The organism is Gilliamella sp. Pas-s25 (genome assembly GCF_009795885.1).
In the GTDB taxonomy this organism is placed as follows: Bacteria; Pseudomonadota; Gammaproteobacteria; order Enterobacterales; family Orbaceae; genus Gilliamella.
In genome coordinates this window covers 57,672-115,342 of the sequence record NZ_WTEV01000005.1, presented here as the reverse complement: position 1 = coordinate 115,342, position 57,671 = coordinate 57,672, and the positions used below count along the sequence as shown (strand labels likewise).

At 34.8% G+C, this 57,671-nt stretch carries 47 protein-coding genes and 1 CRISPR repeat array (2 of these 48 cut by a window edge); of the genes, 10 read left to right on the top strand and 37 right to left on the bottom strand.

Translation table 11 applies throughout. The annotated features are described in order from the left end of the window. A protein-coding gene (locus GQ593_RS03955; protein ID WP_160430746.1) for a hypothetical protein crosses the window boundary here: on the bottom strand, positions 1 to 688 show its 5' portion. 677 nt of this gene lie to the left of the window's left edge; only the first 688 of its 1,365 coding nucleotides appear in the window; the start codon lies at positions 686 to 688; its stop codon lies off the left edge, out of view. 275 nt (positions 689 to 963) lie between these two features. Here GQ593_RS03955 and pntA point away from each other — a divergent pair, with 275 nt between their 5' ends. Together pntA and pntB are read left to right on the top strand one after the other, a co-directional pair. Continuing rightward, on the top strand, positions 964 to 2,496 hold the full coding sequence (gene pntA, locus GQ593_RS03950; protein WP_160430744.1) for a Re/Si-specific NAD(P)(+) transhydrogenase subunit alpha: 1,533 nt from the start codon (positions 964 to 966) through the stop codon (positions 2,494 to 2,496). A 15-nt stretch (positions 2,497 to 2,511) separates the two neighbouring features. After that, on the top strand, positions 2,512 to 3,900 hold the full coding sequence (gene pntB, locus GQ593_RS03945) for a Re/Si-specific NAD(P)(+) transhydrogenase subunit beta (RefSeq protein WP_160430742.1): 1,389 nt from the start codon (positions 2,512 to 2,514) through the stop codon (positions 3,898 to 3,900). A 57-nt stretch (positions 3,901 to 3,957) separates the two neighbouring features. On the opposite strand, the gene GQ593_RS03940 is transcribed toward pntB, so the two are convergent. The 3 genes from GQ593_RS03940 to oxyR form a co-directional block, all read right to left on the bottom strand. After that, on the bottom strand, positions 3,958 to 5,001 hold the full coding sequence (locus GQ593_RS03940; protein WP_160430740.1) for an alpha/beta hydrolase family protein: 1,044 nt from the start codon (positions 4,999 to 5,001) through the stop codon (positions 3,958 to 3,960). Positions 5,002 to 5,183: 182 nt separating this feature from the next. Continuing rightward, positions 5,184 to 5,828 carry an HTH-type transcriptional repressor FabR gene (gene fabR / locus GQ593_RS03935; RefSeq protein WP_160430738.1) on the bottom strand — a complete coding sequence of 215 codons (645 nt, stop codon included), beginning with the start codon at positions 5,826 to 5,828 and terminating at the stop codon, positions 5,184 to 5,186. 39 nt (positions 5,829 to 5,867) lie between these two features. Then, positions 5,868 to 6,794 carry a DNA-binding transcriptional regulator OxyR gene (oxyR, locus tag GQ593_RS03930; protein WP_160430736.1) on the bottom strand — a complete coding sequence of 309 codons (927 nt, stop codon included), beginning with the start codon at positions 6,792 to 6,794 and terminating at the stop codon, positions 5,868 to 5,870. A gap of 436 nt (positions 6,795 to 7,230) precedes the next feature. On the opposite strand from oxyR, the gene pcnB reads away from it, so the two are divergent. The 6 genes from pcnB (at position 7,231) to sppA (ending at position 15,878) form a co-directional block, all read left to right on the top strand. Next, a complete protein-coding gene (pcnB, locus tag GQ593_RS03925; RefSeq protein ID WP_442903586.1) occupies positions 7,231 to 8,565 on the top strand; it encodes a polynucleotide adenylyltransferase PcnB in 1,335 nt (444 codons plus the stop codon). 75 nt (positions 8,566 to 8,640) lie between these two features. Continuing rightward, on the top strand, positions 8,641 to 11,007 hold the full coding sequence (gene lptD, locus GQ593_RS03920; protein ID WP_160430732.1) for an LPS assembly protein LptD: 2,367 nt from the start codon (positions 8,641 to 8,643) through the stop codon (positions 11,005 to 11,007). 82 nt (positions 11,008 to 11,089) lie between these two features. Further along, positions 11,090 to 12,403: a peptidylprolyl isomerase SurA gene (gene surA / locus GQ593_RS03915; RefSeq protein ID WP_160430730.1), complete on the top strand. Its 1,314-nt coding sequence runs from the start codon at positions 11,090 to 11,092 to the stop codon at positions 12,401 to 12,403. Further along, complete coding sequence (rsmA, locus tag GQ593_RS03910) at positions 12,396 to 13,193, top strand: 16S rRNA (adenine(1518)-N(6)/adenine(1519)-N(6))-dimethyltransferase RsmA (protein ID WP_160430728.1); 798 nt, start codon at positions 12,396 to 12,398, stop codon at positions 13,191 to 13,193. Before surA ends, rsmA begins: the two co-directional genes overlap by 8 nt. Before the next feature lie 4 nt (positions 13,194 to 13,197). Next, positions 13,198 to 14,031, top strand: a complete 834-nt coding sequence (apaH, locus tag GQ593_RS03905) for a bis(5'-nucleosyl)-tetraphosphatase (symmetrical) ApaH (protein ID WP_160430726.1) — start codon at positions 13,198 to 13,200, stop codon at positions 14,029 to 14,031. 14 nt (positions 14,032 to 14,045) lie between these two features. Further along, the gene (sppA, locus tag GQ593_RS03900; protein WP_160430725.1) at positions 14,046 to 15,878 is read left to right on the top strand and encodes a signal peptide peptidase SppA; all 1,833 of its coding nucleotides are present in this window, start codon (positions 14,046 to 14,048) and stop codon (positions 15,876 to 15,878) included. A 71-nt stretch (positions 15,879 to 15,949) separates the two neighbouring features. Here sppA and GQ593_RS03895 read toward each other — a convergent pair whose 3' ends face one another. The 5 genes from GQ593_RS03895 to moaC all read right to left on the bottom strand — a co-directional run bounded on the left by GQ593_RS03895 (position 15,950) and on the right by moaC (position 19,915). Then, complete coding sequence (locus tag GQ593_RS03895; RefSeq protein WP_160430723.1) at positions 15,950 to 17,794, bottom strand: sulfatase-like hydrolase/transferase; 1,845 nt, start codon at positions 17,792 to 17,794, stop codon at positions 15,950 to 15,952. A gap of 173 nt (positions 17,795 to 17,967) precedes the next feature. Further along, the gene (locus tag GQ593_RS03890) at positions 17,968 to 18,666 is read right to left on the bottom strand and encodes a Bax inhibitor-1/YccA family protein (protein WP_160430722.1); all 699 of its coding nucleotides are present in this window, start codon (positions 18,664 to 18,666) and stop codon (positions 17,968 to 17,970) included. A 59-nt stretch (positions 18,667 to 18,725) separates the two neighbouring features. Next, positions 18,726 to 19,169, bottom strand: a complete 444-nt coding sequence (moaE, locus tag GQ593_RS03885; protein WP_160430721.1) for a molybdopterin synthase catalytic subunit MoaE — start codon at positions 19,167 to 19,169, stop codon at positions 18,726 to 18,728. A 4-nt stretch (positions 19,170 to 19,173) separates the two neighbouring features. Continuing rightward, positions 19,174 to 19,419: a molybdopterin synthase sulfur carrier subunit gene (moaD, locus tag GQ593_RS03880; protein WP_160430719.1), complete on the bottom strand. Its 246-nt coding sequence runs from the start codon at positions 19,417 to 19,419 to the stop codon at positions 19,174 to 19,176. Positions 19,420 to 19,429: 10 nt separating this feature from the next. Continuing rightward, positions 19,430 to 19,915 (bottom strand): cyclic pyranopterin monophosphate synthase MoaC, encoded by a 486-nt coding sequence (gene moaC / locus GQ593_RS03875; RefSeq protein WP_160430718.1) that lies wholly within the window; start codon positions 19,913 to 19,915, stop codon positions 19,430 to 19,432. 218 nt (positions 19,916 to 20,133) lie between these two features. On the opposite strand from moaC, the gene priA reads away from it, so the two are divergent. Continuing rightward, positions 20,134 to 22,308, top strand: a complete 2,175-nt coding sequence (gene priA / locus GQ593_RS03870; RefSeq protein ID WP_160430717.1) for a primosomal protein N' — start codon at positions 20,134 to 20,136, stop codon at positions 22,306 to 22,308. 43 nt (positions 22,309 to 22,351) lie between these two features. Here priA and GQ593_RS03865 read toward each other — a convergent pair whose 3' ends face one another. From GQ593_RS03865 to accD, 21 genes are all read right to left on the bottom strand, one after another. After that, positions 22,352 to 22,663 (bottom strand): ComEA family DNA-binding protein, encoded by a 312-nt coding sequence (locus GQ593_RS03865; protein WP_160430716.1) that lies wholly within the window; start codon positions 22,661 to 22,663, stop codon positions 22,352 to 22,354. A 153-nt stretch (positions 22,664 to 22,816) separates the two neighbouring features. Then, positions 22,817 to 24,676 (bottom strand): SurA N-terminal domain-containing protein, encoded by a 1,860-nt coding sequence (locus GQ593_RS03860; protein WP_160430714.1) that lies wholly within the window; start codon positions 24,674 to 24,676, stop codon positions 22,817 to 22,819. Positions 24,677 to 24,808: 132 nt separating this feature from the next. Then, the gene (gene lon, locus GQ593_RS03855) at positions 24,809 to 27,244 is read right to left on the bottom strand and encodes an endopeptidase La (protein WP_160430713.1); all 2,436 of its coding nucleotides are present in this window, start codon (positions 27,242 to 27,244) and stop codon (positions 24,809 to 24,811) included. A 190-nt stretch (positions 27,245 to 27,434) separates the two neighbouring features. Further along, positions 27,435 to 28,700 carry an ATP-dependent protease ATP-binding subunit ClpX gene (clpX, locus tag GQ593_RS03850; protein ID WP_442903585.1) on the bottom strand — a complete coding sequence of 422 codons (1,266 nt, stop codon included), beginning with the start codon at positions 28,698 to 28,700 and terminating at the stop codon, positions 27,435 to 27,437. Positions 28,701 to 28,719: 19 nt separating this feature from the next. Then, a complete protein-coding gene (gene clpP / locus GQ593_RS03845; RefSeq protein ID WP_160430711.1) occupies positions 28,720 to 29,322 on the bottom strand; it encodes an ATP-dependent Clp endopeptidase proteolytic subunit ClpP in 603 nt (200 codons plus the stop codon). Between the two features lie 92 nt (positions 29,323 to 29,414). Then, on the bottom strand, positions 29,415 to 30,716 hold the full coding sequence (tig, locus tag GQ593_RS03840; protein WP_160430710.1) for a trigger factor: 1,302 nt from the start codon (positions 30,714 to 30,716) through the stop codon (positions 29,415 to 29,417). 107 nt (positions 30,717 to 30,823) lie between these two features. After that, positions 30,824 to 31,852 carry a UDP-3-O-(3-hydroxymyristoyl)glucosamine N-acyltransferase gene (lpxD, locus tag GQ593_RS03835; RefSeq protein WP_160430709.1) on the bottom strand — a complete coding sequence of 343 codons (1,029 nt, stop codon included), beginning with the start codon at positions 31,850 to 31,852 and terminating at the stop codon, positions 30,824 to 30,826. A gap of 2 nt (positions 31,853 to 31,854) precedes the next feature. Next, positions 31,855 to 32,340 (bottom strand): OmpH family outer membrane protein, encoded by a 486-nt coding sequence (locus GQ593_RS03830; RefSeq protein ID WP_160430708.1) that lies wholly within the window; start codon positions 32,338 to 32,340, stop codon positions 31,855 to 31,857. A gap of 34 nt (positions 32,341 to 32,374) precedes the next feature. After that, the gene (gene bamA, locus GQ593_RS03825) at positions 32,375 to 34,798 is read right to left on the bottom strand and encodes an outer membrane protein assembly factor BamA (protein WP_160430707.1); all 2,424 of its coding nucleotides are present in this window, start codon (positions 34,796 to 34,798) and stop codon (positions 32,375 to 32,377) included. Positions 34,799 to 34,823: 25 nt separating this feature from the next. Beyond that, on the bottom strand, positions 34,824 to 36,143 hold the full coding sequence (gene rseP / locus GQ593_RS03820; RefSeq protein ID WP_160430706.1) for an RIP metalloprotease RseP: 1,320 nt from the start codon (positions 36,141 to 36,143) through the stop codon (positions 34,824 to 34,826). 13 nt (positions 36,144 to 36,156) lie between these two features. Beyond that, a complete protein-coding gene (locus tag GQ593_RS03815) occupies positions 36,157 to 36,999 on the bottom strand; it encodes a phosphatidate cytidylyltransferase (RefSeq protein ID WP_160430705.1) in 843 nt (280 codons plus the stop codon). Beyond that, complete coding sequence (locus GQ593_RS03810; protein WP_160430704.1) at positions 36,993 to 37,724, bottom strand: isoprenyl transferase; 732 nt, start codon at positions 37,722 to 37,724, stop codon at positions 36,993 to 36,995. Before GQ593_RS03810 ends, GQ593_RS03815 begins: the two co-directional genes overlap by 7 nt. A gap of 52 nt (positions 37,725 to 37,776) precedes the next feature. Continuing rightward, positions 37,777 to 38,406, bottom strand: a complete 630-nt coding sequence (gene crp, locus GQ593_RS03805) for a cAMP-activated global transcriptional regulator CRP (protein ID WP_160430703.1) — start codon at positions 38,404 to 38,406, stop codon at positions 37,777 to 37,779. Positions 38,407 to 38,495: 89 nt separating this feature from the next. Continuing rightward, complete coding sequence (locus GQ593_RS03800) at positions 38,496 to 38,702, bottom strand: YheU family protein (protein WP_160430702.1); 207 nt, start codon at positions 38,700 to 38,702, stop codon at positions 38,496 to 38,498. A 145-nt stretch (positions 38,703 to 38,847) separates the two neighbouring features. After that, the gene (locus GQ593_RS03795; RefSeq protein WP_160430701.1) at positions 38,848 to 39,885 is read right to left on the bottom strand and encodes a hypothetical protein; all 1,038 of its coding nucleotides are present in this window, start codon (positions 39,883 to 39,885) and stop codon (positions 38,848 to 38,850) included. 112 nt (positions 39,886 to 39,997) lie between these two features. Next, a complete protein-coding gene (locus GQ593_RS03790; RefSeq protein ID WP_160430700.1) occupies positions 39,998 to 42,694 on the bottom strand; it encodes an inverse autotransporter beta domain-containing protein in 2,697 nt (898 codons plus the stop codon). Between the two features lie 494 nt (positions 42,695 to 43,188). After that, complete coding sequence (gene purF / locus GQ593_RS03785) at positions 43,189 to 44,706, bottom strand: amidophosphoribosyltransferase (protein ID WP_160430699.1); 1,518 nt, start codon at positions 44,704 to 44,706, stop codon at positions 43,189 to 43,191. An 18-nt stretch (positions 44,707 to 44,724) separates the two neighbouring features. Then, complete coding sequence (locus GQ593_RS03780) at positions 44,725 to 45,210, bottom strand: CvpA family protein (RefSeq protein ID WP_160430784.1); 486 nt, start codon at positions 45,208 to 45,210, stop codon at positions 44,725 to 44,727. Between the two features lie 72 nt (positions 45,211 to 45,282). Beyond that, positions 45,283 to 45,864: an SPOR domain-containing protein gene (locus tag GQ593_RS03775; RefSeq protein ID WP_160430698.1), complete on the bottom strand. Its 582-nt coding sequence runs from the start codon at positions 45,862 to 45,864 to the stop codon at positions 45,283 to 45,285. An 11-nt stretch (positions 45,865 to 45,875) separates the two neighbouring features. Beyond that, positions 45,876 to 47,147, bottom strand: coding sequence for a bifunctional tetrahydrofolate synthase/dihydrofolate synthase (gene folC / locus GQ593_RS03770; RefSeq protein WP_160430697.1), 1,272 nt, complete (start codon positions 47,145 to 47,147; stop codon positions 45,876 to 45,878). A 6-nt stretch (positions 47,148 to 47,153) separates the two neighbouring features. Continuing rightward, positions 47,154 to 48,044 (bottom strand): acetyl-CoA carboxylase, carboxyltransferase subunit beta, encoded by an 891-nt coding sequence (gene accD, locus GQ593_RS03765; RefSeq protein ID WP_160430696.1) that lies wholly within the window; start codon positions 48,042 to 48,044, stop codon positions 47,154 to 47,156. 1,042 nt (positions 48,045 to 49,086) lie between these two features. Here accD and tmaR point away from each other — a divergent pair. After that, positions 49,087 to 49,407 carry a PTS system regulator TmaR gene (gene tmaR / locus GQ593_RS03760; protein ID WP_065639049.1) on the top strand — a complete coding sequence of 107 codons (321 nt, stop codon included), beginning with the start codon at positions 49,087 to 49,089 and terminating at the stop codon, positions 49,405 to 49,407. A gap of 60 nt (positions 49,408 to 49,467) precedes the next feature. Here the strand turns inward: tmaR and yciH are convergent, their stop codons facing one another. The 7 genes from yciH to tmk form a co-directional block, all read right to left on the bottom strand. Continuing rightward, positions 49,468 to 49,791, bottom strand: a complete 324-nt coding sequence (gene yciH / locus GQ593_RS03755; protein ID WP_160430782.1) for a stress response translation initiation inhibitor YciH — start codon at positions 49,789 to 49,791, stop codon at positions 49,468 to 49,470. A gap of 4 nt (positions 49,792 to 49,795) precedes the next feature. Further along, positions 49,796 to 50,500, bottom strand: a complete 705-nt coding sequence (gene pyrF / locus GQ593_RS03750; protein WP_160430695.1) for an orotidine-5'-phosphate decarboxylase — start codon at positions 50,498 to 50,500, stop codon at positions 49,796 to 49,798. A gap of 30 nt (positions 50,501 to 50,530) precedes the next feature. After that, positions 50,531 to 51,706, bottom strand: a complete 1,176-nt coding sequence (locus tag GQ593_RS14060) for a GDSL-type esterase/lipase family protein (protein WP_160430694.1) — start codon at positions 51,704 to 51,706, stop codon at positions 50,531 to 50,533. After that, a complete protein-coding gene (locus GQ593_RS03740; RefSeq protein ID WP_160430693.1) occupies positions 51,699 to 52,994 on the bottom strand; it encodes an SGNH/GDSL hydrolase family protein in 1,296 nt (431 codons plus the stop codon). The genes GQ593_RS14060 and GQ593_RS03740 overlap by 8 nt, the downstream gene beginning before the upstream one ends. A gap of 12 nt (positions 52,995 to 53,006) precedes the next feature. Continuing rightward, positions 53,007 to 54,407, bottom strand: a complete 1,401-nt coding sequence (locus GQ593_RS03735) for an MBOAT family protein (protein WP_160430692.1) — start codon at positions 54,405 to 54,407, stop codon at positions 53,007 to 53,009. Positions 54,408 to 54,474: 67 nt separating this feature from the next. Continuing rightward, positions 54,475 to 55,470 (bottom strand): DNA polymerase III subunit delta', encoded by a 996-nt coding sequence (gene holB, locus GQ593_RS03730; RefSeq protein WP_160430691.1) that lies wholly within the window; start codon positions 55,468 to 55,470, stop codon positions 54,475 to 54,477. Beyond that, positions 55,467 to 56,108 carry a dTMP kinase gene (gene tmk, locus GQ593_RS03725; RefSeq protein ID WP_160430690.1) on the bottom strand — a complete coding sequence of 214 codons (642 nt, stop codon included), beginning with the start codon at positions 56,106 to 56,108 and terminating at the stop codon, positions 55,467 to 55,469. Before tmk ends, holB begins: the two co-directional genes overlap by 4 nt. Positions 56,109 to 56,566: 458 nt before the next feature. Further along, positions 56,567 to 57,671: direct repeats of the CRISPR family, unit length 29 nt; unit sequence CGGTTTATCCCTGTGTATACAGGGAACAC; it runs 86 nt beyond the window's last position.

Genomic DNA, 57,671 nt, shown 5'->3' with positions numbered 1-57,671 from the left:
AACCTGACCAACGACTAAAACCGTTTATTTCATTAAACACATTACTATCGTGTCCACCATAATTAGTCATCTCATTTGGTTTAAGATAACAAATACCTTGTCCATGTGGCATAAAGGTATATACAACAGGAGGAACACTACCATAAAACCGACTATTAGGAATACCATATCTGGTAGTTACACTTACATCATTTACTTCAACTTTTAAGGTATATGGACCACCACAGTTCCATAATTCCCAACTTAAACGATCGTTAGGTATCGGTATATTATTGTCATACCATGTAGCTTTTATAGTACCCGAAATTGTCCCCTCCTTTTCATCACCATCATCATCACCGATCCACACACCAGTAACATTATGAAAATTTCCATCAGCAGGAACTAATGTCCATACATCCGAAAAATGCATGTGTTCTGGTGCACGAATAGCGACAGAGGAATCCGACGCATTTAACCATTCTATGCCGCCACGACCATCTCGCCTTGGCATATTAAAGCCTTGAAGTTGATTTAAATTTGATAGTTTTGTAACCCGATCTGTTAATAATAAATAAGGTGCATTACCAATAATTGCTTTTTGAGAGATCGCTGTATGGGATTTAGCCGCATGAACAGAAAAAGTTGAAAGAAATAAAAAAGAAATAAAATATATAAAAATCAAGCTCCAATTATTATTTTTTTCCATCATAATATCCTTATATTTTTTTGAATTTATTTTTACTCTAATTAAGATCTCTCACCTATAGAGCATTAAAAACTTTATAAACAAATTAAAATCGTAAATAAATAAATTTACTTTTTTCCATAAAATTTGACAAATCTCATATTCATTATACCGTGTTTTTATACTAAACAGTATAAAAATAAATATTAATTTATTTGTTCCCGTACTCGCACAAACGCTTATTTATGTTAAAATCAGTATACATTCTATATAAACTAACATAAGGACGTAACGAAATGCATATCGGTATACCTAAAGAACGGTTAGTCAATGAAGCTAGAGTTGCAGCAACTCCTTTGACTGTTGGACAACTGTTAAAACTGGGCTTTACAGTTTCCGTAGAACAAGGCGCTGGACATGCAGCTCATTATGAAGACCAAGCTTTTATTGATGCTGGAGCCACAATTCAAAATACACAAGATATTTGGCAAAATGATTTAATTTTGAAGTTTCATGCACCAACCGACGATGAAATATCTTTAATGAAAGAGGGTTCAACCCTTATCAGTTATATTTATCCAGCTCAACACAAAGAACTATTAGAAAAACTTGCCACTAAAAATATTACTGTTATGGCAATGGACTGTGTGCCACGTATTTCACGGGCACAATCTTTAGACGCATTGAGTTCAATGTCTAATATTGCGGGTTACCGTTCAGTTATCGAAGCAGCAAATCAATTTGGTCGATTCTTTACCGGTCAAGTTACTGCTGCAGGTAAAGTCCCACCAGCTAAAGTATTAGTAATTGGCGCAGGTGTTGCTGGCCTTGCAGCCATCGGCGCAGCGGTGAGTTTAGGTGCGATTGTTCGTGCTTTTGACACTCGCCCTGAAGTGGCTGAACAAATTAACAGTATGGGAGCTGACTTTTTAGAGCTTGATTTTGAAGAAGAAGCCGGTTCTGGCGATGGCTATGCTAAACAGATGTCAGCTGCCTTTATTGAAGCTGAAATGGCCCTATTTGCTGAGCAAGCAAAAGATGTTGATATTATTATCACAACAGCATTAATTCCAGGCAAACCTGCACCGAAACTCATTTCCAAAGAAATGGTTGAATCAATGAAACCTGGCAGTGTTATTGTTGATTTAGCAGCATTAACTGGCGGTAACTGTGAATTGACAAAACCAGGTGAAGTTTTCGAAACCGATAACAATGTCAAGATTGTTGGTTATACGGATTTAGCTAATCGTATGCCAGCGCAAGCATCACAACTTTATGGAACAAACATTGTTAACCTATTAAAACTACTTGCAAAAGAAAAAGACGGTAATATTGATATCAATTTTGAAGATGTCGTCATTCGTGGTGTAACGGTGGTTAAAGACAAAGAAATTACTTGGCCAGCGCCACCCATTCAAGTATCAGCTCAACCACAGAAAAAAGTCGCGGAACCAATTGCTAAACCTGAATCAAAACCAATGGATCCTCGTAAAAAATATGGCATTTTTACATTAGCCATCATTGCTTATTTCTGGCTGGCTCACTGTGTTCCTGAAAGCTTTTTAGGGCACTTTACCGTATTTGCATTATCTTGTGTTGTTGGTTACTACGTAGTATGGAATGTCACACACTCTTTACATACACCTCTGATGTCGGTAACAAATGCAATTTCTGGGATTATATTAGTCGGTGCAATATTACAAGTCGGCGATGATAATAGTTTAACTACGGCGATTGCCTTTGTTGCTATTTTGATTGCTAGTATCAATATTTTTGGTGGATTCTTTGTTACTCAAAGAATGCTGAAAATGTTTCAACGTGGCAAGTAAAGGAGAGCATACATTATGAGTAATGGAATCATTCAAGCAGCCTATGTTATTGCTGCATTACTTTTTATCTTTAGCTTACGAGGTCTTTCTAACCAAGAATCTGCCAAATCAGGAAATATCTACGGTATGATTGGAATGGCAATTGCACTTATCGCGGCAGTTGCGAGTATCAAAGGTGGATTACACTGGATCATCATTGCAATGGTTATTGGGGCTGCAATTGGTCTATATCTGGCTAAAAAAGTTGAGATGACACAAATGCCAGAACTTGTTGCACTACTTCATAGCTTTGTTGGTATGGCAGCAGTTCTTGTTGGCTTCAACAGTTTCTTAGCACATAACTTTCAAGGCGCTAATGGTGAGTTAACTGTACATTTAGTAGAAATTTTTGTTGGCATTTTCATCGGCGCAGTAACTTTCTCAGGCTCTATTGTCGCATTTGGTAAATTAAATGGACGCATTAGCTCAAAACCATTATCCATACCAAATAAGCATTATTGGAATCTAGCTGCAATTGTTGTTTCTATCATTTTAATGTTTGTCTTCGTTAAATGCGAAAGTGGAATAGCTGCTACAATTAGCTTATTAATCATGACAATTATTGCTTTTGTATTTGGTTTCCATCTTGTTGCCTCAATTGGCGGTGCTGACATGCCTGTTGTTATTTCAATGCTTAACTCTTATTCTGGTTGGGCAGCAGCAGCGGCAGGCTTTATGTTAGGTAATGATCTTCTAATTGTAACTGGTGCATTAGTTGGTTCATCAGGTGCAATTCTGTCTTACATTATGTGTAAAGCGATGAACCGCTCATTTATTAGTGTTATTGCGGGTGGATTTGGTAGTGATGGTAGCGCAGCTAGTTCATCTGATGAAGAACAAGGTGAATACCGTGAAATGCAACCAGCCGAAGTTGCGCAAACATTAAAAGAAGCACGTTCAGTTATCATCGTTCCTGGCTATGGTATGGCTGTTGCACAAGCACAAGGTGCAGTAAGTAATATTACAGAAAAACTACGTGCAATGGATATTGAAGTGAGATTTGGTATTCACCCTGTTGCCGGACGTTTACCTGGACATATGAATGTATTATTAGCTGAAGCGAAAGTGCCATATGATATCGTTCTTGAAATGGACGAAATCAATGATGACTTCCCAGATACTGATGTGGTTTGGGTAATTGGAGCTAACGATACTGTTAATCCAGCTGCTGAAGAAGATCCAAATAGCCCAATAGCTGGCATGCCTGTTCTTGAAGTTTGGAAAGCAAAAACGGTTGTTATTTCTAAACGATCAATGAATACTGGTTATGCAGGTGTACAAAATCCACTATTCTTTAAAGAAAATAGCTATATGTTATTTGGTGATGCTAAAGACAGTGTTGAAAAAGTACTACAAAACCTTTAATGATTAATTCATTAATATACTGCGGCTTCCGCCGCAGTATATTTCTAAAATAGGCACTTAATTTAAATTCGCTTTAGCTAAAAAATCGATTATTTGATCCGTTATTTCACGATGTATCTCTGTCCTTGTGCGATTCCCACCATCTTTACAAATAATTGCTTCTCCTTTAGCATCTTGCTCTAAAATATCTATAGCGCCTGATTTACAAATTTGCATGAAACTAAAATGCATTGCATCAGGGATAACAATATAAGTTGATAATGATTTTGAAAGAAACTGTTGTAAATAACCAGATTCTAGCTCTACATTCGTATCACCAACATCAATACCAGCACCAATGATTAAAGAAGGAACAGTAATATTTTTCAAACTATCTGCAGTAAATCCTCTAACTAATCCAGCATCTAAAGAAATAAATGACTTTATTCTCGGATCTGACATGTTTTTATTTAATTGTGGGTTATCTAGTCCAAGTTCATTTACTAACTGGCAAGCTTTTAAATGTGAATGTATAGTGCAATCTTGTTTAAAAAGGTTTGTATCAAACCTTGCTCCGGCAAGTGCAGCTACTGTCCAACCGCCAAGGGAATGTCCAATAGATGAAATTTTATTCATATCAATATAGTTTGCCAAAATCTCATCTATTTGTAACGCATCAATAGTTTTACTTAGATCTTGAGGACGTAACCACAATTTAGTAGATTGAGTAATATCTTTATTAAAATAAGTAGTTCCCGGATGATTTGGTGCAGCAACAATATATCCCCTATCTGCCAGTTCATAAGCAAGCCAATTTAAACTTTGCCAACTTCCTCCATAACCATGCGAAATAACAATCAAAGGATGTTTACGATAATTTGAAATAGATGCTGCATTAGGAATGACTTTAGAACCGTAAAAAACGGCATTATCGCCAATAGCTACTGCTCTTTGTTGAGCATCTGTCGGATACCATATTGCAATATTTAAAGGTCTACTGTCTTCTTTGTTATAATAGATTTCCTTAAATCCCACATTTGAATAAGCATAGTTGAAAAAGGGAAAGGACAAAATAAGCGAATAAAGCAAAAAGTATAGTTTAGTCATTAAATTAATTTCCATTTAACAATGTTTCTCTTTTTTTAATGCTATAGTATGAATAACAAAAACACAATAAATAGTAATAGTAAAAATCAGTAATTAGTAGATATTTTTATTTAAAATAATCAATTACCTAACAGCATGAAACTTTAATATTACGACCAAACTAGAATTTTGAGATTGGATTTGGGGTGGTATAACGATTAATGACTATCTTTTTTAATTTGTTCTTTATGGTATAAATAATAAGCTCCACGAGATACCATCCGTAGTTGAAAAATAAGATCTTCAATTAGTTTTTCACGCTGCACGGTGTCAAAATCAATTGCCTCTGCTCCCGCATTAAATGCAATAGTGACCATCGCTTCTGCTTGAGCTTCGTTATAATGATGAGGCATTTGGTTGGCATCATCAAGATAATCAACAAGCTCGACAATAAAGTGTTGAATTTCTCGAGCAATAGCAGAACGAAAAGCAGCTGACGTCCCCGCTTTTTCGCGAAGAAGTAATAAAAAGACTTTTGGGTTTTTATCAATGAATTCAATAAATGTAGTGACGGATGTCCGTAATACACTACCACCTTTTTCAATACGCTTACGCGCTTGCCGCAATAATTGGCGAAGAGTTAAACCACTTTCATCAACCATGGCTAAACCCAACTCATCCATATCACGAAAATGGCGATAAAATGAAGTAGCCGCAATCCCCGCTTCACGTGCTACTTCTCGTAGGCTTAAACTAGCAAAACCTTGCTCTGCATTGAGTTGATTAAATGCTGTTTCAATTAAAGTACGGCGAGTTCTTTCTTTCTGCTGAGCTCGAACACCGCCGATCTTGATATTTTTCATTTGATAGCTCAATTTTAATATTTTATACCTAACCTACCATTAATTAGCGGCTTTTAATAATTGCTCTTTTTCAGCAAGGACTTTTGGCATATGTTCGCGAATAATTTTAGCTATGGTCTCATAGCGAGCACGTAATGGCGAACCAGGGCGATAAATCAAGGTAATCCTACGTGATGGTACTGGATCTGTACACGGAATATAGCAAATATTATCACGAATTCGCTCGTTAGGTGCAGCGAGCTCTGGAAATAAAGTGATACCACGACCTGCTGAAATCATACTCCGCAGTGTTTCAAGGCTGGTTGCTTTGAACTGTTTATCTTCATCAATGCCAACTTGGAAACAATACCCCATTGCATGTTCACGCAAACAATGTCCATCTTCTAACATTAAGAATTTTTGTCCTTTTAAACCAGATAATTTAACGGTCTTTTTGCTAGCTAACTCGTTATTTGCATGAACCGCTAAAAACATAGGTTCATCAAATAATGGCAGTTCAATAAATTGTGCAGTCTCCTTGACTTGCGCAACAATGGCACAATCAAGTTTACCGCTTTCGAGCTGAGCAACTATGCTTGCAGTTTGTGCTTCGTGTAAATAAAGCTCTAATTGAGGAAAAGATTCATGTAAAACAGTAATGACATGTGGTAAAAGATAAGGCGCTATGGTAGGAATCAATCCTATATGCATTGGTCCAGACATTTCTTCACCTTGACGGCTAGCCATTTCTTTTAAAATTTGGATATTACGCAAAATCTCTTTGGCCTGTTCAACTAGCATCATACCCGTTTGTGTAAATAACACTTTGCGACTAGTACGTTCTAATAACATTACGCCTAATTCATCTTCTAATTTTCTAATTTGACCACTAAGAGTTGGTTGACTCACATTGCAAGCATCTGCTGCTTTACGAAAATGGCGAAATTCAGCTAACGAAACAAAATATTCCAAATCACGAATATTCATAATGTCCCCAATAAGTTATTAGTTAATGGTATATACTCAAACAACTTCCATATGTAAGGTTATAACAAATAACATTAAAAAGCTCTTCATAATTTTTTAAACTATAATGCTTTATAAATAATATTCAGTGAAACAAATAAGTAAAAAGAAGTTTTGAGTATAGTTTTATTTTATCTTAATCAGTTAGTTAAAACATTCTAACCAGAGCAAAACAAAATTTGTCATTTTTAATTAAATACTACTAATATTACAATACTAATTACTATTGTTGATAATTATGTTTAAAAAATCAAATATAATATTTAAGTCATCTTAGAAAATATAATTTTACAGAGTGAAAAAACCGATTCTAAGAAACATGGAAACTTATTAGCAATTACGATATAATCGCGCGCTATGATTGTTATTAAGCCAAAAACACTTTTTGAGGTGCACTATTTTTAAACAAGTTTCACGTTTTTATCAAAAGTTTTTTCGTCATGAAGAACAACAAAAAGTTGGCTATGTGTCCATTCCACGCAATGAACACAATATATCCCGTAAAGAAATTAGTGAAAACGCATTAAAAGTCCTTCATCGATTAAATAAACAAGGGTACGAAGCTTATTTAGTTGGCGGATGTATCAGAGATCTCATTTTAGGTAAAACACCAAAGGACTTTGATATCACAACCAATGCAACCCCAGAACAAGTTCAGAAAATTTTCCGTAACTGTCGCCTAGTCGGAAGACGGTTTCGTCTTGCTCATATTATGTTTGGTAAAGAAATTATTGAAGTGGCCACTTTCCGTGGCGATCACGGTTCTCAGGAAGGAAAAAACAATATTTCTAAACGTTCGCAATCAGGTATGCTATTACGCGATAATGTCTATGGAACCATTGAGCAAGATGCAATTCGTCGCGATTTCACCATGAATGCGCTTTATTACAGTGCAAATGATTTCACCTTACGCGATTACTGTTGCGGCTTGAAAGATTTACAAAAAGGCATTATCCGATTAATTGGCGATCCGCAAACACGTTATCGAGAAGATCCGGTTAGAATGCTAAGGACTGTTCGTTTTGCTGCAAAATTGAATATGAAAATTGAGCCAACTACTGCTGAGCCAATTCGAGATCTTGCGCCATTATTGAAAAATATCCCCTCTGCTCGACTTTTTGATGAGTCACTTAAACTATTACAAACTGGAAATGGCTATAAAACTTATAAATTACTAAGAGAATATAGCCTTTTCGAACAACTGTTTCCTATTATTGAACGCTTGTTTGCCAACAATCAAAACGGTTATTTAGAAAAGATCATTGAGCAAGTCCTAAAAAATACGGATTATCGTATTGCAAACAACAAACGAGTTAATCCTGCATTTTTATTTGCTGCGTTTTTCTGGTATCCAATTATGGAACAAACACAAGCAACGTGTGTCGAAAGTGGCTTACCATTCCATGATTCGTTTTCGATGGCAATTAACGAAGTGCTAAGTGAACAATGTAAAAATATTGCTATACCTAGACGCTTAACCGCCATCATGGGGGATATTTGGCGTTTACAACTACGGATGAAAAAACGGGATGGCAAACGTGCATTTGTTATTTTAGAGCACCCTAAGTTTCGAGCTGCTTATGACCTTTTAGAAATGCGAGCCTCCATCGAAAAAGGAGAACTATTGGAGCTAGCTAAATGGTGGGATGAGTTTCAATATACTTCTGCCGAAAAAAGAATAGTGATGGTAAAACAACTTAATAAAATCAATAAACGCAAAATGAAACGTTAATTTTTAATTCGCACTTTTATAAATAACCGCTATAATGTTGTAATTAAAATAATCATAATAACTTTTTAATCATTGATGAAAAAATTAGCGCCTTCTCTTATTGCAATAGCCATCACCTTTTCTTTGTATAACAGCTCTAGTTATGCTATAGATTTACCTAAGGCAACTGTTAGCAATAATCCCCAATGTCTTATAGACGTTCCTAGGTTTGATCGCCCTTTAGTCAATGGAGATATCGATACCTTACCTGTGAATGCAGAGGCTAACCAATTTGAAGCAATCTACCCAAGCATTGCTATCTATAAAGGTGAAGTATTAATAGAACAAGGTAACCGCACAGTTCAAGCAGATAAAGTAACAATTGACACCCATGATGAGAATAATCGAACTGTGACATTAGAAGGTGATATTACTTATCAAGATAATTTAGTAAAAATGAAAGGCAATAATGCATCAATGAATCTAAATAATAATGATGCAAATATGACGCCAAGTAACTATCAACTTGTCAATAGGCTTGGTCGTGGTAATGCTGATCAAATGAAACTTGCAAAAAACCGCTATGTTATTTTGAAAAATGGCAGTTTTACATCTTGTCCTGTTAATGACAGCACATGGAATATAAAGGGAACAACAGTTATTCATGACAATGAAGAGCAGTTACTAGAAGTTTGGAATGCCGTATTTAGTGTTGGCAAAGTACCCGTTCTATACTCGCCTTATTTACAATTACCAACCGGAGATAAACGTCGCTCAGGCTTGTTAATGCCTATTTTAGGCTATGACAATATTGATGGAATTGATTTTTCATTACCAATTTATTGGAATATTGCCCCAAATTATGATGCTACCTTTACGCCAAGATTCTTGCAAGAACGAGGTGTACAACTACAAACAGAATTTCGCTATTTAAATGAAATGGGCTTGGGCACACTTGCATTTGACTGGCTACAACATGATAGTAAATATGATAAAGACAGAACCACTCATTTAAATGGCAATAATTATGATGACAATCGCCACCGGTGGTTATTTCATTGGAAAAATGAAGAATTAATAAACTATAATTGGCGGTTTTATGCTGATACAACTCGCGTCAGCGACAATCAATATCTCACCAATCTAAACTCGAAATATGCTTCCCAAACTGCTGGATATTTAACGCAGTTTTATAAAATTGCTTATAATGACGAGTATTGGGATATCACGTTAGGCTATAAACACTTTCAGCCATTTCACTCAGAATTAAAAAATTCACTTTACCAAACCGAACCACAGCTGGATATGAGTTATTATAATAATGATTTGGGTCCTTTCAAATTTAGAGCATTTTCTCAAGTGGCTCACTTTTTAACATCTGGGCAAAATAAACCTAAAGCATGGCGAGCACATTTTGAACCTACACTTAATTATACCTTAACCAATTCTTGGTCATCATTAGCCACTGAAATGGGTTTTATGGCAACTCATTATAATCAAGACAATATTAGAAAAGATATTGATCAATATAAAGATTTAGATAAAAACGTAAATCGTTTTTTACCCAAATTTAGTATTGATGGTAAAGTCATCTTTGAGCGAGATATGCCTATTATTGATGGCTATACACAAACCTTAGAACCACGAGTAAAATACATCTATATTCCATATCGAAAACAATCCAATATTGGCGCCTATGATTCCACTATATTACAATCGGATTATATTGGCTTGTTTAGAGATCAGCCTTATAGTGGCCTAGATAGAATTGCTTCAACTAATAAAATATCAACGGGAGTAACAACTCGGTTTTATGATAATAATAAAGTTGAAAAATTTAACCTATCAATTGGACAAATCACTTATTTTACAAAATCAAAAACGAGTGAACACAATAATGATTTAGACGAAAAGTCTGATACCGGCAGTATTACTTGGGCAACAGATAATTTTTGGCGCATAAGTGATGATATAATTTTTAGAAGTGGCGTTCAGTATGATACTCGAATTGATACCATTTCATTAGCCAATACAACATTTGAGTATCGACCATCGGGCGATAAGTTGATGCAATTATCTTATCGCTATGCAAACCGTAACTATATTGATACTGTAGATAAAAATTCTTTTTATAGAGGTTATAGACAAGATATTTCCCAAGCAGGAATGATGACAGCTTGGCCACTATCACAAACAGTCAGCGCTGTTGGTTCATATTATTATGATGTTAAATTAGGACAATCAGCAGACAGTTCTGTTGGATTACATTATAGTGACTGTTGTTGGGGCACAACAGTGCAATATGGTAGAAAACTCACAGATTGGGACAATACTTCGCGCAAAAGTAAGTATGAAAATAAGCTGTCTATTAACTTCGAATTACAAGGATTAAGTAACAACCGAGATACCAAAGCTAAAATGCTAAATTTCGGAAAACTACCTTATACAACAACATTTGAATAAGATATTTTTTCAAAATAAATTACCAATAAATTTATCGCAAACATGTCAATCATGCTGCAACAACAAAATGAGTTGAGTGAATATGAAATTATTAAAACTATTTATCGTTTTAAACCTAAGCGTAAGTTTAGGTATTTTAACTCCATTATCAGCCAATGCCGCACCTAAAGTGATAGAAAAAGTTGCAGCAATTGTTAATAATAATGTCATTTTAGAAAGTGATGTTAACGATATGTTAAAAACGATTAAAGCGAGTATCGATCCTAAAAATCTGCCTAATGATAAAGTACTTAGACAACAAATTATTGAGCGTTTAATTATCGAAAATCTAATTTTACAAAAAGCGGCTAAAGCTAAAATCACTGTTAGTGATGACGAAGTAACCGGCGCTATTGATAGAATCGCAGCTGAAAATGGCATGACCATCGATCAACTACGAAGCAGACTTTCTACAATGGGAATCAGCTATGCCGCCTATCGTGAAAGGATCCACAATGACATGTTAATAGAAGAAACGCGAATGCATGAAGTAAGACCTAGAGTCAAAGTTTCAGAAAAAGAAGTGGAAAACTTAGCAAAAAATATTGCTCGCCAGTCAACCAACAATATTGATGTAAAAATCAGTCATATTTTGATTTCCGTTCCCGAAAAAGCATCTAAACAACAAATAGATAACGCTACAAATAAAGCACAAGATATTATTAATCGAGCTCAAAAAGGTGAAAATTTTGCCAAATTAGCCACTTCATATTCAAATGATGATCTTGCTTTAAAAGGTGGCAGTATGGGTTGGCGTAAACTTAATGAATTACCCACTATCTTTGAAGAACGTTTAGTGCGCGCACCAAAAGGTAGTATTATTGGTCCTATCCGTTCAGGGGTTGGTTTACATATTCTAAAAGTTGATGATACACGTTCTGAAGCACCAAAAAAAATTACAATTCAAGAAGTTAATGCTCGCCATATATTGATTAAAACCAATGTATTAGTTACTGACCAAATTGCAAAACAAAAACTAACCGATATTCGAAAATCAATTACCAGTGGTGCAACAACCTTTGAGGCTGCGGCTAAAGCGAATTCTGAGGATACAGGTTCAGCGAGTAAAGGAGGCAACTTAGGTTGGAATCGCCCAGAAATTTATGATAATGGCTTTAAGGCTGCTCTAACTCAGCTAAAAAAAGGAGAAATTAGTCAACCAATAAAGTCATCTTATGGTTGGCATTTAATTCAATTAATTGATACAAGACAAGCTGATGGAACAAATGCAATGAAAAAAGATCAAGCTTATCGACTTATTTTTAATCGTAAATTCTCTGAAGAAGCTCAGGTATGGATTCAAGAAGTAAAAGGTGACGCTTATATTAAAATCACAGGTGAAGATAACCATGAATAGTCGCGTTCACCAAGGTCATTTCGCTCGTAAGAGATTCGGGCAAAACTTTTTACATGATGATTATATTATCGAAAATATTGTTGCCGCTATACAACCGAAAGCAGATCAAGCGCTAGTGGAAATTGGTCCAGGACTTGCAGCATTAACAGTACCTGTAAGCAAACATGTTGATCATTTAACCGTTATAGAAATTGACAGAGATTTAGCCAGTAGATTAATTGAGAATCCATTTTTAAACGATAAAATCACTGTTATTGAACAAGATGCTCTAACCTTTAACTTTAATCAGCTAGCAGATCAATTTGGTAAACCATTAAGAGTGTTTGGTAACTTACCATATAATATCTCAACCCCGCTGATGTTCCATTTATTTCAATATGCAAATATCATCACTGATATGCATTTTATGCTACAAAAAGAGGTAGTCACTCGCTTAGTTGCAGCCCCGAACAGTAAAGATTACGGTAGATTGAGTGTCATGGCTCAGTATTATTGTCAGATCATTCCTGTTCTTGAAGTCCCTCCTACATCATTTAAACCTGCCCCAAAAGTCGATTCAGCAGTCGTTAGATTGATACCTTATAAGGAAAAACCTTATTTTGTTAATGATATCAAAATACTTTCTCGGGTGACTACAGAGGCATTTAATCAACGACGTAAAACTATTCGTAACAGTTTAAGTAATATGTTTACTGTTGAACAATTAACTAAATTAAATATTGATCCAAGTTTACGTGCTGAAAACTTAACAGTTCAACAATACTGTCAACTTGCAAACTCATGGAATTAACAGTATGGCAAACTTACTTATTGGCGATATTCATGGTTGTTATGATGAGTTTATGCGAGTGCTTGAAAAAGCAAAATTCTCATCATCGGACACCTTATGGCTAACAGGTGATCTCGTTGCTAGAGGCCCAAAATCATTAGAAGTCCTAAGATTTGTTAAACATAATGCCAACCAAATTCGACTGGTATTAGGTAATCATGATCTACATTTATTATCTATCCATGCCAATATTACGCCAGCAAAAAAAAAGGATAATCTTGAAGATGTCATTCATGCAACAGATTTTGATGAATTGATGAATTGGCTCCGTAAACAACCTTTGGTTCAAATCGACGAATCTTTAAAGCTGATTATGACTCATGCTGGCATTTCCCCACAATGGGATCTGGAAACGCTAAAAAAATGTGCTCACGATCTGAATGCTATCTTATCGAGCGATTCTTATCTCCTATTCCTTGATAAAATGTATGGTAATTTTCCTGATGAATGGTCATCTGAATTACAAGGTTTAGATCGACTGCGTTATATCGCTAATGCGTTAACTCGTATGCGTTTTTGCTACGAGGATGGCCGACTTGATTTTTATTATAAACAATCACTTGAGCAAGCACCCTCAAAACTTAAACCTTGGTTTTTGTTACCCAGTAAAATTCCAAATGAATATAGCATCGCGTTTGGACATTGGGCTGCATTAAACGGAAAGGGTACGCCAGAACACATTTATGCACTTGATACAGGATGTTGTTGGGGAGGAAAACTAACATGCTTACGTTTTGAAGACAAAAAATACTTTAAAAAGAAAAATATCGAAGCAAAAAAATTAGATAAACTACTATGAAAGGGTCACTTATTATGTCTGCTTTATCTGTCATTAAATCAATATGGAAAATAATTAACTTTATTAGAGAAATATTTCTTAATCTAATATTTTTAATTATTATTATTTTAATCTTTAGTACTATCGCACTCATCAAAGAAGCAAAAAAACAAGAAATTGTGCCACAATATGGTTCATTGGTTTTAGATATTGAAGGCGTTATTGTTGACACCACTTTGTACAGCGATGAAATCTATGCTTTACAGAATAAAATTTATGGTAAAAAAGTAAATACCTCACGCGAAAATAGTTTGTTTGAATTAACTCAGAAAATAGCTCAAGCAACGACAGATCCAAAAATTACAAGCATAGTCCTTAAATTAGATCATTTCGTTGGTGCAGATATGAGCTCGCTACAATATATTGGCAAATATTTAACCAAATTTAGTGAGGCAAATAAACCAATTTATGCATATGGTTCAAATTTCAATCAAAGCCAATATTATTTAGCTAGCTATGCTAATAAAATCTATTTAACACCACTTGGTGCCGTTAATGTATATGGATTAGCAGCAAACAACCTATACTATAAAACCTTACTTGATAATTTAAAAATTAATACACACGTTTTTAGAGTGGGAACCTATAAATCAGCCATTGAACCATTTATTCGGGATGATATGTCTGAAGAAGCAAAAAGCAATACAACACGTTGGTTAACACTTATGTGGAACAACTACCTTAATGATATTTCATCACAACGAAAAAAAGCCGATACACAATTAGTTCCGACGCCAGATACTATGCTGGCAAATTTAAAAGCAACTAATGGCAATATGGCTCAATATGCTATATCCAATGGGTTAGTCGATGTCATTGCATCTAATTACCAATTTGAATCTGAACTTACTCATCAGCATCAAATCAGCATTTATGATTATCAACTTAAATCAAAAGATAAAAATTTAGATAGTGATAACGAGAACAACAAACCACTGATTGCCGTTGTATTTGTCAATGGCACTATAACCGATGGTGAAAATAGTAGTAATATCGCAGGTAGCCAAGACATTGTTGAACAGCTAAGAAAGATCCGTGAAAACTTAAATAAACATAACATACAAGCAATAGTTTTACGAGTAAATAGCCCTGGGGGGAGTGTAGATGCATCAGAAGCTATTCGTAGTGAACTAGAAGCCTTACGTGATTATCAAATTCCCATTGTTATCTCTATGGGAGGAATGGCTGCATCGGGTGGATATTGGATATCAACCGCATCTGATTACATAGTTGCAAGCCCAAATACAATTACTGGCTCTATCGGTATCTTTGGTATTATTCCAACATTTGAAAAATCTTTATCTCATATTGGTGTTTATAGCGATGGCGTAACCACATCGCCACTAGCAGGTAATACTGCGACTAAAGATCTACCACTCGAAATGAATCAATTAATTCAAATGAACATTGATAATGGCTATCAAACATTTATTTCTTTAGTAGCAAAAGCACGAAATATGACAACCGAGCAAGTTGACAAAATTGGGCAAGGTCAAGTTTGGTTAGGCTCAGAAGCCAGCAAAATTGGACTTGTTGATAAATTAGGTGATTTTGATGATGCCATTGAAACTGCTGCAACATTAGCTAATTTAACTGATTATGAAATTGACTGGCAAAAACCACAAGCAAATTGGTTTAATGCATTTTATTCAGATATGGTAGCTATGTTACCTAAATCAACTGCAGAGATATTTTTTGAACAACTTCCAGAAGCAAAAGAGCTTCAACAACATGTTTCTTTATGGAATAAATTTAACGATCCGCAAAATCGCTATATTTATTGCCTAAATTGTGCCGATGTACGTTAATACCCAGATCATTATCCACCACCTCGTGTGGTAGATAATGATTCCCCCGTTTTTCTCACCAATTTTATAACTTAATTGTTTTTATCTTTTAAATTATTTTTCCCTGGCTGAAAAAAATAACGCATATGATTCATCGCTTCTTGAATATATTGATAATTCGGTGTTTCATCAGTTTCACGATTATGCAAATCCATATAATGACTAACCCCCAATCGATTTACAAAATAAATATTTTCAGATGTTCTAACCGCATACGAGCTATAATTTGACATCAAAAGCCAATTACGATTTGTTATCGGATTAAATAAATCATATCCCGTTGAGTAATCACTGATATCATTTTTCACATATAAATAATGTTTCATTAAGGTAGGAATAACATCTTCATGGCTGGTCATTTTTGATCTATTATTTTTAAGATGTTCTAATTCACTTGCATCAATAATAATAAAAGGCACTTTTGTTTGCGCATCAGTATAATTACCATTATGCCCCCAAAAGCCGAGTTTATTATCATTCATCTCTTGGGAATGATCACCCGTGATAATCAAAATTGTATCATCTAACGAATTTGATTTAGCAAGTTCATCATAAACATTTTGTAATAAATAATCATCATAATAAACGCTTTGTTTATAACGATTAAAAATTGGCAAAGGATCTGTGTCATTATTCAATGTCATATAATTAAGATCACCAATAGGTTTAAATTTCACGGGGAAACTGTCAGGAAAGTCATAAGCATGAGGAGCATCATAAAATAAAAAAGAAAATGTTGGTCTAGAAGTATCTCGGCGTTTATACCATGCGAGCCAATCATCAGTGATTTGCTTATCTCGACTAGAAGCCGAACCATCGTTACTACTGATTCTCAAATTTTTGATAGTGACAAATGCTGTTCGATCAAATTCCGGAGCAGTAACTTTAGCTGAAGTAAAAATACCAATATTATAGTTTTCTTTCTGTAACGTTGTGATAAATAGTGAAGGAACACTATTTCGTAAAAATGAATCCCAATACGTGCCAGGAATACCATAAAACAACCCAAAAATACCAGTACGCGTGGCATTACCTGTTGAGTGATGGTTATTAAAAATCACGCCATTATTTTGCTTAACAAAACGAAATGTATTAGGAGAAATGTCTTCACTAAACGTATCATATCGCCAAGAATCTAATACAATAAACATAATATTTTTAAGTTTATTATTTTCTGGGTTAATCACCAATGGATTTTTCGGATAATCAACGCTAGCATTGCTATTATCCTTGCTATATACAACTTTTCGTTGCCCTTTTTCATCAAAAAAACTCATAATTTTTTTCGACGTAAATGGTCGATAAAGTGGAATATATTCCTTCACTACCATAATAGGCGAATAAGCATAATAAAAGGCAATCATGTGCACAACATGACCAATTAAAAATGAGCTAAAAAGAAAGACTGTTGATAGCAAAACAATTCTCGATTTTTTGTGTGGTAAAATCAATTTATTGTTGACTATGTAAAGAATAAAACACTCAGCGCAAAACGAAACAGCAATAAGCACAAACATTAAAAAATAAGTCAATACAGAGAAATCAACAACTTGCCCAGAAAAAACCATTGATAAAACAGACTGATTTATGTGAAATCGATATTGCTGAAAAACAAGAGTATCAACATATAACCCTATTTGAAAAAAGCTGAATAATATAGCAAGAATAATATTACGAATAAGTGGTTTAAACCAAAGCAAAGGAGCGCAAACAATTAAAAGCAATAGGTAGGCGGAAAAAAAATGCCCCAATACCGCAAATATTGAAAATACCACCCCAACCAAATTAAACGATGCACCTGGAACAAAGAAGAATCGAATTGCTATTATTGATGAAATAAGGATATTAATTAGGACAAAGAGGTATAATTTTTTCATAGTATTTGTTATTAAGTACATTTATTCTACATTATACGCATATTACAGCATTTTATACTTAAACGTAGTACTTTCCTGAATTTTTTAACAAACTAGCACTAAGAAATAAATTACTAATAGAATCTTAACAAAAAGGGCTCAACTTAGAGCCCTTTTATTTGAATTAAATAAAATTATCGACGATCTGCAAAGATTCTTAATAACATAATGAATAAGTTAATGAAATCAAGGTAAAGGGTTAGTGCACCTAAAATAACAAACCGTCTAAACATATTAGGGTCATCTTGTGATAATTGATCACCTAATGCTTTAAGTTTTTGCGTATCGTAAGCAGTTAATCCAGCAAAAACAAATACACCAATATAAGTAATTGCCCACATTAATGGCTCGCTACGCATAAAGATATTAACTATTGAAGCAATAACAATACCAATTAACCCCATAAACAAGAAACGTCCAAAACCAGATAGATCTCGTTTAGTTGTATAGCCATAAAAAGCCAAAGCAGCAAACATACCTGCTGTAATAAAAAATACGCTTGCTATTGAAGATGAAGTATAAACTATAAAGTAAATCGAGAACGTACAACCATTTAAAACGGAATAAAGCATAAATAATGTGGTCGCAACCGATCCAGACAGGCGATTAATCAAGCCCGATATCACAAAAACTAAACCAAGTTCAGCAATAAGCAACACCCACATACCTTTATATAATATGTTCAAAAGCTCAAGATTATTAGATGCAAACCAAGCTACCAAAGCCGTTAATAATAATCCAACTGTCATCCAGCCGTAAACATGGCTCATATATGTTTGAGTACGACTACCTGTTTGTTCAATAATTGAACCGCTAGGCGAATAATTGTTCATTGATTACCTCTCAATAAAAAGAATGATATAACTTTGTACTATTATAACCTAAATAATCGCTAATACCATTTTTTCAATGCTTCTATATCTGTTTTTTTTGCATCAATCCAACTTTCTCCATAAGGCGTTCGCTCTTTCTTCCAAAAAGGAGCATCATTTTTTAAAATATCCATAATGAACTCTGTGGCTGCAAACGCATCTGAGCGATGTGCACTACTTACTCCCACAAAAACAATCTGTTCATTTGCATTAATTTCGCCCACTCGGTGGATTATTGCAATTCGGCTTAATTGCCACCGCTCTCTAGCTTGAGCGATAATATTCGCCAATACTTTTTCAGTCATTCCAGCATAATGTTCTAAAAAGAGGCTTATTGTTTGTGTTTCATTATGACGAACTTTGCCCATAAAAGAGACAATAGCACCATCTTGCGGTAATTGTGAAAGCCAATCGTTTAGCTTATTAACATTGATAGGCTCTTTACTAACTTTGATAAGATCCATAACGTTATCCACCTGTTACAGGAGGAAAGAATGCAATTTCATCACTATCTTGAATAATATAATTAAAGTCAACCAACATTTGATTCACAGCGCATAAAACATGATTTTCTTTAAACGCTAATAACCATTTTTCCCCTTGTTCACTTAACTTATCAATAAGGTGAGACACTGAAAGTTGATTAGCATCTAACATAATACAATCTGTCCCGACTAACTCTCTAATTTGAGCAAAAAAAATAACTTTATTCATCTTATCTCTATTAAACTTTTTGGGCAATAAAATCGCCTGACTTGCCACCACTCTTGGTTAACAACCTTACTTGAGTAATTACCATATCTTTTTGCACTGCCTTGCACATATCATAGATAGTTAAGGCTGCAACCGATGCGGCAACCATTGCTTCCATTTCAACACCAGTTTGCCCATTTAATCGACAAAATGATTGAATTCGAATACAATTTTTTATTCTATCTGCTTCCATATTAATTTCAATTTTACTTAAAAAAAGAGGATGACAAAGTGGAATAAGCTCCCAAGTTTTCTTAGCAGCTTGAATTCCTGCAATTCTTGCCGTTGCAAAAACATCACCTTTATGATGTTTACCTTCAATAATCATATTCAGTGTATCAGAATTCATTAAGACCAATGACTCAGCGCTTGCTTCTCGCGTTGTTATCGGTTTATCTGAAACATCAACCATATGCGCATCACCACGCTGATTAATATGCGAAAATGATTTGTGCATCCTTAAATCCTCAATAATTTATAAATCATCAACTATATCCAAGATAACAAATTTTACCAATAGTTACCACTTTTCGATTTTATCGTATGAAGAAATAGATACCGATAAGTAAACAAAACAATCTAGTAATAATAAATTGCTTCTTATAGTTTTTGCGGGTTAAGTAAAAACTGCGTACAATATAGTTTTATATTAATTATAATATTTGTGATTTTTTAATGCTTATCGCTCATATAGCCTTACCTGTTCCACTTTACCAACTATTTGACTATCACCTAACAGAGCCTGCCCAAATCGGAATGAGGGTTAGAGTTCCTTTTGGCAAACGTGACGCAGACGCAATAGGGATTATTGTTAGTATTGATGAAAAAACTGAATTTGATATTAAAAATTTAAAAACTGTTACTACAATTATTGATACAGAGCCTGTTTTTACGCCATCTATTTGGCAGTTATTAAACTGGGCTGCTGGTTATTACCATTATCCTATTGGTGAGGTTCTATTCCATGCTATGCCTATTTTACTCAGGCAAGGACATCTGGCAGTGAAAGACGAAACCAAACAATGGCAATTAACAAAATTGGGAAAGCAGATTGATTTGCAATCGCTATCACGAACTCCAAAACAAAAATTATTACTATCATCATTTAGAAATAATACTATCTCTGATACTAACGTAAGTAACGCCGTTTATCACCAATTACAGAAAAAACAACTTATAGAACAAGTCAGCTACCAGCTAGATGATGTTCAATGGCAAACAAACTTTTCGACTAATGCGAGTTCAATTCAGTTAAATAAGGAACAATCATATGCCATAGAAACAATCAATAAACAAAATCACCAATTTGGGGTGTTTTTGCTGGAAGGTGTTACAGGTTCAGGCAAAACAGAAGTTTATTTAAATGTACTCTCTAATATTTTAGCAGCAGGTAAACAAGCATTAGTACTCGTCCCTGAAATTGGATTAACACCACAAACAATTAAACGTTTTAAACAGCGTTTTAATGCACCAATTGATATTTTACACTCAGGATTAACCGATAAACAAAGATTCACTGTTTGGTTAAGAAGTAAAAAAGGAGAAAACGCAATTGTTGTAGGTACACGATCGTCGCTCTTTACCCCATTTAAAGACTTGGGTGTAATTATTATTGATGAAGAACATGATAGTTCTTATAAACAACAAGAAGGATGGCGGTATCATGCACGAGATTTAGCGATTATTCGAGCTAAATTTAACAATATTCCAATCATTTTAGGATCTGCAACACCATCGCTTGAAACACTCAATAATGCACAAAACCACAAGTACCATTTATTACAGTTAACCGAAAGAGCGGGTAATGCAACACTGGCCAGACAGTCGATTTTGGATTTACGAGGATTAGTACTTGCGGCCGGTCTATCTCAACCACTAATAGAGCAAATAAAAAAACATTTAGCTAATAATAATCAAGTAATGCTATTTTTAAATCGTCGAGGATTTTCACCATTATTAATATGCCATGATTGTGGTTGGATTGCTGAATGTCCTCGCTGTGATAGGCCTTATACACTTCACCACAAACAACAAAAATTGATATGTCACTATTGTGATACACCTAGAACAATTCCAAAACAATGCCCAAAATGTGGCTCCACCCACTTAATACCGATTGGATTTGGGACAGAACAACTTGAACAACAGCTTGAGATTCTTTTTCCCAAAATTAAGATTAGTCGTATCGATCGTGATACAGTGAGTAAAAAAAGTGCATTAGATAACTATCTACAAAGTATCCAACAAGGCGGGGCTCACATTTTAGTTGGCACACAAATTTTAGCTAAGGGACACCACTTTCCCGATGTGACTTTGGTTGGAATTGTTGATGTTGATGGCGCTTTATTTTCAAGTGATTTTCGAGCAACAGAGCGGTTTGCTCAGATTTATACTCAAGTATCAGGAAGAGCCGGCCGTGAAGCAAAAGCAGGCCAAGTTATTTTACAAACGTATCATCCAGATCACCCTTTACTCAATGTTTTACTTACTGAAGGCTATCCAAAATTTGCTAAACTGACACTACAAGAACGGCAACAAACACAATTACCACCATTTAGTTACCAAGCATTAATTCGTGCTGCAGATCGCAATAATCATTATGCTCCAGCATTTTTACAGCATATCCATGATTGGTTAAAAGTTCATTGTGATCATACTTTATGGCAACTTGGACCAATGCCAGCTAATCAACCAAAGAAAGCGGGTTATCATCGTTGGCAATTACTGCTTCAACATACAAATAGGCAACAGTTACAACGAATATTGGATCAATTATTAATCACAATCTCTAAATGGAGTGAAACGTCAAAAGTAAGGTGGAGTATTGATGTAGATCCTATTGATAATTAGGATGCTATTATTTCCACCAATTAATATTGGTGGAAATAATAAATTATAATGTGATTTTGCCAGCATTTTTGTCCAGTATTGCCTGTCCAATACCTGAAACATCTTTTAATTGCTCAACTGAAACAAAAGGTCCAAATTTTTCTCGATATTCAATAATTCTTTTTGCTTTATTCGCTCCAATCCCCGTCAATACTTTTGATAGTTCTTCTGCCGTTGCAGTATTAATATTGACTTGTACAACTTGTTTTTGTTCCTGTTTAACTGGTGCAGGCGTTGCAGGAACTGAATCGGCAAAACTTGTATTTGGAACAATAAAACTTGATAACAAAATACCTAATAGTAAAAATACTTTCATTTGATTAACCTCTAAAAATAGTTACGCAAGTAAATTTGCTTTATCACTATCTCACTTAATCAGATAAAAAAATTTCTTGAATTATAAAAATGAGAAAAGCCACTTAGGTGGCTTTTCTTTTTTTCTTTTATTGCTACTATTTTGAGAGTTAAATCACAAATTCGAATCAGGCATAATTTCTATTTTGGCCTTAGAACGTATATCTGCCGCAAGATAATAATGTGTATTATTAATGAATAGAGGTAACAACTCAGAAGAAATATCTTCATATTCTTTTGGCGTATCTACTTTAGTTAGTGCAACAATATAAGCATTTTTATCATTTAAAAGTTCCGCACCATAAACAGTTTTTCCCGATACGGAAGGATTTAAATTAAAGACTAGATTAACAACTTTTTGATCGAGTTCGGTTGAATTTCGATTCAACATATATTTTTTGGCAAACTTCACATTTTTAGCATTGCCAGTTTCATTTAATTGAGTCAATATATTATCAACACTCGCTTTAAATTGATTTTGAGCCATCTCAGTAAAAAGCTTTTTATGGATTTCATCTTTAACTTCATCAAATGGAGCTATACCTTCAGGGCGATAGTCCACTGTTTGTACAACAAAATCAAACCGTCCATAATTTCTATCTACAGGTATTAAATCAGAAATTTTGTCTGTTGCTTTACCATCAACTATCATTTCTTCACTAAAAATAACATCTCTAATTTCAGGATGAACAGCGATTGAAAACTTATCATTGAAAGTTACCCAATCAGAGTTTTTTACTTCTAGCCCAACTTTGTCAGCAAGCTCTTCAATAGTCTTTGGAGAATCTTTCAATGCAGCTTTAATTTTATTTTCTTCACTTTCTAAAAACTGTTGTATTTTTTGTTTAGTAAGTTTTGAATCAATTTGGTACTTCGCATAATCAAAATCCATAACCTTTGCGGGTTGTACACCGTCTAATTTCACTATTGCATATCCGCCATCAACAGCGATTGGTGTTGAAACATGACCTGCTTTTTTCAACTTGGCATCTTTAAATACTTGAGGCAAAGAATCATCATCAGCAAACCAGCCTAATGAACCATTTTTTCCATATGGCGAAATATCACCATTTTGGTTAATTGTTTTAGCGATATTTTCAAAATCAGCCCCAGACGAAAGATTTTTAGCAATATTCTTAGCTTGTTCTTTATCAGTAGTAAAAATTACACTATAAGCTTTCTTAGCTGGATATGAATAAGCTTTGATATTTTTATTATACTCATTTCTAACTTCATCTTCAGTAACATGAACTGTTTTTGCCGCAATTTCTTGAGAAGTTACAATATATTTAACTTTTACACGCTCATTTTTAAAAAATTCTTTTAAATGTTCGTTGTAATATTTTTGTTCGTCTTCTAATGTAATATTTGCCTCATCAATATCACTTACAGAAGTATCAACTGAGGTTGCGTATACGCTTCTAGTTTGATTTTTGAGTGAAGATATTTCAGAATCAATTGGCAAAACAAAACTACTATTTGTTAGCGCATTAACAGCTTGTTGTTGCTGTAATACCGTTCTTATAATTTCAGCATAACTATTTGGAGTAAAATTATTTTTGGCTAAAAGATCTAAATATGTCTGATTATCAAATTTACCATTTTTAAAAAAATCGTTCTGTTTTACGATAAATTTTTTAATCTGATCATTACTAATAGCCAGATTAATATTTCGTGAAAATTTATAAGCTAAATAATTATCAATCTGATAAGATAACACATTACGGCGTAGCTGTTTAATAAAAGAACTATCTCCTCCAGCATTTGCTGTTACTGCTCTAGCTTGAGCTTCAAATTCAGCTCGACTTATACCATCACCATCAACTTTTGCGATATATTGCTGCTGATTGCGAGCACTATTACCGCCTCCAAAGCCTAAAAATCCGACGCCAGTGAAAATAAAACATAAAATAATTATTGCAAAAATAATCTTAACAACAATATTATTTGCTGCTGTCCGGATTGTTTCCATCATTTTTTGCGATTCTCCAAATACCTAATGTGAATTTCGAAAGTATAGCATATTTAACTAAATTGGCTATTGTCTGAATGTTAAGTCTCCAAAATAAAGATCAACATTAAGTTGATCTTTATTAATAAAAAATAGTTAATTTAATCTGGCAGAACTATCAACACTACTTTTTAATTTATTAATAGCCTTTTTAGACGTTTTTTTTAATGTTACTTTTTTATCCACTGGTTCCATACCAAATGGGTTATTTTGCAGTGCAATTGTGAGCACCTCGTCAATCCATTTTACTGGATGTATATCAACTTCAGATTTCACATTATCGGGGATTTCTTCCAAATCTTTTACATTATCTATTGGAATCAATACAGTTTTAATTCCTCCTCGGTGTGCAGCTAATAACTTCTCTTTTAGTCCACCGATAGGTAAAACTTCGCCACGTAATGTTATTTCACCTGTCATAGCAACATCAGAACGAACAGGATTCCCCGTTAAAGTCGAAATTAGCGAAGTACACATTGCAATACCTGCACTTGGTCCATCTTTTGGCGTTGCTCCATCGGGTACATGCACATGGATATCGCGTTTTTCATAAAAATCACTATTAATACCCAATTTTTCTGCACGAGATCGAACAACAGTTAATGCGGTTTGAATTGATTCTTGCATAACATCACCTAATGAACCTGTGTAAGTTAATTTTCCTTTACCTAGTACACTTACTGATTCAATGGTAAGCAAGTCTCCACCTACTTCAGTCCATGCAAGACCAATAACCTGACCGATGCGGTTTTCATTATCCGTTTTACCATAATCAAAACGCTGTATTCCCAAGAAATCTTTTAAGTTATCTTGCGTCACAATAACTTTCTTCAATTTGCTATCTAACGCTAATTGTTTAACAACTTTACGACAAATTTTTGCAATCTCTCTTTCTAAACTTCGAACACCTGCTTCCCGAGTATAATAACGAATAATACCGATAATAGCTGAGTCATCAATTCTAATTTCTTTTGGTTTTAACCCATTATTTTCTATCTGTTTAGTAATCAAGTGTTGTTTAGCGATATTCATCTTTTCGTCTTCCGTATAACCAGAAAGGCGAATAACTTCCATTCTATCCAACAATGGTGCAGGAATATTCATAGAGTTAGCGGTAGCAACAAACATCACATCAGATAAATCATAATCAACTTCTAAATAATGGTCACTAAAGGCATTATTTTGTTCTGGATCAAGTACTTCCAATAATGCTGACGCAGGATCTCCTCGCATGTCTGATGCCATCTTATCAATTTCATCTAATAAGAATAATGGGTTTTTAACACCTACTTTTGCCATACGCTGAATTAGTTTTCCTGGCATTGAGCCGATATAAGTACGTCTATGCCCACGAATCTCCGCCTCATCGCGCACGCCACCTAAAGCCATGCGAATATACTGGCGTCCTGTTGCTTTAGCTATCGATTGACCTAGCGATGTTTTACCCACTCCAGGAGGTCCAACCAAGCATAAAATAGGACCTTTAACTTTATTAACACGCCCCTGAACTGCCAAATATTCTAAAATTCTATCTTTTACACGTTCAAGTCCATAATGATCCTTATCTAAAACTTTTTGTGCACCTTCAATATCTTTTTTAACCTTACTACGCTTATACCAAGGAACTTGAATCATCCAATCAATATAACTTCGTACAACTGTCGCTTCAGCAGACATTGCCGGCATCATTTTTAATTTATTAAGTTCAACTAATGCTTTATCTGTAGCCTCTTTTGGCATTTTAGCTTTAGTAATTTTTTCTTTTAACTCTTCGTATTCATCAGGTTTATTATCTATATCGCCTAACTCTTTATGAATAGCTTTAATTTGCTCATTAAGATAATACTCTTTTTGAGCCTTTTCCATTTGCTGTTTAACACGTTGTCGAATGTTTTTTTCAACTTGTAATAAATCAATTTCCGATTCCATTAATGAAATAAGCAATTCAAATCGCTTTACAAGATTAGCGGTTACCAAAATCTCTTGCTTTTGTTCGACCTTTAAAAATAGCGTAGCAGCAATAGAATCGGCCAAACGAGACGGTTCTTTAAGTAAGCGAATAGAATCAACAACTTCCTGAGTTACTTTTTTGTTAAGCCTTGAGTACTCATCAAAATTAGATAAAGTTAAGCGAATCATAGCTTCACTTATATCATCAGCTTTTTTTACTTCGCTTAGTGGCTTAACTTCTGCAATAAAAAATTCATTGCTTTCCTGCTCAACAACATTAATCATTTGAGCCCGTTCAACACCTTCAACTAGGACTTTTACTGTCCCATCAGGCAATTGAAGTAACTGTAAAATATTAGCCACAGTTCCGACTTCATATAAATCATCAATCATTGGATCATCTTGAGAAGGATCTTTTTGAGTTACAAGAAAGACTTGTTTATCCATTTCCATTGCCCCTTCGAGGCAACGTATTGATTTACTTCGACCAACAAAGAGAGGGATTACCATATGTGGAAATACAACAACATCACGCAATGGTAAAATAGGCATAGTCATGTGTTTGGTTCGTTTTATTTTCATTTCATTCTCTCTAGTAGTACAAATCCATTAGATTAATATTGGGATCGTTTTAAGATATTCAAGCTGATCTTTCTGGATTTAAACATACACTATTTCTGGAACATTTTGATAGCATTTATGGAAACTTGACTTAAGTATTCGTTTGAGGTTATCGCTCTTGCCATCATATTTATGATGGCAAATTTTTATTTCAAGCAGAAAGTTCAGCGCCTTCACAATGCACTAATTTCGGCGATTGTGATCGCTCAACAGTTTCTTTTTCTACAATCACTTTTTTTATAGCCGTCATTGATGGTAAGTCGTACATAGTATCTAATAATATATTTTCCACAATCGAACGCAAACCTCGCGCTCCTGTTTTTCGTTGCATTGCTTTTATGGCAATGGCATCCAACGCTTCTTTAGTAAACTCAAGTTCGACACCATCTAACTCAATTAAAGTTTGAAATTGTTTAGTTAAGGCATTTTTAGGCTCAGTTAGAATACTAATTAAGGCATTTTTATCCAGTTCAGATAATGTACCTATAACAGGTAATCTTCCTATAAACTCTGGAATTAATCCAAACTTCACTAAGTCTTCAACCTCAATTTGTGCTAATAATTCTGATTCAGAAACTTTATTTTGAGTGCTTTTAACATCTGCGCCGAAACCTATCCCGGTATTAGTTGACACACGATTTTCGATGACTTTATCAAGCCCACTAAATGCACCACCACAAATAAACAGAATTTTTGAAGTATCTACTTGTAAAAACTCTTGCTGAGGGTGCTTACGCCCACCTTTTGGCGGAACAGAAGCAATAGTACCCTCAATAATTTTCAATAAGGCCTGTTGAACTCCTTCGCCGGATACATCTCGAGTAAGAGAAGGATTATCCGATTTTCGTGAAATTTTATCTATTTCATCAACGTAAATAATCCCACGCTGCGCTTTTTCAACATCATAGTCACAATTCTGTAATAATTTTTGGATAATATTTTCAACATCCTCACCAACATAACCCGCTTCAGTTAACGTTGTTGCATCAGCCATTGCAAAAGGCACATCTAAAAAACGAGCCAATGTTTCCGCTAATAACGTTTTACCACTACCTGTTGGCCCTATGAGCAAAATATTACTTTTGCCTAATTCAACATCACTGCGACGTGCATAATTACGTAATCGCTTATAATGATTATACACAGCGACGGCTAACACTTTTTTTGCACGTTCTTGACCAATCACATACTCATCAAGATGCTTTCTAATTTCATGTGGTGTTGGTAATGGTTGATTAATAAACTCTTCGTGAGAAAGGAAACTTTTTGTCTCTTCTTTTAGAATATCATTGCATAATCCTATACATTCGTTGCAAATATAAATAGATGATGGCCCAGCAATAAGTTTACGGACTTCATGCTCGCTTTTACCACAAAAAGTACAATAGAGTAATTTTTCTGAACTTTCTTTATTCACTTTTACCACCTATTTAATATTAAGATCGTTTACTATATATGGCATCGACCAAGCCATATTCAACCGCTTTATCGGCAGACATAAAATTATCACGATCGGTATCTTTTTCAATCACACTAATGTCTTGACCTGTGTGCATGGCTAAAATCTTATTTAAGCGACTTTTTACTTGTAAAATCTCTTGTGCATGTATTTGAATATCAGAAGCTTGACCTTGGAAACCACCTAATGGTTGGTGAATCATTACACGCGCATTAGGTAAACAATAACGTTTACCTTTAGTACCCGCAGTTAAAAGTAATGATCCCATTGAACACGCTTGCCCTAAACAAATTGTACTGACATCTGGTTTTATAAATTGCATTGTGTCATAAATAGCCATGCCAGCAGTTACAACACCACCTGGTGAATTAATATATAAATAGATATCTTTATCAGGATTTTCAGCTTCTAGAAATAACATTTGAGCGATAATTAGATTTGCCATGTTATCTTCAACTTGTCCAGTCAAAAATATAACTCGCTCTTTTAAGAGTCGTGAGTAAATATCGTAAGCTCGTTCGCCACGAGAGCTTTGCTCAACAACCATTGGAATAACACCCATATATGGTTCTAAAGGCATTTTTATCTCCTAATTAAACAAAATAGCCCAAACAGACGATCCTTATTTGGGCTTTGAAGTGATTTTTTAAATTAAATGAAAAAGCTAATAAATTAAGCAATTTGCTGGTTCATTAATTCAGAAAACGAATAATTCTTTTCTGTTACTTTTGCACTAGCTAATAATAAATCAACAACTTGATCCTCTAATGCTACAGCTCGAATATTTTCCATCGCTTTTTTATCTTTGCGATAATATTCTAAAACTTCTTTTGGATCTTCATATGCAGTTGCAATTTCATCAATTAATGCCTGCACACGCACTTCATCCGCAGTTAGTTTATTACTTTCAATAATTTCACTAAATAATAAACCAGTAGCAACCCGTTTTCTTGCCTCAGCTTCAAATAGTTCTTTAGGTAACTCCATACCTTGTTTTACATTACCACCAAAACGAGATAACGCTTGCTTACGTAATACATCAACTTCACGGTCAATTAATGCCACAGGTATATCAATTTCATTATTTTTAACTAAGCCATCAATAGCTTGTGTTTTGACCTTATTACGGATTGTTGCATTAAGTTCCCGCGTCATGTTCTTGCGAACTTCAGCTCGCAGGCTTTCAACAGTACCATCAACAATACCAAAGCGTTTAATAACATCTTCAGTAAGTTCTGGTAATTCAAGTTCTTCAACTTTTTTAAGTGTTGCCGCAAATATGGCCGGCTTACCTTTTAAATTTTCAGCATGATAATCTTCAGGGAAAGTCACATTAATATCAAATTGATCACCTGCTTGACGACCAATAATTGCATCTTCAAAACCAGGAATCATACGACCTTGACCTAATACCAATGCAAAATCATTAGCCTTGCCACCTTCGAATTCAACACCATCAACTTGTCCAACAAAATCCAAAGTAACGCGATATTGCTCTTTAGCGGCTTGTTTAACTTCTTTCCAAGCACCTTGTTGTTTGCGTAAAGTTTCAATCATTGTTTCGATATCTGCATCTGCAACTTCAGCAACCGGTTTTTCAACTTCAATTTTGTCTAAATTCTCAACTTTGATTTCAGGGTAAACTTCAAATTCAACAGTAAAGGTATAGTCCTGACCATCTTTATATTCTTGTGGTATATAAGTTGGTGCACCTGCTGGATTTAATTTTTCTTGAATAATTGCTTCAATAAAATTTCGTTGCATTAAATCACTTAATGCATCTTGCAAAATAGAAGCGCCATAACGTTGTTCAACAATTTTTAAAGGTACTTTTCCTTTACGAAAACCATCAATACGTACTTTTTTTGCAGTATTAATGAGTTCTTTATCAACTGCTTTTTTGATGTCTTCTGACTTAATTGTAATTGATAAACGTCGACCTAAACCTTGTGTTGTTTCTACCGAAACTTGCATTTTTATACCTCGATATTATTGAATATTACCTGCCCATGATTATATAAAAACGATAACTGAGCTTAAAAATTTAAAAAATAGGCATGCATTATACCGACCGCAATCGTCTACGTCGAGACATTTAATAGTTTCTTCTCAAGCGATTTCAAACGTTTATTCATTTCGTCAATATGTAAAACTAATGAAGCTGTTTTTCGCCATACTTTATTCTTTTGTAATGGAATACCTGATGAATAAACACCTGGCTCAGTTATTGGACGCATCACCATACCCATACCAGTTACTGTAACTTGATCACATATTTCCATGTGCCCATTAATAACACTAGCACCGCCAATTAAGCAGTGACGTCCAATGGTTAGGCTTCCAGCCATAATAACACCACCCGCTACCGCTGTATGATCGCCAATAATATCGTTATGAGCTACTTGGCATTGATTATCAATAATGACACCGTTACCTATAACAGTATCATCTAACGCACCACGATCGATTGTTGTTGAGGCGCCAATTTCAACATTATCACCAATAACAACACGGCCTAATTGGGGAATTTTAATCCATTTCCCTTTATCATTTGCATAACCAAAGCCATCTGCACCAATTACAGTGCTTGATTGAATTAAACAATTTTTGCCAATAACGCAATTATGATAAACTGAGACATTAGCCCACAATTTTGTACCTGCACCTATTATTGTATTTTTACCAATAAAGCAACCAGCACCAATAATACAATTATCACCTAATACAACACCACTTTCGATAACTGCATTAGCACCAATCGAAATATTGTGACCGAGCTGAGCTGTTTCATCAATCACTGCTGTCGGGGCTATATCTTTTGCTGGCATTGGCGTAGTATCAAGAATTTGCGCTAATTTTGCGTATGCAAGATAAGGATTTTTTACAATAAGAGCAGCCCCACTCCAATGTTCAAGACTCTCTTCAGTCATCACGACAGCAGAAGCTTTACACGCTAATAAATTACTTTGTAACTTTTTATCTGACAAAAAAGTAATTTGCCCAAATACGGCACTTTTCATCGATGCTATACCGGTGATAGTTAAATTACCATCACCATGTAACTTAGCATCAAGTTGCTCTGCCAGTTGTACTAAACGAAAAGCAAACATTATTATTTAACCTTTTCCAGCACTTTATCTGAAATATCAACTGCATCTGAAGCTGATAATGTTGCTTCGGCTTTTAAGATAATATCGTATTTTTCTGTTGCAACAATATCTTTTACAGCCTCTTGAATTTTAGTTAATAACTTGCCTGCTTCTTCAGTTTCACGTTTACGATAATCCGCAGAAAACGCCTTCGCTTTATTTTCGAAATCAGAAATTATCTTCTTTAATTTCGTTTTTTCAGAAGAAGACAATGTTAAACCATCTTTCTTAAGACGAGCATCAGCTTCTCCAGCTTTCTTTTCTTCTACTTGTAGTGATTTGGCTCTCGCTTCAAATTCACTATCCAATGCTTTACCAACCGATTCGCGTTGAGGCATACGTTGTAATACGGACATAACATCAACAACACCGATTTTAACTTCAGCATTTGCAAAACCTGTAAATAGTAATGCTGCACTAACACCAAGAACAGATATAATTTTTTTCACTTTAATCACCTATGTTTTTATTTATAATACGGAATTACCATGTAGAACCTATATTAAATTGGAACTGTTGCGATGAGTCACCGTCATATTTCTTAAATGGTTGAGCATAAGAAAAGACCAAAGGCCCTAATGGTGACATCCACTGTACAGCAACACCTGCTGACATTCTAATATCCGATGGCGAACTATAATCAGGAATATTATGTCCTTTTAATCCCCACTCGGTATCCCATACAGTACCTGCATCAAAAAATAGCGACGTTCTAATATTATCAGCGTATTTTTCGCTAGCAAATGGGGTTGGAATAATTAGCTCGGTACTGGCAAAAGCTATAGCGTTACCACCTACTGCATCTTTTGATTTTGTGCATCCAGATGTATTATCTAAGCTATCACAAACACCACTTTTATTAAGGTATACCGCTTTAGGTCCAACAGTATTTGATTTGAAGCCGCGTAGCACTGACGCTCCACCAGCATAAAAGTTTTCGTAAAATGGTAGCTCTTTACCACCAAAACCACCGCCATAACCGAATCGAGCACGAGTTAGGAAGATCCAGCTATGGTCATTGTCAATTGGATAATAGTAAGTGGCATCTGAGACTATTTTATAGAAGCGATTATCAAACAATGGTGCTGTGACTTTAGCGCTAGCAGTCATCTTTAGACCATCAGTTGGGAAAAACCCACGATCTAAAGAATTATATGTCCAATAAGCATTTAACAATAAGTCATTGGTATCAAAAGAAATAGAGTTTTTGTTTTTTACATTTTTGCCCACGGATTCAAAATAACGCCACATACCATATTGCGCTTGCATATCAGACAACTTATGATTAGCATATTCGGTACCAAAACGAACAAAGTTATTTTCACTAATTGGAAAACCTAAATTAGCAGAAGCCCCCCAAGTCTTACTTGAGTATTCAGACTCATCATCTTTATCGTCATTTTTATAGGTATTATAATAAATACTGCCACCTAGGCTTACTCCATCAACCGTAAAATAAGGGTCAACGATAGAAATAGACGCAGTTTTATCAGTATCAGTAGTGTTAATATCAAATGAGACACTATTGCCTGTACCTAACCAGTTATCTTGAGAAATACCCGCATTAAAACTAAGACCACTATCAGAACCGATACCAACACCAAATTTGATACTACCAGTATTACGTTCAGCAACTTTATAAATAATATCAACTTGATCATCGACACCTGACGCACGTTCGGTATTTGCTTCAACAGTATCAAAAAAACCAAGACGACTTAAACGCTCTTTGCCTAATTCAACTAAACCATTACTTAGCCAAGCTCCTTCCATTTGACGAAGCTCACGACGGATTACGCTTTCGCTTGTTACCGTATTGCCAACGATTTTAATATTACGAACATAATAACGTTGACCAACATCAACAAGTACATTTAATTTAACTGTATGTGCACTATCATCCATTTCAGGTTGGATTGAAACTCTAGGATATGCATAACCAAAATTAGCAAGTAAACGCTTAACATTATCTTCAATTTCGGTAATCTTTTTACCATTATAGAGCTCACCAATTGATACTTTTTCATTAGCAATTTTGGCAATCGCATCTTTATAGCCTGCAAAATTACCCATCAATTCAAGTTTAGATAATTTATACTGTTCACCCTCATGAATATTGATTGTCACGTAAATGCCTTTTTTGTCTGGCGTTAAACTGACTTGAGTTGACTCGATATTAAAACGAGCATAACCGCGGTTTAAGTAAAAACTTTGCAATTCATCTAAATCAGAGGCTAATTTTTGTTTTTGATATTTACGATCGCCAAGCATGTTCCACCAAGGTACTTCATCTCGCAAAGTAAAACGCGAAATAAGTTCTTCTGATGAAAACGCTTTAGCACCAACAATGTTGATCTGATCGATTAATGCAGATTTACCTTCAGCAACAACTAATTTTAAATCGACACGATTACGAGATAGCGGAGTGACAACAGCTTTAATTTGAGCATTATATTTACCAACACTGTAGTAAAAATCTTCTAGGCCCTTTTCTATACCAGAAAGCATTGTACGATCTAATGCTTCGCCTTCCCGAATACCAGAACTATCTAGATTCTTTTTAAGCATGTCATTTTTGACTGATTTATTACCAGAAAAAGTTATGCTAGCTATCGTCGGACGTTCTTGCACATGAACAATTAGTCTATCGCCATCACGAGAAACAGTAATATTATCAAAGTTACCACTAGAATACAGTGATTTGATAATACGACCTAAATCAGCTTCATTAACATAGTCACCAACTTGGATTGGCATTTCAAGTAGTGCAGCCCCAAGAGTAACACGCTGTAAACCTTCGAATTTGATATCTTTTACCACAAAATCATCAACACAAAATGCATTGGAACTATATACAGCTGTAGTACCGAACAGCAAAGATGCTATAAGTAATTTATTTATTTTCATCGTAAATGTTTATAACCTCATTCCATCACAATCGTAAAATATCATTAAATAGTGCAATTCCCATTATTACCATTAATAAAACAAACCCAAAACGAAAAAAACGCTCTTGTGATTTATTTGATAAGGCACTTCCTTTTATCTTTTCAAATAGTAAAAAAACAAGGTGTCCGCCGTCTAATATAGGTAATGGAACAAGATTGATAACTCCCAAGCTTATACTAATAAAGGCTAGAAAATATAAGTAAGGGGTAAAACCATAACTTGCTGTTTGCCCTGCGCTTTTTGCGATTGTTATTGGCCCTGATAACTGTTGTAGACCAATAACACCTGTTACTAATTGATAAAGCGAACGAACAGTTAACTTTGTGGTTAACACTGTTTGCGCCATACCTTTATTAAATCCTTCTAAAAAACCATACTGTACAACTCTAGCATCAGATGTGGGATATAAACCAGCAACACCTTCCCCATTTTTTTTGACTGTTGGTATGAGTTTAAGATAAATATTTTTATTTTCTCGATCAATCTCTAAAATCATTGCTTGAGCTTTTTTAATTGTACTGGAAAAATCATTCCAATCTACATATGATTGATTATTATAACCGATAATTTTATCACCAACACGTAAACCTGCTTGTTCTGCAGCCGAACCAGATACAATTTTACTCACAATTGGATAAATTTCCAACTTTTTAGGCACAAACCCAAATGCGGTAATCGCCGAGTCTTTTTCTATATCAAAATGCCAATTACTAATATCTACACTATTTTTAACTTCTTTTTGATCACCATTATCAGTACTATCAATATAGGAGAAAGTGACATTAGCTTTTCCCATCGCACTAATTAAAGCTAAATTGACATCATTCCAAGTTTCTACTTTGATATTATCAATGGTTTTCAATTCGGCACCCGCTGGAATTGCTACAGAGGCAGCGGGTGTATTTGGTATTACGTCTTTTATTTTAACAGGGTAAGATTCTGCACCTGTCAAGAAAATAATCCAATAGATAATCAAAGCTAACACAAAATTAGCAAATGGACCTGCCAAAATAATGGCAGCTCTTTGCCAAATTTTCTTCCTATCAAACGCAAACTTTTCGTTATCGCTTGATAATGTTGTTGCTCTACCGTCAAGCATTTTAACATAACCGCCTAGCGGAATCATAGCAATTACAAATTCGGTTCCATTTAAAAATTTATGCGACCACAGTTTTTTACCAAAGCCTATTGAAAAACATTCAACGTTAACCTTGCATAAGCGAGCAACGCAAAAATGCCCAAACTCATGAATAGTAACTAATATACTCATGGTAATAACAAATAATAACAGTGACCACAACAAAATCTATCACCTTTTATAATATGTAGAAAGATAATGCTGCAAAAACAGGAACTGCAGCAGTTAAACTATCAATACGATCTAAAATACCGCCATGTCCAGGAATTAAATGACCACTATCTTTAATACCGGCTTCACGCTTAAACATACTTTCTGTTAAGTCACCTAAAACTGAAACTAAAATTGCTAACAAAGAGCTAATAAAAAATGTGCTGAATCCAATATTGAAAAAATTAAACATATAAGCAATTACACTCAGTACAATTGCCAAACTAACACCACCAATAAAACCTTCTATAGTCTTACCCGGTGAGACTTTTACTGCTAATTTCCGTTTACCAAAAGTTCGCCCAGCAAAATAAGCGCCAGTATCTGTTGCCCATACTAGCACAAAGACATAAAGCAACCAAATTGCACCTGTATAAGAATTAGCATTATAGTTTATTGATCTTAATTCAATCATACTAATAAAAAACGGCACTAGCGTAAAAAAAGCAAATAACAATTTTATAACAATTGAATTACCCCAATATTTAGTGGTAGCGGGATAGCTCCCCACTAAACACAATGCAATGAACCACCATACAATTGATAAAGATAAAATAGTGGTATATAGACTTATTTTTAACTCAACTGAATTTGGAATCCAATAAAGTAGACTTAATAAAATGACGATTGAAAGAGCAAAGATTAACCTTGAGGGCTTTTTAGTAATATGAAGAAATTGAGCCCACTCCCACGCGGCTAATCCACAAACTAAAATAATAGTTAAAGAAAATAAGGGTAATGGAAGAAAAAAAAGAACCACTATTACTAGCGGAATCAGCACAATTGCAGCAAGTATACGATGGATTAACATAAGTGTTCCTTATCATGAAGCCCACCAAAACGCCGCTCTCGGGTATTAAATACATTGATTGCTTCATCAAATAAATTTTGGTTAAAATCAGGCCATAAAGTATCAGTAAAATAGAGTTCAGAATAAGCAATTTGCCATAACAAAAAGTTACTAATTCGGCATTCACCGCCAGTACGAATAACTAAATCAACTTCAGGAAATTCACTCATGCACATTGCTGAAGTAAAATGGTCTTCTGTTATTTCATCTAACGTGATTTCGCCTGTTGCAACTTGCATAGCCATTTTTTTAGCTGATTGCAAAATATCCCAACGACCACCGTAGTTGGCGGCAATGTTCAGCACTAGACCAGAATTATTTTTGGTTAAATTTTGCGCGTAAATAATCCTATTTTGTAAATGCTCACTAAAGCGAGAAATATCACCAATAATATTTAAGCGAACATTATTTTTATTCAAACTTTTAATTTCTCGATTTAAAGCATAAATAAAAAGAGCAATGAGTGCTGAGACCTCATTGGCTGGTCGCTTCCAGTTTTCGCTACTAAACGCATATAAAGTAAGTACTTTTACTTTTAGGCTTGCTGCATAAGTCACAATTTTTCGCACAGTTTTTAAACCTGCTCGATGACCACTTGCACGCATTTGATTACGTTGTTGTGCCCAGCGGCCATTGCCATCCATAATTATAGCCACATGACTTGGAATACATCTTTCTTGTGTCATGCGATATCTCGTATTGTATCAATCATTGTAGTAATTATATTCTTTTGGTCAATTAGCGTGTACCATAAACGACAATCGTTTTACCATGAGCTGAAATCAAATGTTGATCTTCAAGCATTTTTAAAATTCGTCCAACTGTTTCACGTGAACAACCAACAATTTGACCTATTTCTTGACGTGTGATTTTGATTTGCATGCCATCAGGATGTGTCATTGCATCAGGTTGTTTTGCAAGGTTTAAAAGTGTTTGCGCGATCCGCCCAGCAACATCTAGAAATGCTAAATTACTCACTTTTTCAGATGTAACTTGTAACCGACTTGCCATTTGGCTTGCTAAACGCATCAAAATATCAGGATTGACTTGAACAAGCTGCTTAAATTTTTTGTATGAAATTTCGGCCACTTCACAGCTTGTTTTAGCTTTAACCCAAGCACTTCGTTCGGTACCTTCTTCAAAAAGACCTAATTCACCCAAAAATTGGTTTTGATTTAAATAAGACAAAATCATTTCGTTACCTTCGTCATCTTTAATCAATACTGCTACAGAACCTTTTAAAATATAATAGAGAGTTTCTGCTTTTTCGCCTTGATGTATAAGGGTACTTTTAGCTGGATATTTATGAATATGGCAATGAGATAAAAACCATTCTAACGTTGTATCCGATTGCTGTTTACCAATCATTACGCCTACCTCTCCATTTAATTTACAACTTATACACTATAACAAAGTTAAGCAACAAATTATATACTAAGCAAGAATGAATTTAGCCATTATTTAACGTGTTTAATGTCAATGGTTTCATGTAACTGCGACCAAAAAATAGCAACGGAGCCCTGAACTAATTGAGATTTTACTTCATCAACCTTTTCTTGGAGTGATTTTTCTTGTAAACCGTAGTCGGTGCCTTCACGTAATACAAAATATTCAATTAGATTATTTAATGTTTGCGGATCAAGATTTTGCCAAGGAATAATCATATTTTATGATAGTGAATTAGAATTAGATTTTTAATTATTTTATAACAACGCTTAAATAATATAAAGCATCACCAAGTTATGCGTATATTAAATAAAAAACCACTCCGAAGAGTGGTTTTCTACACTTATATAACCAAATTTAAAATTAGTTAAGAGTAGCTGTAACTTTAAGGTTATAGCCTTGAGCACCAGCTTTATATGCTGAGTTATAAATACTATTATTAGGACCTAATACAATCTGTTCTGGATGATCTTGTACTTCATCTAGTTTAGCAGCTGTTGCATCTACTCCTTCATATGAACCATCTAGAGTCCAGACAAAAGTATAACCAGTTAAATCAGTTGCATTAGCATCCCTTACACCATCTCCAATATTGCCATCAGTCCACACGATAGCTTGGAATGTCTCACCATATTTAGGTGCAGGTGCTGATGATAACGCATAGTTCACATTTTTATCTACATTACCATTTCCATCAACTTTGAAAATACCAATTTCAACATCATCAGTTGTAATTGGACCGTGACCATTATCTGCAATAGTATCACCTGGACCATGATCACTATTTGCAGCATTTGAATCAGCAATTGGGTCATTTGGACGAGAACTATCAGATGGTGGGGCTGTAGGGTCTGCAGGGTTTGTTGGTGCAGCATGTGGATTACCTGCTGCCCAAATATCATTTATTTCTAACCATTTATTAGTATAAGGAACACCAAAGTCAGTTCTTTCTAAAAGTTTAAAACCAATTTTTTCTGCACCTAAAAAATCACTCGTTATTTTAAAAGATACACGAGCGGTGGTACCATTACGGGCTTCAGTCACACCAATGTTATTTTTATTGATGGTTTCCCAACCACTAGCTTTTCTTGCAAAGACTTTTAATGTCTCCTTAATTTGTCCGCCATCTGTATCGCCATCGGCATCTTCTAACCTAAATTGAATAACCACATAGTCACCTACTTTAGCAGCGCGCTGACCGATCGGATTCGTACCTGCTTCATCTGTAGTTACGCGAACTGTCAAAGTATGCTCTACTGCTGTGCTGTCTATAGCTTTCAACACTGGTGCATTACCGTTAATAACACTAGATGTAGTTGCATCTAAAGCAAATGCACTACTTGCTGCATAGCCAGCTAAAAATAAGCCTAACGCAACTTTTTTAATTGTAAGATTTTTCATGTTTAACTTCCTATTTTTCTCTATAAATTAACATGTTGTATTTATATAAATACACCATTTACTTGGTGTTCCCTTTATGATTACCGACACAAGTCGGTAATCTAAACTTTATTTATAAAACTGTGACTTGTAATTTAAATCCTTGATCGCCAGCACACGCAGGGATAGCTGCTGACTGTGGAGTTAAATCCAAATGATCTGGCGCACCAGCGACTGCAGAAATACTTGTACCAGATGATGCATAACTATAATTATCAATCGTTTTACCTTTTATTTTATAATGAGCATCCTGTCCCATAGCAACGTTAAACCACGGTCCATTAGGATGACTAGTCACGCTATTTTGCAAAGAAGTCGCTACATTAGGGCAAGCACTTTCATTTGATCCCACCAATGACCAAATCACATATGGATTAACAATTGGCGTGCGATTAGCTGCAGAGGTAAACGCTTTGACAAGATATTCATTACCCACGCGCCATTCGTTTGGACCCGCAGGATCAAATTGAAGTACAGAACCTGAACTTGCCGCAACTAATATTCCAGCGCTATTCCAAACTTCTATGTAACCTGATCTACCGCCAGAAAAATCAACCGAGACTTTATTAAATGACGAACCAAAACCGTACTGATCCAGCGAAATTGAAAGATCAACCATTCCCTCGATATTTGAAGCGACATCTAATGCATAACTATCACCAATCACATCTAAACCAGCGGCAGTTGAAGCATGAGATGATACTTTTTGACCTTTGACAATTTTTTCAAATGATTTCACAATGACACAAGGTTCTTGTCTTGGACATTCATTTATACTACCTGAAGTACCATCAATTAAAGCAATTTTTTCACCATTACTAGCGGCAGTCCATAATCCAACAAATTCGGCAAATGTTTCAGGTATACGGCTCATTAGTTCATCATCACTAAAACCATCGGCATCTTGAAATGAATTGATTGCACCATTGTTCACCTTGGGCTTAACAAGGGTTGCTAATACAGTCAAACTACTTGTACCATCAGCAGCTTGCGTAGCCGAAGTTGTTTTGTTACCTGAGCTATCTACTGCCCATACCCCAATTTTACGCATTGCAGGATCTGGCACTACTTCAAAACTAATTGAGTTCGATGTTGCAGATTTATCGCGACTATCTGTAACAGATACCGATAAAGAATATTTACCATTTGTACTCGCAGGACGACGCTGACCATTTTCATCAACATAACTAGGCGCAACAATTTTCCAGTTACTTGTGTCAACGGGTGGATTCAGCCAAGAAGAAGCAGAACACACCCCTGCTGTTGCACATAAGAAACCACCACCTGCATCAATTTCTAGCATATCGCCAGACCATGCTATACTTGATAAGTTCTTAGCATTATGAACGCTAATGCTTAATGGATAAGTTTGTCCTTCAATTAACTGAGTTTGTTCAAGCCCCAAATCGACCGACATTTTCTTTTCTTTATACTCAAGAACGATATAGTTATTACGGTCAACTAAATCATAACGGCTACCCTTCAAAGAACGCGCAGATTGAACCATATCTGGATCCAATTGGTCTTTCAATGGTGTGCCTATACGATAGTTCATTGTTAGCTCAGCTTTCGTTGCCTTTTGATTATCTTGACCTCGTTTATGTTCAGCTTTAATAGTAAAAAGTGGAACTGGCGTATAATCAAGACCTACCGTAACTGCTCTTGGATCTTTTTGTAGATTATCTTTACCAAATAAAGCAACTTTATCACCAAAGTATTGCTCATACATAAGCGATCCACCTAAATGTGGATATTGCGGTAAATAACCTTGGAAGCGAATATCAAAACCTTTTGCTGCACGTTCTAAGTAATCATCAAAATCTTTAGACTCTTTCCAATCCGATAAAGGATAATAATAGTTAGCCGCAAATTTCATATAATCTGTCCACGCTTCAGCACCAATACCTAAACGGTTATGCGAACGTTGGAAATCATGGTCAAGAAACAGGTTATAACCCAGTAACCAATTTTTATCGCCCATATCCCAACGTTGACCGATACCAAAGTTACCTATTCGACGATTATGTTCGTATTCTTGAAATGACATTTGACTAAAAATTAATGTATCTTCTGTGTCATACCATGGGCTAAATAACTTCAAATTAACATTATTAAATTCGCCTTTATCATTTATATCAAATTGTAATTGAGCGGTACCAAAACGACCTAAAAAATCTTGAACTGCGTTACGAACGGGATCAACAACTTGGTTTTTAACGCTGTTGCGCACATAGCTTTCTGCGTAATCTTTACCTCTGTTTTTTAGCTGCCCTGATAAACCACCATTATCTGACGAGGTTAATTGTTTCCAGTCCTGACTTGCTAAGACTTGCAATGTTGAAGCGACTTGGCTTGCAAGTGCATCTTTGTCTTTTTTAACATTATAGTTATCATCTGAACCTAACTGAGGTAAACTAGCATGCTTATCATCTTTGTCATCATTTGTTTTTATAATTGCTGGTAATAAAGGGGAGTGTTCTGGCAGGACTATACGCTCTCCAACATCAACAACATCCTTTTTATCAAAGCGCCCTGCGTTCATTGTGCGTAATTCTGAAATAGAGATACTACTTAATAGTGCAATTTGATAAAGACTACGTTTTTGATTATTAATCATTTCACGAGCCTTTGAGCCGTCTTTTAATTCAATTATCTTATTACTATCTACAGGCCCTTGCGATACCTGAACATCAGCAGCAAAAGCAGATTGCCATGCTAGTGTAGCAATTACAAATGCTGAGATAATTGTTAAATTAAGATTCTTTCTCATCTTAACATTCCTTATATTTCACCAACAAAGCACATCACATAAAATGTATAGTTAATACAAATTTACCTTTATTAAATATCAACGCGATTATTTATTTTTAGGTAATCTACATTTTAAATTGTTTTTTCTTTAACTTTCTTTACAAACTTTTTTTGATTTTTGTGATTTTATTACAAAAAAGTCATAATTCAAAATTATTTATTACTTTTTTTTGATATTTTTTTGTTGTCTTGTTGTTTTTTTATATAAATCAATCGTTTTATTAAAATTGATTATGTTAATTTTAGGTTAATTATGTAAATATAATGACATGTTAAATATTTTCTTAACCCTAATATAGAAAGTTAATCGAATGATATTGCTGTTTATATTGTTAACTTAGCAAAGATTGCGGATAATGACTTGAATAACATTACGTTAAATAAATAAAAAAGACCTAACTGTGGTATTTTAGGCCTTTATTATATTTTGTCTTTTACAATAATTATTGTGGTTTATTGCTCTTCATTATAAATCTCTAGATTTTCTGACTCTTTACACGCAGGAGATTTTTTATTTTCACTTCTTTTTTGTTCTAATAATGATAAATAGTTATCATCAATCCCTTCAGTAATATATTTACCATCAAAAACAGAGCACTCTAAATGATGTATATTTGGATTTTGCGTTGTGATTGAAGCAACTAAATCAGATAAGCTTTGAAAAATAAGCTTATCAGCACCAATATCTTTAGCGATTTCATCAACCGTTCGATTATGAGCAATAAGTTCACTGGCAATAGGCATATCGATCCCATAAACATTTGGATGTCTAATTTCTGGTGCTGCAGACGCTAAATAGACTTTTTTAGCACCCACTGAACGTACCATGTCAAGAATTTCTTTTGAGGTTGTGCCTCGCACAATAGAATCATCCACTAATAAGACATTTTTACCTTCAAATTCAATACGGTTAGCGTTGAGCTTTCTCCTTACCGACAATTTCCGTGCTCTTTGCCCCGGCATGATAAACGTACGGCCAACATAACGATTTTTAACAAATCCTTGCCGATAAGGTTTATTTAAAATACGTGCAATTTCAAGCGCAGCATCGCATGATGTTTCGGGAATAGGAATGACAACATCAATATCAACACCTTTCCACTCTCTTGCTATTTTTTGCCCCAGTTTTTGCCCCATTAAAATTCGTGATTGATAAACCGATACACCATTCATCAATGAATCCGGTCTTGCAAAATAAACATACTCAAAAATACATGGATAATATTGCGGGTTATCTGAACACTGCTGAGAGTATAATTGCCCTTCTTGAGTAATATAAATTGCTTCACCCGGCTGGACATCGCGCATAAATTCAAAATCAAGAATATCTAAAGCGACGCTTTCAGATGCAACCATGTACTCGATTTTCTGATTCTCAAGCACCCTTTTACCTATAACTAACGGACGAATACCATAAGGATCACGAAAGGCGACAAGACCATGCCCAATAATCATAGCAACACAAGCATATGCGCCTTTAATGATGTTATGAACATTATGTATGGCTGTAAAAATATTATCGGCAGTTAATGGATAGGCGGGGAACTTATCAAGTTCATGGGCAAATATATTGAGTAACACCTCTGAGTCGGAATTTGTATTAATATGGCGTCTTGCGAGTTCAAATACTTTATTACTGAGTTCATCAGTATTGGTCAAATTTCCATTATGAGCAAGCGCGATACCATAAGGTGAATTGACATAAAAGGGTTGTGCTTCCGATGGGCTAGAACTCCCCGCTGTTGGATAACGAATATGTCCTATGCCCAAATGACCTTGCAATCGTTGCATATGATGTTCTTGAAACACATCTTTGACCAAACCATTCGCCTTGCGTAAACGAAAGCGATTTTGATTATCAATAGTTACAATACCTGCTGCATCTTGCCCTCGATGTTGCAAAACCGTCAATGCATCATAAATAGATTGATTAACAGCACTACATCCTACAATACCCACAACACCACACATACTATGGTTACCTCAAATTTACTGGACTAAAAACGAAGAAGACTGTTGTATAAAATCAAAAAACCACCGAATAATAAAATGAAAATGCGGAATTAGCTGTGATTGAGACCAATACAGTGATTGAGATAACGGCGTAAAGGTGTCAAGCAGAAAAAGGACTGCTGCAACAACTAAAATCCCACGTAACACGCCAAAACAGATACCTAATATACGATCAGTACCTGATAATCCTGTTTTTTGGACTAATTGACCAATAATATAAGACACAATCGCACAAACTAATAATGTAGCAATAAAAAGAATAACAATTGCAACAGCAATGCGTATTACATCGCTATCAAAATAAGTTAAATAATCAGTAATATAGATATAAAATCGGCTAGAAATAAAAAAAGCTAAAATCCAGCTAATGAGTGATAATGCTTCTCGCACAAAACCTCGTATGATGCTAATTAATGCAGAAAAAGCAATCACACCAATAATAGTAAAATCAACCCAATTCATCATAATAACTCATAATTTTATATTAAAAATGTTTTATTTTTATTATTGTTTGCAACACAAATAGAACAGCAGTTAATTAGCCACAATAAAACCTTTCAATTTTGTTAGGTTATTTAAGTTAATAATGACTTGTTCTGCTTGCTCTTTTTTAGCATAAGGACCAACCTGTAATTTAATTAATTGATTAGGTTCTGGATTTTGAGGTAGAGTTCTAACGCTATAATTATTTAACCTTAACAACGCAACTAACTCTTCTATTTTTTGCTTATTTTTTAATGCGGTAAGCTGGATCATATAAAGTTTAGTCTCTTGTTGTGATGTTGAAGGTTTTATTGTTGTTGAGGTATCGACATCATCATCAATGTCAGGTAAAACTAATGTACTTGCATTTTGCTCTGAATCAGGTATGTAAGGAACCTCTGATTCATTATTGGTAAACTCATCATCAACACCATTGAATGATGCTTCGATTTGATTGTGCTGAGTCACACTTTCAGCCTGAAAAATAGGCGTTGTTGAAGTACGCAAATTGGATTTGTCCGTTATTATCCATGGAGCAATTGCTGCGATAATAAGCAATAATGTAGCAAAACCTACCAGACGATTTCTTACTTTAATTTGCTTTTTTAAATTAATTTGTTGATTATTCGCCATAACTAATTTCGTTAACGCTCATTTTCAGCTAAAACTTCAGATACGGTATGAAATGAACCACATACTACGATAATATCTTCTTTTTTAGCCTCTTGTATTGCCTTTTGATAAGCCTTAGATACTGTATCAAATGTTGATACATCAATTTCACCTTTATTTAACAAGTGTTGTTTTAACAACTCAGCACTACAACCTCGATCGCCATAAAGAGAAGCACAATACCAGTTGTCACCTTTTAAAATGGTTAAGGTACTTTTAATATCTTTATCCTTAAGCATACCAACAACAAATCTAACTTTACCGACATTTAAATATTCGGCTTTTAGTTTTTCTAATTGTTGAGTTAAATAAACTGCTGCGTGTGGATTATGTGCTACATCTAGGATCACAAGTGGTGATCTTTGAATAATTTGAAAACGCCCTGTTAAATTAGATTTTGCCAATCCTTTAGTTATTTCGTCTTGTGTTATTTTAATTGATGAATAACTTAAGGCGGCAAGTGCAGTTGCAGCATTCGCTAAGGGGACATTGGTAATAGGTAAGCTGTTATATTGTGTTGTTGGCGATTTAAACGACCATGAATCTTTGTTAACTTGTTGATAATGCCAATCACAATTTACCGCATAAATAGGACAGTTGACTGAGTTAGCCACATTTAAAATGGATTTGGGCATGTCTGGCTCACCAACAATGGCAATACTTTTAGATTTAAAAATACCTGCTTTTTCACGCCCTATGCTTTCACGGGTATCACCTAAATAATCAACATGATCGATACCAATAGTTGTCACAACAGCAATGTCGGCATCAATAATATTGGTTGCATCAAGCCGCCCGCCAAGACCAACTTCTAATATCACAACATCTAATTTTGTCTGTTTAAATTGATAAAACGCAGCAAGTGTTGCATATTCAAAATATGTTAGTGATATGTCACCTCTGGCCTTTTCTATTTCGACAAAGGCTTTTACTGTTTCTTGTTCACTTGATTCTTGATTATTAATACGTACTCGTTCAGTAAAGCGTAATAAATGAGGAGAACTATAAACACCAACTTGTAAGTTTGCCTCAAGCAATATCATTTCAAGTGTTCGGCAAGTTGTTCCTTTACCATTGGTACCTGCAACAGTAAAAACATATGGTGCTGGTTGTAATAAATTAAGGCGCTGAGCCACCGTCCTTACGCGTTCTAAACCTAAGTCGATGGTTGTTGGATGTAATTGCTCTAAATAACAAAGCCATGTCTTTAGATCTGACATGGCATTCGGTTGTTTGTTTTGCATACTCAATCAAACTGTCTCGTTAAGAGCAACATCATTAAAAGGATCAGGTAGTTTCATTAATTTTGTTATTAAACTTGCAATTTTAGGTCGCATATCTTTACGATGAATAATCATATCAATTGCACCTTTTTCAAGTAAAAACTCACTACGTTGAAACCCTTCTGGCAATATTTCACGAACCGTTTGTTGAATCACTCGCGGCCCAGCAAAACCAATTAGCGCTTTAGGTTCAGCTATATTAATATCCCCCAGCATTGCCAAACTTGCTGATACCCCTCCCATTGTAGGATCGGTCATTACGGAAATATAAGGTAAACCTTCATCTTGCATTTTAGCAAGAATAGCACTGGTTTTTGCCATTTGCATTAATGAAAATAGTGCTTCTTGCATGCGCGCCCCGCCACTTGTTGAAAAACAAATTAAAGAGCATTTATCTGCAATGGCTTGCTCTGCAGCACGAGTGAATAATGCACCAACGACAGAAGACATTGATCCACCAATAAAGGCAAACTCAAAACAAGCTACAACGACAGGAACGCCAAACAATGTGCCCTTCATTACAACCATTGCTTCTTTTTCGTGAGTCTCTTTTTGTGCGGCGGTTAAACGATCTTTATATTTTTTAGTATCTTTAAATTTTAAGATATCTTTAGGCATAAGATCGGTACCGATTTCAACATCCGAACCCTCGTCTAAAAAACGGTATAAACGCACACGGGCAGGAATATGCATATGGTGATCGCATTTTGGACAAACTTCCAAATTAAGATCAAGTTCAGCTTGATAAATGACTTGTTCACAGTTACTACATTTAGTCCAAACACCGCCTGGAATATTCGCCTTTTTATGATCCGACGATATATTATTTTTACTAAGAATTTTTTCAATCCAGCTCATTATGAATCTCTCATTCTGGCACTCTTTACAAATTTGCGCCTATTGTACAATACTTTGTACTAATTCTTAATAGTTGTTTTTATTTTTATCTTATTTTGTAAGTCAATTTTGCTGGGAAAATAATATTTAAATAAAAAATCTGAAGATAATCGCTGCTTTTAAAATCAAATTTAAAACAATTCATGCACAAAATAGCTAATACGCAAAATATCCTCTGTAAGAAATCACTTAAATTTTTGTTATATCTTTAGCATCTTCAAATAGTTGCTGATTATGGCACATGGTGATGAAAGTACCTCTTTTTCTGCTTTTCCATTCATTTAAGAGCAAATGGTTTCGTGAATGTTTGGTTGATACGCTGGTTATCACTCAATTTAATAAATAACTACCATGACCCCTTAATTAATTGCGAAACGGTATAGAATCCTGAATATTTTTTACAAAAACATAACCTGAAAAGTGAACATCATATTTTCACTCAATTACCTATCGCTTTCTGCTCGTCCATTCGTTTGAGGGTAAATGGTTTCGTGAATGTTTGGCTGATATGCTGGTTATCACTCAATTTAATAATAACTACCATGACCCCTTAATTAATTGCGAAACGGTATAGAATCCTGAATATTTTTTACAAGAAATACAATCTAAAAAGTGAACATTTAACTTACTGTCTTAATTTATTTGTGGACATTTAATACCATAATTGACAGATTTATAAAAATTTTTTTACTGGTTAAAGGGATAAATAGCCTCAATCAGGCTTTTTTGGCACATTATAAATAGTCGGACGACTGACCATAAAGCATTTCACCAAATTAGGAACGGTGATTTTTTCTTTATGACGTAAGTAACATATCGCTTGTCCTGTGATAAGGCGTTGTTTGTTTATGTGTATCTATTACCGTAGCTTCTCAAATTACAGCAACGCGAGCAATTTTTACATATCATCTATGTTTAAAATATAATTAATATGACCTGCAAAAATTATTAGTATATAATTGGTGAAAGTTTATTTTCCATTTTTTGAGATAAGGGGTTATAGATGGACAAGGAAAAAGCAAGCGCATCATCATTTCAAGATGTATTAGAATATATTCGTCTATCACGTCGTTTAAATAAATTAAAGCGTGAAATATCAGACAATGAGAAAAAAATTCGTGATAATCAAAAACGCGTACTCTTACTTGAAAACTTAAGTGAATATATTAAACCAGATATGACTTACGAAGAGCTTCAAGCGATTATTGCTAATATGAAAAGTGATTATGATGATCGTGTTGATGATTATATTATCAAAAATGCCGAAATATCTAAAGAGCGCCGCGAAATTAGTAAAAAAATGCGTAGCTATCGATCTAATTAACATTGATTATTTTATAAATAGCGCCCATTTTATTATGGACGCTGTTTTTATGTAACTAAATCATCCGCCAGCTAGTTTTACTTTAAATCCTTTACCTTCTAGCAATGACTTTAATAAATCGCGTTTATCACCTTGAATTTCAATAATGCCATCTTTAAGCGAACCACCACATCCACAGCGTTTTTTTAATTCTGCGGCTAATTGTGATAATTGGGCATCATCCATATCGAATCCCGTAATAACGCATACGCCTTTGCCCTTACGACCTGATGTTTGCCGTTGTATTCGAATAATACCATCACCTTTAGGGCGCGAGACAACTGATTCAGTAGGTTTAATTCGTCCTTTATCGGTTGAATAAACAAGTGGATTACCAGACATAATGTAATTAACTCTTACTTGGTTCAAGTGTTGCTAAAATTGTTTGTAACGCGTTAGCTGGATCTTGTGCTTGCGTAATTGGGCGTCCAATCACCAAATAATCAGAACCGGCTGCCTGAGCTCGCTGAGGCGTCATAATACGACGTTGATCATCTGGATTGGTCCCTGCAGGTCTTATACCTGGTGTGACCAATTTAAAATCACCACCTAAACGTGTTCTAAAACTTTGTACTTCTTTTGCTGAACATACCACACCGTCGAGCCCACAGTTTTTAGCAAGTATTGCCAATCTTGTCGCTTGTTCTAAAGGCGATACATTGATACCGATTTCTTGCAGATCGGTTGATTCCATACTGGTTAGTACTGTCACAGCGATCAAAATTGGTGCATCTTTACCATATGAATAAAGCGCATCTTTAGCTGCCGTCATCATTCGCGAACCACCGCTTGCATGAACATTTGTCATCCAAACACCAAGGTCAGCAGCTGCGGCAACTGCTTTTGCGACAGTATTTGGAATGTCATGAAATTTAAGATCTAAAAAAACATCAAAACCTTTTTGCATTATTTGTTTAATAAAATCAGGCCCCGCATGCGTAAAAAGTTCTTTACCGATTTTAAGACGGCAATCTTTTGGATCAACTTTATCAATAAAATTCCATGCTGATTTAACATCCGCAAAATCAACGGCAACAATAATTGGTGATGACATAACTCATTTATTCCTTTTAATCAAAATTTGTTAGCTATTTTTCCTAATAAATTCATTTAAATCAGCATAAAAAATGCGAGCACTTTCTTTATAGCCTTTTAAAGTTTGATGCACTAAATCTGGCCGAGCCAATCCTCTTTGTCGCCACTGTTTAATGGAAAACTTACCCCCCATCGCGACTTGCCAATCCCAAAATAATGTCTTTTCGGATTTGGCAACTTGTTTTTGAATATTCATTATTTTTGCAAAAGACTTTGGCATATTTTTTTCATTTGCCATAGTGTCAGGTGGCGTCATGATTAAAATAGCAGCATTAGGTAAATTTTTACGAATCAGCCTGATATTACTGACTAAATTTTTTCGGTATTGATTGGCATCTAATGTTTCATCAAAACTTTCATTTGTTCCATATTCTAAAATAACTAAATCACTTTGTGATATAGCAAGTTCTTTAAACCAATCCTTTCCCCACTTTTGCCAAATTGTTTGTTTAGCACCGTTAGTTGCAATCGATGAAACAATAACGCCAGATTGTTGATTGCGAGTTAACCAAATACCACCTAGCTCCACATCTTTTTGACCTTTTATAACTAAAGGCATTTTAGCCACAACTGATGCGGTTTGCCAAACATTTGGGGTTGGCGTATAGCTTAAATTAATTTTTTTATCATTTTTATCATAAAGCGCTAGCGATCTTGAGTTGTTTTTAAGTGTCTTAAAAGTTAATTTAATTTGCCAATCTTTATTATTCGATCCTCTTGGAACAATTTGAATAGTAGCCGAATCCTTACTGGGTTTTGCAATAAAGCCACCCATAGGAAAATCCAGATTACTTAACGTTCGGCTACTTAGTACATCCCAATTTTTAGATTTCCATGTAACAACTGCATGACTTTGTCCTTTTATAGCGACAGGCGTTATCCAACCAATACCAGCATTACCATATTTTTGTTGCATTAATGTTCTAAATTCACCAGTAAAGAAATCGGCAGCCGAATGCGAATCACCAAATTGTGTAATATTGACAACTTGATTTGTTTTTTTGTTATCCGCTAACGATTTTAAACGTGTAGCGAATTGTTTCGCGTTAGGGTCACCAAAATCAATAATAGTAGATACCGTGGTCGTTTTACTTTCTGCCACACTGCATCCAACCGTAATCGCTATGGCAATTACGGCTGTAATATATTTTAAAAATCTAATCACTATGGGTATCCTCTAATTCTTTATAAATTATTTTTTCCATAATAGCCTTTGCCAAAATTTTTTGGCCAGTTGACGTAAAATGGACCCCATCATCAACCCTTACTTTAATTTTTGCTTTATCAGTTGCTATAAAATTACTAAATTTTTCGTATGTACAACCCAGTAATTCATTTGTTGTTAAAAAATGTTGTTGAACTTTTTCTAGTTCCGACTTATACAAATTATTTAGGTAAACCATCCCATTGTTTAATTTTGGTTTTCGCATACAAGGGGCTGCAAGCCAAAGTACTTGAACATCATGCTCAATGGCACTATTTAAAATAGATTCAATACGTAAACGGTAATGTTCTTCCCAGAGTTCGGATTTGAATTTAGCATATTTGACATAGCCTTTAACTGGAAAATCCCAAGGATCATTAGCGCCAAGAAAAACAACAAGTAATTTAATTGAAGGATCGGCAATAAGATTATCATTAATTGTTTTTGGCCAATCAAAAGCGCTTGGATAAGCAAGTCCTGTGCTCTGTTTGCTTAAGTCAAGGCTTTCTATTTTATATTGCTTAAAAAGCATTTTTTTAACATATGGTGCAACGCCTTGCATTAAAGAATCACCAGCAAAGAACACTTTATCATTACTTGTTAATACAATCGGTAACGGCTCATGAGGTAGTTCAATATCCCCTTGTATTTTTATAAGTTCATCTTGTAATGCTAGCTCGGTTTTGGGCTTATTGTGATAGATCGTGTCAGAATGTGTTTTTAAATCGGGGCCCATCAAGCTATTTTCAATATCGACTTGTTGATCGCTTTTTACTTCTGCAGTATTTTTATTTTGTTTTATATCTTCAAGCTCAGCGACGGCTAATTTAGATGTTTTATTTTCAGTGACAGGCAACACAGCATCAAACGGCCGAATAAACGGGATTGATGTGTGTGTTGATGCATATTTTTGCTCGTCACTTTTGCTGTCTTCAAGCTCTTGTGTTGAAGTTTCTTCAATCGCTAACGTGTCACTATTAAACAAATCAGTATGATACACTTGCTCGCCATAAATCAATATTGATTTGTAATAAATCGCTATTAATGCAATGGCGGTAACAAACAATATCAAAAATATATAACGAGCAGACAAAGGTTTATTTGCAAGAATAAGCGAAGTATTTACTTTGTTAGTTTTTTGATGATCTTTTTTAAACGTATTTTTATTTAGCGATTTATGACGTTGCCGCTTCAAATTCGATTTGGATTTTCTATTATTTTTTGAACACGATTTTTTATATATCATCATAATTAAGCGTTATTAAAAATTAGCATAAATAAAGTTTGGCATACCCGATGGTGCAATATAAATCACTAGCCACAAAATTAAAATAAAGACCATCGGTAAATAACAATGCGGTATTTTTGTTAGCTGTATAATAAACCACTCAGGAAAATTTTTACACATTGGATAGGCAATGTAGATGAAACAAATAACCAAAAATGCCCCTGCATAGTGCGGTTCTATCAGAAAGTTATGCATTAATGCAGTCAAATAATCGACTGCATCAGACAAACTTTCACAATTAAAAAATAACCATGTAAAACAAATATAATGCCATGTTAATAATCGTGCAACTAGTGGCGAACGAGCTGTTATCCAGCCTTGTCCAAAATAACGATCGCCGATATTAAGTGCCACTGTACCAATGCCATGACACGCCCCCCAAATAATAAAATTAATACCAGCACCATGCCATAATCCTGATAGTAACATGGCTAACATGACATTAATCTGAGTTCGAATAAACCCTCGACGATTTCCACCAAGAGGAATATAAATATAGTCGCGAATCCAATGTGATAAGCTAATATGCCAGCGAGCCCAAAAATCTTTTAAATTCAATGCTAAGTAAGGAAAATTAAAGTTAATTGGCAAGCGAAATCCTAACAATAAAGCAATACCTGTAACTAAATCAGTATACCCCGAAAAATTTAAATAAATTTGCATTGCATAAGCATAAAGCCCCACTAACAAATCAATCACACTAAATTCTAACGGATTAGCAAATATTGGATTAACCCAGTGTTCACTAATAAGTCCACCTAGACAATAAACCTTAATCACAGCCAAGATAAGCAACGTAAAGGCGCGAATGGGCTGTAAAATTTGACGAGGCTGAGTTATGTTAATTTGCGGCAAAAAGTCTTTCGCACGGTTAATTGGGCCTGCAATTACACTTGGGAAAAAAGACAAAAATAAGGCAAAATCCCAAAATTGAGCAACAGATAGCTCTTTCTTTTTTACCGAAACTAAGTAACTTACCGAATGGAAAGTATAAAAGGAAATGCCGATAGGTATTAATACGGTTATAACTGGTAATAAAATAGGCAAATTGAAGAAGTTAAGCAGATCTTGCAACTCATAACGAAAGAAATCAAAATATTTAAATAGTGCAAGATTAAGGATTGATACACATAACCCCAAAAATAGCCATCGCTTTGCATGCCGATCCGATGCTGCAATCATCACTGAAAATAAATAGATCGCACAAGTATAGATAAAAAGGATAAGTGCAAATTGCCAGCTATAACTACCAACAATGAGATAACTTGATACTAAAAGCAAGAGATTTTGTATTTTGGGCGATCGGTAACATCCCCAATACAAGGCAAAGAAAGCGATAAAGAGTAAACTAAATTCAATAGATAAATAACTCACTACGATCCTTTTTTACTTAAACGTATGGTTTCCTGAAACTTCTTTACAAAACCCTTTATAAAAAAACTTAGCTTTTTGTTTCGCTAATTAATTCGGATTGAGCAAGTACATTATAAATAATAAGTTCTTTATTCAATCCGGTAATTGTTAACAACTGATTTCTTGCTTGCAACCATAGATGATAAAGCGCAGAAATCTTTTCATTACTTTTAGTCGCAAGTAGCCGAATTAATGGAACTTGATCACGATTTACAATAAAATGCCCGACTTTTTGCTTCGCTTTCAGCGCATCGCTCAACAAGGCACAAAACCAAACAATTCGTTCAATGAAGTCTTCATTATCAAAGGTTTTCGCTAACTGCCAATAATTATTTTGTGGTACTAGCTCTAATAGCTGATCACAAAATGCTTTTCGTTGTTGCCACTTTTCTGGTGCTAATAATGCAGCCGCTTTTAGTGGCGCATTTTCGCTCAATAATAACGCCGAAGCAAGCTCATTATCGCTGTATTGCTGATTTTGTTCGCTTTTTAGCCATTCAATAGACTGTTCTAATTTAGGAACTGGTAAAAAATAAGAAAAACAACGGCTATGGATCGTTGGTAACAATTGGCTGTTATGCTCATCACTTAAAATAAAATAGGTGTTTTCGGGCGGTTCTTCTAACGTTTTTAGTAATGCATTGGCAGCAGCTTCGGTCATTAAAGCTGCCCGTTTTATCCAAATGACTTTATTGCCACCTTGCTGGGATTTTTCGTAAATCTTGCTTGATATATTACGTATTTGATCAATACCTATTGACTGTTTTCCTTGTTCATTGGTTATTACATAATAATCGGGATGGTGGTGAGACAAAAACAGTTGACAACTATGGCATTTTAAGCACGGTTCCAATTGAGGTGAAGATTGACATAATAAACGGTTTACAAGCGTTGAAACAAACTCATCTTCACCACTGCCTTGAACATAATTAATTAATAAAGCATGATGAGCCCGTTTATGCATAATGCCAGTAGCTAATTGCTGATAAGGTAAGGAAAGCCAAGGATAGTCATTTAAGATCATGCAATATTATCCTGTTTTGTTAACCATGTTGTTAAAATTTGTTCAATTTGCTTAGTCACATTGTCGATTGGTTTTCCGGCATCAACAGTAATAATTGTTTTATCTTGCTTGGCAAGTTCTAAATAGCGTTGACGAATTCGTTTAAAAAATGGTAATGATTGTTGCTCAATGCGATCAAGTTCACCTCGAGATCTTGCTCGCATTAAACCAATTTCAGGATCGATATCCAAATATAAGGTAAGATCAGGTTTAAAATGACCTAATACTTGCTCTTTTAATGTCGTCATAAAGACTTTATCTAACTGTCGCCCACCACCTTGATAAGCTTGCGTGGATAAGTCATGGCGATCACCAATCACCCATTTACCTGCTTTAAGTGCAGGTTTAATCACATTATCAATCAACTGAATGCGTGCAGCATATAACATTAATAATTCGGCTTTATCTGTCAAAGGCTCGTTATCTAAACCATTTTTAATAATATTACGTAATGCTTCAGCAATCGGCGTTCCACCTGGCTCACGTGTAAATTGCAAATCGCCAATATTATGTTGATTCAAAATGCGAGCAACGGTATTAATAGCCGTTGTTTTACCCGCCCCTTCCAGCCCTTCGATGACAATAAATTTGCCTGTCATACTATAAAATTCCTAACCTATTTATGATACGCCTGTGTTAAATACCGCGCTATTGTACGCTATTTTTGCCCATTGTTTTAGCCTGCTATTATTAATATTTCCTTCCTGTTTTACAATAAATAAAAATCTCCAATAAATGCCAAAGCACACATCACAATAAAAACCATACCGTTAGACTATTATTTTCATAATAAGGATTTTATTAAATCAACAATTAATACAGCCATTACCAAATCTTAGATGTTTAATGAAGTAATTAATAAAATCACCTAATAAAACCATTGATTGATTTATTTTTTATGTGAAACAGACTTATATATACTAGGAAAAAATATGATAGATAGATGGGTAGATAAATAAAATATATATTTAATAGCCTAATTAATTATACAGATGTTAGTTTATCCTTGTGTATGCAAAGAACACTATCATTAAATGAATTTTTAAATATATTTATTCGGTTTATCCCTGTATATACAGGGAACACAAATTCATTTAAGAAAATATTGGCATAATCTTCGGTTTATCCCTGTGTATACAGGGAACACTTTGATATCACCTTGCTGAAATATTACATCTGCGGTTTATCCCTGTGTATACAGGGAACACGGGCTGGAGTTAAACCGATTGAGGGGTGCGTACGGTTTATCCCTGTGTATACAGGGAACACTAAATAATGAATTTAATCCTGATGATGTTTTACGGTTTATCCCTGTGTATACAGGGAACACTTAGCATGGCTAATCCTGCAAAAATTGCAGCCCGGTTTATCCCTGTGTATACAGGGAACACACGTCGCCTGATTTGCAACTTTATTTAAAACGGGGTTTATCCCTGTGTATACAGGGAACACACGCGTGATATTCCAATGCAGATAACAATCAGCGGTTTATCCCTGTGTATACAGGGAACACTGATGTGTAGCATTCATACCAGTTTTCTTTGCCGGTTTATCCCTGTGTATACAGGGAACACTTATCGTCTGCATAAATATCTCTACTAACGACCGGTTTATCCCTGTGTATACAGGGAACACTGCGATTTATTATTAATAACTGATTGTTGTTGCGGTTTATCCCTGTGTATACAGGGAACACAAATGCTCGTCTTTTTTGATATTCGGCATTGTCGGTTTATCCCTGTGTATACAGGGAACACTTTTTAAATATGCTAATGATTTTAACGTATTGCGGTTTATCCCTGTGTATACAGGGAACACAAAAGCATGTGTATATTAGCCATTTCTGAACTCCGGTTTATCCCTGTGTATACAGGGAACACGTATCGACGCATTAAATCATGGTCCCAAACCGCGGTTTATCCCTGTGTATACAGGGAACACGTTTAACGCATCTTCATTGATTTTTTGCGCCTGCGGTTTATCCCTGTGTATACAGGGAACACTTCATATCTTAAATTGCTTTGTTTATAGTAATCGGTTTATCCCTGTGTATACAGGGAACACGTAAATAATAATATAGAAGATATACAAGAAGAACGGTTTATCCCTGTGTATACAGGGAACACTGTACGGCAGGGTTGTTTATTTGTAAGTAACGCGGT

Coding starts and splice junctions, on each gene's coding strand:
- pntA (WP_160430744.1), top strand. CDS start 964: ATGCATATCGGTATACCTAAAGAACGGTTAGTCAATGAAGCTAGAGTT.
- pntB (WP_160430742.1), top strand. CDS start 2,512: ATGAGTAATGGAATCATTCAAGCAGCCTATGTTATTGCTGCATTACTT.
- GQ593_RS03940 (WP_160430740.1), bottom strand. CDS start 5,001: ATGGAAATTAATTTAATGACTAAACTATACTTTTTGCTTTATTCGCTT.
- fabR (WP_160430738.1), bottom strand. CDS start 5,828: ATGAAAAATATCAAGATCGGCGGTGTTCGAGCTCAGCAGAAAGAAAGA.
- oxyR (WP_160430736.1), bottom strand. CDS start 6,794: ATGAATATTCGTGATTTGGAATATTTTGTTTCGTTAGCTGAATTTCGC.
- lptD (WP_160430732.1), top strand. CDS start 8,641: ATGAAAAAATTAGCGCCTTCTCTTATTGCAATAGCCATCACCTTTTCT.
- surA (WP_160430730.1), top strand. CDS start 11,090: ATGAAATTATTAAAACTATTTATCGTTTTAAACCTAAGCGTAAGTTTA.
- rsmA (WP_160430728.1), top strand. CDS start 12,396: ATGAATAGTCGCGTTCACCAAGGTCATTTCGCTCGTAAGAGATTCGGG.
- apaH (WP_160430726.1), top strand. CDS start 13,198: ATGGCAAACTTACTTATTGGCGATATTCATGGTTGTTATGATGAGTTT.
- sppA (WP_160430725.1), top strand. CDS start 14,046: ATGTCTGCTTTATCTGTCATTAAATCAATATGGAAAATAATTAACTTT.
- GQ593_RS03895 (WP_160430723.1), bottom strand. CDS start 17,794: ATGAAAAAATTATACCTCTTTGTCCTAATTAATATCCTTATTTCATCA.
- GQ593_RS03890 (WP_160430722.1), bottom strand. CDS start 18,666: ATGAACAATTATTCGCCTAGCGGTTCAATTATTGAACAAACAGGTAGT.
- moaE (WP_160430721.1), bottom strand. CDS start 19,169: ATGGATCTTATCAAAGTTAGTAAAGAGCCTATCAATGTTAATAAGCTA.
- moaD (WP_160430719.1), bottom strand. CDS start 19,419: ATGAATAAAGTTATTTTTTTTGCTCAAATTAGAGAGTTAGTCGGGACA.
- moaC (WP_160430718.1), bottom strand. CDS start 19,915: ATGCACAAATCATTTTCGCATATTAATCAGCGTGGTGATGCGCATATG.
- priA (WP_160430717.1), top strand. CDS start 20,134: ATGCTTATCGCTCATATAGCCTTACCTGTTCCACTTTACCAACTATTT.
- GQ593_RS03865 (WP_160430716.1), bottom strand. CDS start 22,663: ATGAAAGTATTTTTACTATTAGGTATTTTGTTATCAAGTTTTATTGTT.
- GQ593_RS03860 (WP_160430714.1), bottom strand. CDS start 24,676: ATGATGGAAACAATCCGGACAGCAGCAAATAATATTGTTGTTAAGATT.
- lon (WP_160430713.1), bottom strand. CDS start 27,244: ATGAAAATAAAACGAACCAAACACATGACTATGCCTATTTTACCATTG.
- clpP (WP_160430711.1), bottom strand. CDS start 29,322: ATGCCTTTAGAACCATATATGGGTGTTATTCCAATGGTTGTTGAGCAA.
- tig (WP_160430710.1), bottom strand. CDS start 30,716: ATGCAAGTTTCGGTAGAAACAACACAAGGTTTAGGTCGACGTTTATCA.
- lpxD (WP_160430709.1), bottom strand. CDS start 31,852: ATGTTTGCTTTTCGTTTAGTACAACTGGCAGAGCAACTTGATGCTAAG.
- bamA (WP_160430707.1), bottom strand. CDS start 34,798: ATGAAAATAAATAAATTACTTATAGCATCTTTGCTGTTCGGTACTACA.
- GQ593_RS03815 (WP_160430705.1), bottom strand. CDS start 36,999: ATGTTAATCCATCGTATACTTGCTGCAATTGTGCTGATTCCGCTAGTA.
- GQ593_RS03810 (WP_160430704.1), bottom strand. CDS start 37,724: ATGACACAAGAAAGATGTATTCCAAGTCATGTGGCTATAATTATGGAT.
- crp (WP_160430703.1), bottom strand. CDS start 38,406: ATGATTGGTAAACAGCAATCGGATACAACGTTAGAATGGTTTTTATCT.
- GQ593_RS03800 (WP_160430702.1), bottom strand. CDS start 38,702: ATGATTATTCCTTGGCAAAATCTTGATCCGCAAACATTAAATAATCTA.
- GQ593_RS03795 (WP_160430701.1), bottom strand. CDS start 39,885: ATGAAAAATCTTACAATTAAAAAAGTTGCGTTAGGCTTATTTTTAGCT.
- GQ593_RS03790 (WP_160430700.1), bottom strand. CDS start 42,694: ATGAGAAAGAATCTTAATTTAACAATTATCTCAGCATTTGTAATTGCT.
- purF (WP_160430699.1), bottom strand. CDS start 44,706: ATGTGTGGTGTTGTGGGTATTGTAGGATGTAGTGCTGTTAATCAATCT.
- GQ593_RS03780 (WP_160430784.1), bottom strand. CDS start 45,210: ATGAATTGGGTTGATTTTACTATTATTGGTGTGATTGCTTTTTCTGCA.
- GQ593_RS03775 (WP_160430698.1), bottom strand. CDS start 45,864: ATGGCGAATAATCAACAAATTAATTTAAAAAAGCAAATTAAAGTAAGA.
- folC (WP_160430697.1), bottom strand. CDS start 47,147: ATGCAAAACAAACAACCGAATGCCATGTCAGATCTAAAGACATGGCTT.
- accD (WP_160430696.1), bottom strand. CDS start 48,044: ATGAGCTGGATTGAAAAAATTCTTAGTAAAAATAATATATCGTCGGAT.
- tmaR (WP_065639049.1), top strand. CDS start 49,087: ATGGACAAGGAAAAAGCAAGCGCATCATCATTTCAAGATGTATTAGAA.
- pyrF (WP_160430695.1), bottom strand. CDS start 50,500: ATGTCATCACCAATTATTGTTGCCGTTGATTTTGCGGATGTTAAATCA.
- GQ593_RS03740 (WP_160430693.1), bottom strand. CDS start 52,994: ATGATGATATATAAAAAATCGTGTTCAAAAAATAATAGAAAATCCAAA.
- holB (WP_160430691.1), bottom strand. CDS start 55,470: ATGATCTTAAATGACTATCCTTGGCTTTCCTTACCTTATCAGCAATTA.
- tmk (WP_160430690.1), bottom strand. CDS start 56,108: ATGACAGGCAAATTTATTGTCATCGAAGGGCTGGAAGGGGCGGGTAAA.